The organism is Megasphaera massiliensis (assembly GCF_036305205.1).
Lineage (GTDB): Bacteria > Bacillota > Negativicutes > Veillonellales > Megasphaeraceae > Megasphaera > Megasphaera massiliensis.
In genome coordinates, this window is the sequence record NZ_JAXIXE010000045.1 from 1 (window position 1) to 57,671 (window position 57,671).

Consider the following 57,671-nt stretch of genomic DNA (forward strand, 5'->3'; position numbering starts at 1 on the left):
AACGTAGATCGGATTAAAGAAAAGCTTGGATGGCAGAGCCCGATTTCCTATCGGCTAGCCAATCAAACTGCATAAAAAAATTCCGAGCAACTATTTCGGGTTGCTCGGAAATAAAAGTCTAACTTTTTGGGGTCACATCAGCGTTCTTTCGGGCTCTTTACGGCTGCGGCGGCAGGCCGGTTTTCAATAAGTCCGGCGTTTTCATCTGCCCCTCGCTACACTGGTTGACGTAGTTATAGAGCAGGGCTTCTAAAAATTTCAGGTCTCCCCTGCGCAGATTTATTTTTTCGTCCGTCCCCCAGGGATATCGGATAAGGGTCTGCCACGTTTGGCGCACAGCCGGCGTAAGCGGCAGTTCGGCCATGTCGCCCCGATTCTGGTAGTCGATGTAGTAAACGGGCTGGTCACAGTAGCCCCGGCCGCGGTAAAAGATGCGGGCCTCGTCCGTTTCCGGCAGAAATCCCGTCAGCACCAGGAGCTGCCAGCCGGCGATGAGGGTGACGATGCGGACGTCTTTCACTTCGATGGCCCGTCCGTAGAGGCGGACCAAGCGGTACAGTTCTTCATCTTTTTCTCCGCTCACCGTGAGAAGGAGGACCATTTCGACGAAAATCTGGGAATAGACGTAGCCGTCCCAGGTCAGGTCGCGAAGGCGCCGATTGGCACGGCAGTCGTACTCGGTCAAGGTGTGGACGCCGTCCTTTTCAAAGACGTCGAAGGAAATCTCCGCCAAAGGCGCCAAGGCACCGTAGCCCATCTTCCCCTGAGTACTGCGCCGGGCCAGGACGTGGAGAATCCCTTCTTGGTGCGTCAAAATGGTCAGGACCAGCTGTTTGGCACTCGTCTTTTTGACGGCCAGGATGATGCCGTCGTAAGGTCGTGACGGCCGCTGACCGAAAGATCGATTAGTCGCCATGGCTGTCACCGTCCCCTTCCCCCGGCCCGGCGTCTGCTACGGGCGGCGGCGGAATGGGAACGGCCTTGAGGCGAACAATGCGGAAGCGCTGCATTTCAAGGACCTCAAAGCGGTAGTTTCCAATGGTGACTTCGTCGTGAACAATCGGTGTATGGCCTAAGGCATTAAAGACGTAGCCGCCGATCGTATCGGTATCGACGTCCTCTTCGACGGGGATGTGCAGCAGCTCTTCGACGTCGTCAAGGAGGACCGTCCCGGCAAATTCATAGGCTCCATCGGGCAGGGGCTGGATTTCTTCTTTTTCATGGGTGTGTTCATTCTGAATGGCGCCGACCAGTTCTTCTAAGATGTCTTCCAGGCCGATGAGGCCGACGGTGCTGCCGTATTCATCGACGACCATGGCCAGGTAGGTCCGGCGCATGCGCATGAGCTGGAGCAGTTTCGACGCCGGCATGATTTCCGGGATGGTCAGGATCGGCCGCTTGATGAGGTTGAGGTTGCTGCGCTTATGGATATAGAGATCCATAATGTCCTTGATGTGGACCAGGCCCAATATATGGTCCTTGTCATCTTCACACAAAGGGTAACGCGTGTGCCGCGACTGGCGGATGGTCTGCAAATGCTGGTGCATCGTCTCTTCCGTATAGAGACAGACGATATCCTGACGGGGCACCATGATTTCTTTCGCTAAGAGGTCGGCAAAATCAAAGACGTTGCCGATGAGTTCGCTTTCGACCTGGTCGATTTTCCCTTCTTTATGGCTGGCCGTAATGAGCATCCGGATTTCATCTTCCGAATGAGCCAAGTCGATTTCGTTGGTAACGTCGAGGCCGCGGTCGGCCAAGATGAGCCGCCCCAGGCCGTTGCCGAAGACGATGAAGGGCAGGAGCGGATGGCTCCAGGGATGGATGAGGCGGTGGACCATGCGCAGGCTCTTTTCCGGCCGCTGGAGGCCGACGGATTTCGGAATCAGTTCGCCAAAGACCCAGAGAATAAAGCAGAGGATGACGGCCACGACGACGTCGATGAGCCATAAGATCCAGACATGACCGACATAGGGCTCGAGGAGGCCGTAAAGGCTGTAGAGGATGCAGAATCCGGCAGCCCCGGCAATGAGGCCCGACAGGGCCATGCCGAGCTGGGCCGTCGCCAGGAAGATAATGGGCTTATCATAGAGAGACAGCAAAGGCCTTAAGGATACGTCGCCGTCGCGGATGAGTTCTTCCAAATATTCCCTGCGCAGCTGGGCAAAGGCGAACTTCCCCGTAACGCAGACGGCGCTGATGATCAGGCAGATCAGAAAAACAAGAAAACATTGGACGATGAGTTGTGCTTCCATCTTGCCGGCCCCCTACTCGTTTTTATAGCCGAATTCGCTGAGGGCTGCCGCCTTGTTGCGCCAGTCCCGCTTGACCTTGACCCAGATGTCGAGGTAGACCGAAGAACCGAGGAGATTTTCGATTTCCTGACGGGCCAGGTTGCCGATTTCTTTCAGGACAGCCCCGTTCTTGCCGATGACGATGCGCTTTTGCGAATCCCGTTCGACGTATACCGTGACCCGGATATAGACCTTATGGTTGCCCCGGTCTTTCATTTCTTCCGTAAAGACGGCGATGGCGTGGGGCACTTCGTCGCGGGTGCAGCGGAACAGTTTTTCCCGGACGATTTCGGCCACCAAGAGCCGTTCGGGCTGGTCGGTGATCATGTCGTCCGGGAAGTATTTCGGTCCTTCCGGCAAGATCTTGCGCAGTTCTTCGACGACGGCATCGACGTTGTCTCCGTTTAAGGCCGAAATGGGAATGACCTGGGCAAAGGGATAGAGTTCGGCATATTCGGTAATCTTGGTCAGGATCTCTTCCTTGCTCATGAGGTCGACTTTATTGATGATTAAGAAGACGGGAACGCCTGTATCCTTGATTTTTTCGAGGACGAATAAGTCGCCGGGCCCCTTCTTTTCATTGCCCGAGATGAGGAACAGGACGGCGTCGATATCGCGCAGGGACTGGTAGGCCGCTTCATCCATGAATTCCCCGAGCTTATGCTTGGGCTTGTGGATCCCCGGCGTGTCGAGGAAGACGATCTGACAAGCCTCGTCCGTATGGATGCAGAGGATGCGGTTGCGCGTCGTCTGAGCCTTATCGGAGACGATCGAGACTTTATGCTTGATAATGCGGTTGATAAGGGTCGATTTACCGACGTTGGGGCGGCCGACGACGGCGACGAATCCCGATTTAAACGATTCCATAACGATAATAGGTCCTCCTTATAATTCTTCGCCTTGGCGGACGTAATCCAGGCGCTGTAAGATAAATTCTTCTTCTTTGCGCATTTCGGCCTTGTCTTCCGGTTCCATGTGGTCGTAGCCTAAGATGTGCAGCATGCCGTGAATGGTGAGGTAAGCCAGTTCCCGTTCGAAGGAATGGCCGTATTCATCGGCTTGTTCCTGTACTTTTTCAAGGGAAATGATGATATCCCCCAAAAGGGCCGTGTCCGGGCCTTCATAGCCGTCTTCTTCCCCTTCATTGAGAGCAAAGGACAGGACGTCCGTCGGCCGGTCGATATTGCGGTACTGTTTGTTCAAGGCGTGGATGTAGTCGTTGTGGCACAAGAGAATGCTGATTTCGGCGTTCGGTCCGAGACCGTAAACCAAGGCCGCTTCTTCACAGACCCGTTCGATAACTTTTTCATAGTCTTCCTGTTCGAATGAAGGATCTTCATAGTTGATGTTGATATGCACGAGTGGTACCCCCTTTGATACAGTGTCCCCCTGTCCTTTCGGGCAGATCATTTATCTTTATAATAATTTTCATAGGCTCTGATAATGCGGCCGACCATGTCGTGGCGGACGACGTCTTCGTCGCTGAAGTGGACCATGCCGACGCCCTTCACGCCGTCGAGGATCTTTTCAGCCTCTGTAAGGCCCGACATGCGGCGGTCGACGAGGTCGATCTGGGTGGCATCGCCGTTGACGACGACCCGCGAATGATTGCCCATACGGGTGAGGAACATCTTCATCTGTTCCCGCGTCGTATTCTGGGCTTCGTCGAGGATGATGAACGATTCTTCTAAGGTTCGGCCGCGCATATATGCCAAAGGCGCCACTTCGATGATGTTGCGGTCGATGAGTTTTTGGAACTGGTCATAGCCGAACATATCGGCCAAGGCGTCGTACAAGGGGCGCAGGTACGGGTCGATTTTTTCCTGCAGGTCCCCGGGCAGAAAGCCCAGCTTTTCGCCGGCTTCGACGGCCGGACGGGTCAGGATAATGCGTTCGACTTCACGATTCTTTAAGTAAAAAGCAGCCAGGGCCACGGCCAGATAGGTCTTCCCCGTACCGGCAGGGCCGATGCCGAAGGTAACGAGGTTCTTCCGGATAGAGTCGACGTATTTTTTTTGTCCCAGCGTCTTGGGCTTGATCAGGCGGTGGCGGGCAGAAATGCCGACCGTATCTTCATAGAGGGCATGCAGCTCTTCGCCCCGCCCGGCTTTGATGAGGCCCGCTGAGTAGCGGACGTGCTGCGTCGTGAGATAGGTATTTTCCCGGAACAAGTAGCGCAGGGCGCCGAAGACGTCCAGGACTTGTTCGACTTCCTGCTCACTGCCGACGATCATGGCCGTGTCGCCGCGGACGGCAATGCGGCAGTCCGGAAATTCACGCTGTATCGTCTTTAAAAATTCATCTTTCATGCCCAGGACGGCCCGGGCTTCACGCAAATCGGAAAATTGCAGTTTCTTTTCTACCAAAATAATCTCCTTTATGTCATGAATTTACGGACAGCTTTGCCGTGCAGATAGTCGCACAAGGCGCCTTGACGGGTGTCACGGCGTTCTAAGGCTTCGTCGATCATATCGCGGATGCGCCACCAGCCCATGCCCCAGTTGGCAAAATCCGTCGCCTCTTTCGGCGCTCTGCCGATGAGGCGCTGGAAGACGATGTCCGGCCGGCTGTATTCGAGGAAGGCTACGACGCGGCGGACGTACTCTTCGCAAGTCACCAGGCTGATTTCGCCCTTGGCGTACCATTCGGCCATGGCCGTATTCTTTATGATGTACAGGGCGTGGAGCTTGACTTCATCCGTGCCGGCCGCCGACACGAGTTTAGCCGTTTCGATGGTGTCTTCCATCGTATCCCAAGGGAGGTCGAGGATGACGTGGGTGCAGACCCGGAAGGGGTAATCGCGGAGCATCATCATGGCATCGACGTATTCTGCCGTCGTATGGCCGCGGTTGATCTTGGTCAAGGTCTTATAGTTGGCCGTCTGGAGGCCCAACTCGACGAGGATGTCGACGCCGTACTGATGCTTTACGTCGGCCATGATGTCAAGATAGGTTTCATTGAGGCAGTCCGGCCGGGTGGCAATGGCAAGACCTACGATATCGGGCCGGCAGGCCGCCGTCAGGAAGTCTCGGAAGCGGTCGGGCGGCAGGTAGGTATTGGTAAAATTCTGAAAGTAGGCAATGAATTTATTGGCCTTGTATTTGGGCTTGATATGGGCCATATTCTGCTCGATCTGCTGTTCGATGGTCACCGAGGCCGGCAGGTTTTCATAGCCGGCACCGATGGAGCCGCAGAAGGCACAGCCCCGGACGCCCAGGGTACCGTCGCGGTTGGGACAGGTATCGGGGATGCTGATGGGCAGCTTATATACTTTTTCTCCGTAAGTTTCTTTTAAATAGGTCGAATAGACACGGTAGCGTTCGTTCACAAAGTCTCTCCTTTTGCCGGAATGACGAACCAGTCGGCCCGTTCTTTCTTCTTCTCGGCAATGATATAGGCCGGGCCGTCGGGAACCATCCCGTACCGGCTCAGTTCAGCCTTCATGGCCTGACTGACAGGCCAGATATAGTAGCGCATCTTGATGTCGCGCCAGTTCGTAAATCGATAGTTGGGAATATAGCGGCAGAGCCAATCTTCATGGCGGAAGATATGGTCGGTCTCACGGCGCGCTGCCGGCTGCCAGCCGAGGAAATCGGGATGAAGGCGGAAGCGGAAAAAGGTCAGCATGTCGAGGGCCAAGAGTTCTTTGGCCAGAGCCTTTTGATCCTCCGCAAGATCCAGTATATCCTCCAGGCAATGGCCGAGGAAACGGCACAGCGTATCATCAGACAGGGCCTTTTGGTCATTATGAAGGACAAGCCACTCATCTGTCAAGACTTCATAGAGCTTCATGTAATCCGGAGCATACCGGCGGCCCAGAAAGGCCAAGAGATACGTAAACTTTCCCGAGTTATACGTCCGCTCGAAGACGTCTTCAAAGACCTTCAAATAGGCCACCTTTTCATAAGGAAGCCAGGTCGTGGCCAGTACTTCGTAAGGGCCTTTCGGGTCGTAGCGGTAATCGCCCGGATAATCGCGGCGAATGCCCGATCCCTTGAGGAGCTTTAAAAAGCCGATCTGCAGTTTATGGGGCCGCAGGGCATAGATGTCGTTGAAGGATTGGCGCAGGTGGTCATAATCTTCATAGGGCAGGCCGACGATGAGGTCGAGGTGAAGGTGCATCGTATCGAGGGCGACGAGGCGCTCCATGATGTGCGTGATCCGCGGCCAATCGTTGTGGCGGCGGATGGCTTTCAAGGTCGGCTCATACGTCGTCTGAATGCCCATTTCCAATTGGATGCGTCCCTTCGGGGCCTTGGCCAGTAAATCGATGTCGTCGTCGGTCAAGACGGCCGGTTCGATTTCCAAATGAAAATTGACCTTTCTGGTAACGCCGATCATATATTCCACTAAAGGCCGATGATGGCTAGGATTGCAGTTAAAGGTCCGGTCGACGAATTTTACCTGGGACACGCCGGCATCGACGAAGGTTTGAAGTTCCTGTAAGACCCGGGGAACGGAGCGGAAGCGGACGCGGTCGTTCATGCCCGACAGGCAGTACTGGCAGTGAAAGGGGCAACCCCTCGAGCTTTCGTAGTACATGATGCGGTGGTCGAGGTCGCGAAAGTCCTGATTTTCATAGGGGAAGGGCAGGCTGTCGAGGTCGTCGATTTCCTGAAAGGTTTCATCGCCTTGAATCTTTCCGTCAACGCGGCCGAGAACGCCGGGAATATCCGTCCCGTCTTCCCCCTTTTCGAGAGCCGTCAGGAAATCCGGCACCATGATTTCCCCTTCGCCCTGGAGGACGTAGTCGATATCCGGGCAGTCAAGAAGGACCTGGCGGGCCGTATAGGAGACTTCGGGACCGCCGACGAAGATCTTCGTTTCGGGGAAGACGCTTTTGACTAAGGTGATGATATGGCAGGTCATTTCAATATTCCAGATATAACAGGAAAAGCCGATGACGTCGGCTTTAAAGGCTGCTATGTGACGCAGGATGTCGTAGGGATTTTGATTGATCGTATATTCAGCCGCATCGACGGCGACGCCTCGGTGGGCGCAGGCCGTCGTCAGGCAGCGAATGGCCAGAGACGACTGAATAAATTTCGCATTCAAAATGGTGAGCAGCGTTTTCATGAAAGACCTTCCTTCAATCTTGATAATACATTAAGTATACCGCAAGGACGCCATTCTGTCATGTTTTTTTCGCCGACCGCAGGCGGCCAACCTTTTCGCAGCTACCGTTTTATGATAAGATGAGGTAGTATATAGATTCTCACCTATGAAAAGGAGGCTTTTCCTTGTTTAAAATAGCACTCGCCCAGACCCGGGTCTATCCCGGCAATCCTCGGCAGAACGCGGCGGTCATGAAGGACTTCATCGCCAAGGCCAAGGCAGCCCGCTGTGACATCGTCGTCTTCCCGGAACTTGCCATTCCCGGCTACTTCATCGGCGACATCTGGGACCAGCCCGATTACATCGACGAATGCGTCCGCTTCGGCGAAGAAATCCGCGACCTGTCTCAGGGCATGGCCATCATCTTCGGCAACGTAGCCAAAGAAACGGACCGGGTCAACCTCGACGGCCGGACGCGAAAATATAACGCCATGTTCATCGCCTACAACGGCCAATGGCTGTCCCCTGCCCGTTCGCCCTACCCCTTCTACATCAAGACCCTCCTTCCCAATTACCGGGAATTCAGCGATATCCGCTACTTTACGTCCCTCATCGAAGTCGCCCAGGAACGGCACGCCTTCCCGGAAGACTTCTTGTCGCCCGTCCAGATTTCCTTCGACGACGGCCGCAAGTTCCGCATCGGCCCCCTCATCTGCGAAGACAGCTGGGATGAAAACTATCCTTTCAAACCGATGCACTATTTAGGCAAGATGTACGATATCGACTTGTTCGTCAATATTTCAAACTCGCCTTTTACCTTAGGAAAAACCCAGCGCCGCCACCGCCTCTTCGGCCAGGCCATCGACAAGATTCACTGCCCGGCGGTCTACGTCAACTGTACAGGCATCCAGAACAACGGCAAGAACATCTATACCTTTGACGGCGCCAGCAGCACCTACCAAAAAGACGGCAGCCACCACAGCGCCTGCAAGCCCTTTACGGAAGAGCTCCTCCTCGTCGACTTTGACGAAACGACGCAGACCTTTACGTCTCCGTCTCAGGTGCAGCCGGAAAAGTCCCAGATTGAAGATATTTACGACAGCCTCCACTACGGCCTCAGGCACTTCATGGATGCCATCGGTGTCCATAAAGTCGTCATCGGCGTATCGGGAGGCATCGATTCGGCCGTCAATGCCGCCCTCTATGCGACGGTCCTGCCGCCGGAGGACATCCTCTTGGTCAACATGCCCAGCTGCTACAATTCGGACACGACCAAGAGCCTGGCCAAAGAACTGGCCGACAACATCGGCTGCCTGTATACGGTCATCCCCGTCCAGGACAGCCTGGAGCTGACGCGCAAGCAGTTCAGGGAAACCATCCTCCATCAGGGCGAAAAGGAAAAGGGAAGCCTCGCCTTGACCAGCTTCATCGAAGAAAACATCCAGGCCCGGGACCGCTCGAGCCGCATCTTGGCCGCTGCGGCAGCCTCCTTTGGCGGCGTCTTCACGTGCAACGCCAATAAGGCCGAAACGTCTGTCGGCTATGCCACCCTCTACGGCGACAGCGCCGGCTATTTAGCCGCCACGGCTGACCTCTGGAAGCATCAGGTCTACGAACTGGCCCACTACCTCAACGACAAGGTCTTCGGCCGCCAAGTCGTCCCTCAGGGCAGCATCGACATCGTCCCCAGCGCCGAACTGTCGAACAAACAGGATATCACCAAGGGACAAGGCGACCCTTTGATTTACCCCTACCACGACTACCTCTTCGCCGCCTTCGTCGAACGCTGGCAAAGGGCTACGCCCGAATCGATCCTGACCTGGTATCTCGACGGAACCCTGGAAAAGAACATCGGCTGCACTGTCGACGTCCACCAATTATTTCCGACAGCCAAGGAATTCATCGACGACCTCGAACGGTGGTGGCGCCTCCTGGCCGGCTTTGCCGTTGCCAAACGGATTCAGAGTCCGCCAATCCTTTCCATCAGCCGCCGCCCCTTCGGCAACGACCTGCGCGAAGCCCAGCTGACACCGTATTTTACGACCCGCTACTTAGAATTAAAAGAACGGATCCTGTCCGATGAGGCCTGACGCCTTCTCATCGAAAAGGACTACTGATTCATCCTCGTGAATCGGTAGTCCTTTTTCTATGGCCTGTTATGTCGTTATGGATCCTGTCTTACCGGATCATTCCTTAAAAGAATGCTGATTGTCCGGCGTCATAGCTTTTAAAATATCTTCTTTCGAACGTTTCTTAAAGTCTTCTACTTCGCCCTTTTCGGCCTTATGGAGCTGTACCGTTACCTGTTCATCCTGATGGGAATAGTCTTTAAAGGACAGTTCCAGCGTTCCGTCCTTCTCTACATAGGTGAAGGTCAGAGGATTTTCCGTCGTCGTCGTAAGGGTGTTGTCTTTTTCCTCTGCCTTGAGGTTCATTTCCTTCATCGTCGTCCATTCATACTGCTGATTGTCCTGGTTGACGATGCTGTCGATTAAGCCCGGATCGGGAATATCTTTTAATTCCCAATTACTCCGTTCTAAGCTGACGATATAGCCATCGTTATTCTTTTCAATTTTGACATCATAGACGCAGTCCATTTCTTTCGGGAACCCCGTTTTTCCGTAGCCGACCCATTGACCGGAATAGTCGACGCTTTTCGAATTAAAGCAGCCGGTAAGAAAGGCAACGGCAAAAATGCTGACAGCAGCAAAGACAATCAATTTCATGAATTTTGACAGTGAACGCATTTGATTACCTCCTTATACCCTAAAATACCTGTTTACTCTGTAAAAGAGAAGTTTTTCCCCTCTTTATTCAACTTATCCAGCAGTTCTTCTTTTTGACGATTTTTAAAGGAATCCAAGTCACCGGCTGCGTCTTTGCTCTTTTGCAGGGTAATGATGGAATCGCCGGTCTTATACTGGAGTTCTTCTTTTTCTTCGTTATAGGTCAGGGATGCCTGGGTATTGCCCGAAATTTCCAATACCTCGTTTTGGAGATTCCCCGTCAGTTTTTCCGTTTCATTCTGCCAACTGTAGGACGCGCTGCTGCCGCTTATGCTTTCCTTGGCATTCCAATAGGAGCGGGTCTGTTCGATGGTATAACCGTTGCCATTGCCGTCTTTCTCGATCTTTAAATCATAAAAGCAGTCAAAATCGGTCTGGTTGTAGCGCCCGGTACCGGTCCATTCGCCGGCAAATTTGTCGGAGCTGCCGCAGCCGCCGAGGACGGCCATCGCCAAAAGGCTGACTGCCACGACGACGGCCAATTTCATAAATCGTGAGAATACATTCATATTGTTGCCTCCTTTTTTACCACCATAAAACGCTATAAGGACTCTTCCCTCCAAGGGAAAAGGCTTACACTATTTAAATCGTGCCGACAGTGATTCATGCCTGTGAAAGGAAAACAGCTGCCATGACCGGATCCCCGGGACTCGCGGTGCAGTCCTTCCGATGTCAGCCATGGTAAAAGACGAATTTCTCATTTACCTCATTACTATATAACATAGAAAGTCGGATTCTGTCAATACAAAGTGTGTCAAAACCGATAGATGTACGGCCTCTGTATCCCCTTTTCCATACTTTCGGCGGATCAAAAAAGACGGATGGAAGCCACAAAAAAAACACGCCCTGCCCAAAAGGACAGAGCGTGCTGATAGTATAAAACAAGGTATGAACCGGAGGCTACATGTCTTTCAGCCGTCCGACTTCACTCTTTGGTCTCACCTTTTTATGGCCAAAGTTTTCGACGATGATGAACATCATGGGAATGAGGAAGACGCCGACGATGGTCGCAACGGACGTACCGAAGACGACGGTGATCCCCATGTTGACACGGGATGCGGCACCGGCACCGGAGGCCATGGCCAGCGGGATGGAGCCGACAACGAAGGCCAGGGACGTCATGATGATCGGGCGCAGACGGATCTTGGCGGCTTCAATAGCAGCCGACACGGGATCCATGCCGCGCTCATCGACACGGACTTTGGCGTATTCGATGATCAGGATGGCGTTCTTGGCAGCCAGGCCGATGACGGCCAGGATACCGATCTGGAAGTAGATGTTGTTCTGCTGGCTCAGGAGGTAGGCAAAGACGGCTGCCCCAAAGACACCGGCCGGCAGACTGAATAGTACGGCAAAGGGAACTTTCCAGCTTTCATAGAGGGCTGCCAAGACGAGGAAGACGAAGAGGATGGCCAAGGCAAAGACGTAGACCGTCTTGTTGCCGGCTTCGATTTCTTCACGGCTCATGCCGCTCCATTCGTAGGCATAGCCTTCGCCGAGGGTATCGGCTGCGATTTCTTCCAAGGCTTTAATGGCGTCGCCGGAGCTGTAGCCATTGGCCGGAGCCCCTTGGATGGTAATAGCCGGATAGTCATTGAAACGAGTGATGATCGATGCCGATCCCATCGGTTTCGGACGAACGAAATTCGATACCGGAACGAGCTGGTTGCTCGAGTTGCGGACATAGATATGGTTGTTGGCATCGACGGTTTCACGGAATTCCGGAGAAGCCTGGACGATAACCTTGAAGTTACGGCCAAAGATGGTGAAGTCATTGACCTGATAGGAACCGTAGAAGGACTGGAGCGTCGAATAGAGGTCGCTCAGGGAGACGCCTTCACGGGCGACTTTGTCGCGGTCGATTTCGAGCTCATAGCCCGGTGTATCCGCAGCAAAAGCGGTGTAGACCGAACCGATTTCCGGACGCTGACGGGCAGCGGCGATGACTTTCTGTGCCGTTTCTGACAGTTCGGCCGTCGTATGGCCGCCCCGGTCTTCGAGCTGCATGGTGAAGCCTGACGACGTACCCATGCCGTCGATTGGCGGCGGGTTTAAGGCGATGATCGAGGCTTGCGGAATCTGGGCGCCGCGGGCCATGATTTTACCCATCAAAGCGTCGACGGAGAGATCCTTCGTCGTCCGTTCATCCCAGTCGTCAAGGCCGATGAAGGCAGCGGCGGCGTTCGACTTCTGGCCGCCTGCCAGAAGGCCGTAGCCGACGATATTCATGGCCGTCGATACGCCGGGCTGTTCTTTGAGCCAGTTACCCATGTCTTCACTGATTTTCTTCGTTTCCGTCTGAGAAATGCCTTCCGGAAGGGTGATATCCATCATGACGAAGGCACTGTCTTCAGCCGGTACGAAGCCCGTCGGCATGACCCGGAAGACGCCGAGGGTAGCCGCACTGATGACGATCAGGAAGACGACGCACCAGCGCAGGTGGAGCTGCAAGTGAGCCAGGATCTTGCCATAGCCTGCGATGAGGCGGTCGAACCATTCATTGAATTTATTGAAGAATTTGTAAATCCCCTTGGGATTTTCTTCGGGCTTATGGATATTCAAGATGGTCGCGCACATGGCCGGCGTCAGGGTCAGGGCGACGAAGGCCGAAATGAGGACCGAGACGGCAATGGTCAAGGCGAACTGGCGGTAGAGGATACCGCTCATGCCGCTTAGGAAAGCGACAGGGATGAAGACCGAAGCCAAGACGCAGGCGACGCCGATAACCGGGTTCTGTACGTTTTCCATGGCGATGATCGTCGCCTCTCGCGGACTTCGGGCGTTGTATTTAATTTCATATTCAACGGCTTCGATGACGACGATGGCATCGTCGACGAGGAGGCCGATAGCCAAGACCATGGCGAACAAGGTCAAGGTGTTGATGGAAAAGTCAAGGACGGAAAAGAGGGCAAAGGTCCCGAGAAGGGATACCGGGACGGCGATCAACGGAATGAGTGTCGACCGGCCGCTCTGGAGGAAGAGGTATACGATGAGGGCAACCAAGAGCAGGGCTTCGATGAAGGTTTGGATAACTTCTTCGATGGAGGCCCGGACGAACTTCGTGCTGTCGTATACGACTTCATAGTCCATATCGGACGGGAAGGATTCCTTGGCCTTTTCAAGGACGGCTTTCGCACCGCTGACAGACTGCATGGCGTTGGCGTCAGACGTCAGGCTGACCATGAAGCCGGCAGCATTACTGTCATTGAGTTTGGACGTGACGCTGTAATCTTTCGAACCTAAGTTGACTTCCGCTACGTCGCCGACGCGGACCATAGTCCCATCGGAGTTGGTGCGGATGATGACGTTCTTAAACTGTTCGGCCGTTTGCAGACGACCGTCGGTACGCATGGTGTACTGATAGGTCTGGTTGTTGGCCGACGGCTGAGCGCCGATGGTACCGACGGCAGCCTGGGTGTTCTGGGCCGAAATGGCCGAGATGACGTCTGTCGGCGTGACGTTCAAGATACTCATCTTCATCGGATTGAGCCAAATACGCATGGCATAGTCCGAACCGAATTCCTGGACACTGCCGACGCCGGGAACGGATTTCAAGGCATCCATGAAGTACTGGGTCGCATAGTTCTTCATGAACGTAGCGTCGTACGACCCATTCGGCGAAACGAGGGCGAATACCATGGCCATGGAACTCGTCGACTTCTGGACCGTAACGCCCGTCGCCGTAACTTCTGACGGCAGGGTCGAAGAAACCTGGCTGACTCGGTTCTGGGTATTGACCGTATCCATGTCGCCGTCACTGCCCGTTTCGAACTGGGCCGTCAGCGAATAGGTCCCGTTGTCATTACTGGAACTTTCCAAGCTGACCAGGTCGTCGACACCGACCATTTGGCGTTCGATGACGCTGGCGACGGTCGTGCCGATGACTTCGGCGTTTGCCCCGGGGTAAGATGCCGACACGCGGACTTGGGGCGGCGTAACGTTCGGGTACTTCGCGACCGGCAGGGTTGCGATGGAAAGCAGACCGAGGATGGAGATGATCAGGGAAATGACGACGGCGAAAATAGGCCTGTCAATAAAAAACTTTGATATCACGGTCTCGCCTCCCTACTTGTTTGACGACGAGTCAGAAGCCGTATTGGAGTTATCGTTGTCGATATCCGCCTTGGTCAGCAAGTGCTGGTCGAGGGTCGCTCCCTTTGCTTTCTGATAGCCGTCGACGATGACGATATCGCCGCTCTGAAGCCCGCTGGTGATGATCCAGAATTTACCGACTTTCTGGCCCGGCGTGACTTCCCGAGTCTGAGCCTGTCCGTTGCCGTCGATGACGGAAACGTAGTATTTACCGAGGGTCTGCTGAACAGCCCGCTGCGGGACGGACAAGGCATTGCGCTGAATCTGCGTATCGGAAACGACCGTAGCATACAGGCCGGGGATGAGCAGGTTTTCCGGGTTGTCAAAGACGGCTTTGACGATAATCGAACCGGAGTTGCCGTCCATGCCGTGGTTGACCTGGGCAATGCGGCCTTCATAAGGATACATCGTGCCGTCGCTCAGGCGGAGCAGGAGGTGGTCGCCCCAGTTACTGCCGTCTGCCCCCTGTTTGGTCATCTGCAGGTATTCGGCTTCACTGATGGAAAATTCGACGTAGACCGGATTGGTCGACGAAATGGTGACCAGTGCCGTCGAACCGGCTGTCGCAAAGGTGCCGATGGGGACGTCGTCGACGTTCAGCTTGCCGCTGAAGGGCGCATAGACGATGGTATCATCGACGTTATCCTGAGCGGCATCGACCTGGGCCGCGTTAGCCGCGACGACGGCCGCCTGTTGGCGCGTAGCCGCTTCCTGGTCGGTTACGGTCTGCTGCGGAACGGCATCCTGGCTGGCCAGGGCCTGGTAACGGCGGAGATTGAGCTGCTGATTGGCTAAATTGGCTTCGGACTGGGCTTGGGTTGCCTTTGCCTGAGCCAAGGCGGCATCGTACGTACGGCTGTCGATGCGGAACAAGGCCTGACCGGCCGTGACATCCTGACCGCCTTGGACGTACTTTTCTACGACGCGGCCGGAAATCTTCGGCTGAACGGGAACCTTATCCATCGCCGATACGGTACCGCTGTATTCGGCTCGAACGGGCGTGTCTGACGCGACGACTTTATACGTATTGACAGCAACGGGCGCTTTAGTTGCGTCTTTATCAGCACCACAGCCGGCCAAGAGCGCCGCAACCGTCAGGACGGCAACGCTCATCGTCGCAAGTTTGCGTTTTTGTATCATCTTTTTTTTCCTCCTATTTCTTTCGATTCCTGATTTTTAATGCCGTATAATAAGACCTTTATACAACGTTTCATATAATCACTAAAACTGGAATCTTGATTGACATCATTGAAATAATCGATGATATCATCGGCTGCGCTGTGCAGCATGCGCAATAACAGGAGCTTGTCAAAAGGCTTGAATTCTCCTGTCTGCTGAGCTTCATCGAGGAGCTGTTCCAAGAGACTCCAATCCTTTTTGTAGCGGGACTGCAGGCGTTCCCAGACGTCGGGCATCTTCACTAAGAGATCGCAGACCTTCCGGACCGACAAGACCTGCCAGTTTTCATTGGGCACGTCGAAATAGGCAATCAATTTCTCTTCACAGGTCAGGTTGTCATCGTCGACGAGCTCCCGATGGTATTGGTAGACCCTTTCAAGAAACGAACTGATCGCTTCTTCCACGATTTCCTGTTTTGACGAAAAATATTCGTACAAGGTTCGCTTACTGATGCGCAGCTTGCGGGCTAAATCATCCATGTGAAACTCAGAACCATGCCGGTCGATTTCACGCAAGGCTTCCGCCAGAATCTTGGCGCGGATATCTTCTGTCATGTAAACACATCCTACTCACAAAAATATAACATACGGTCTCTGAAACTCAAACATAAAACCCAGTACCAATTTATAGTTTAATATACCGCACCATATAAGTCAATATACGGCTCTAAACAAGTTGTAATTATTATTTTTCCAATTGGCCAGCCAGTTTCCGGATGGGCAAAAAGCGGTATAACAAGGCTCCGCAGGCGGCACCGAGGCAGGTATTGGGTAAAAAAGCGACGATAAAAAACCACAGGGCCACGGCTTTGGAATCTAAGACGAAGGCCGCCACGGGGTAGGCGATGAGGCCGCCTAAAAGTCCGGTCCCGATGATTTCACCGGCAACGGCCCCCCAGATGGATCCCGTCCTTTTATAGAAGATACCGGCCAAGGCGGCGCCGATCATGCTGCCGGGATAGGCAAGGACCGTCCCGACGCCCATAGCCATGCGGATCGACGAGATGCAGAAGGCACCGGCCGTCGAATAGCGCCAGCCGACGAGGACGGCTAAGAGGACGTTGATGAGATGCTGCAGGGGAAAGACGCGGGCCCCGCCGAAGGGAAATGAAACGAAGGGAGCCAGCAAGACTCCGATGGCGATGAAGATAGCCGTCACCGTCATTCTTTTAAGTTCAACATTATTCATGGGTAATCAAGACCTTTCCATACTGTTGCAACAGATCGCCATTCAGGCTGTAAAAAGCATCGAAGAGGCGGGCGTGAAAAGAACCGGGACCGGCACTGCCACCTCGTTCAAGGGCCAGTTCGCCGCCGATGCCCATGGCCGTGACGCCGGCGACAGCTGCCGTAAAGGCGTCGCTGACGGCGGCAAAGGAGCCGATGAGGGATGACGTCATGCAGCCCGTGCCGGACACATAGGTCAGCATGGGGCAGCCGTTGTGGACGGCAGCCGTCTGCGTGCCGTCGGAAATGATGTCGACGGCGCCGGTAATGGCAATGGTCGCCGCCAATTTATCGGCAAGTTCGGCCGCCAACGTACCGTCGACGGGACGGACCAGGCTGTCGACGCCGAGGTTGCGGCCGCTCTTATGATCGGCCAGGCAGGTGATTTCCGCCGCATTGCCGCGGATGACCGAAAGGGGTAGTTCCCGGACCAGGCGCAGGGCCGCTTCCGTGCGAAAGGTCGTCCCGCCGGCCCCGACCGGGTCGAAGATGATGGGAACGCCCTTACGGGCTGCCGCCTTTCCGGCCAGGATCATGGCCTCCAGGGTCCACTGCTGGAGGGTGCCCAGATTGAGGACCAGTGCTTTCGCGGCCGCCGCCATTTCGGCGACTTCTTCGACGGAATTGGTCATCGTCGGCGAGGCGCCGATGGCCAGGGTCGCATTGGCGCAGTCGTCCATGGTGACAAAGTTCGTAATGTGATGAATGAGGGGCCGTTCCCGGCGCAGGGCCGCAAGTTTCGAGCCCATGTCTTCGACGATGGTCATGACCTCCTCCCTCCTTATTCGCCACCCTCTTCACGGGCGGCGACGTTCTTGTCGAAGAGGGCATCGGCAAACTGGGCGGCATCGAAGGGACGAAGATCGTCGACGCCTTCGCCGACGCCGACCCAGCGGACGGGGACGCCCAGTTCCCGTTTAATCGACAGGATGACGCCGCCTTTGGCCGTGCCGTCGAGCTTGGTCAGGACGACGCCGGTCAAGGGCACGACGTCGCCGAAGAGCTTGGCCTGGCTGACGGCATTCTGTCCCGTCGTGGCATCGAGGACGAGCAGCGTTTCCTGGGGAGCCCCATCGATGTTGCGGCCGGCGATGCGGGCCATTTTCCGCAGTTCTTCCATGAGGTTGGACTTAGTCTGCAATCGGCCTGCCGTATCGACCAGGAGGATATCGATGTTACGGGCTTTCGCCGAAGCCGTGGCGTCGAAGACGACGGCAGCCGCATCGGCTCCTTCCTGATGCTTGACGATGGGAGCGCCGACCCGTTCGGCCCAGATGGTCAGCTGTTCCGACGCGGCGGCCCGGAAGGTATCGCCGGCAGCCAGCATGACCGATTTCCCTTGTTCTTCATAGTATTTCGCTAACTTGCCGATGGTCGTCGTCTTGCCGACGCCGTTGACGCCGACGACGAAGATGACCCGTGTCCCCTCCGTTTCCGGCAGGGGTTCATCGTTTTCATTCAAAAGCTTGACGATGCACCCTTCAAGGTAAGGTACGACGTCGTTCCCGTCTTTGATATCCCGGTTCTTGACGCCGGTCCGGATCTGATTGAGGAGGTATTCCGTCGTTTCGACGCCCATGTCGCCGGTCAGCATGACCGCTTCCAAGTCGTCATACATGTCGTCGTCGATTTTCGCGTAGCCGCGGACGACGGTCTCTATATTTTGAATGAGCGAGTGTTTCGTCTTTTCTAAGCCTTTTCGAAGTTTTGAAAAAAATCCCATGATCATGTTCCTTCCTTTAATAATTCATCTACTTTGACCGACAGCAGCCGCGATACGCCCTTTTCTTCCATGGTGACGCCGAGGAGCGTATTGGCCGCTTCCATCGTCTTGCGGCGGTGAGTGATGACGATGAACTGCGTCGAGCCGCTGTAATTCTGGAGATACTTGGCCATGCGCTCTACATTGGCTTCGTCGAGGGCCGCGTCGACTTCGTCGACCAGACAGAACGGCGCCGGATGAAAGGCCAAAAAGGCCAGGAGCAGGGCGATGACCGTAAGGGCTCGTTCGCCCCCCGAGAGGAGGGTCAGAGACTGCTGTTTCTTTCCCGGCGGACGGATGTAGATTTCGACGCCGGACTCTAAGATGTGTTCTTTATCGGTCAGGGCCAAATGGGCCGTTCCGCCTTCAAAGAGGCAGCTGAAAATCTGCTGGAAATGGACGCCGATATCTTGAAAGGCCTGACCGAATTGGTCGGCCATGGCCTTGTCGATGTCGGCGACGACGGCCCGCAGCTTTTCCCTCGATTCTTCTAAATCGAGGCACTGCTTCTTGTAAAATTCTTGTTTATCCAGGGCTGCCTGATAGTCGTCTTCGGCAGCCGGGTTGATGGTACCTAAGGCCGTTATTTGTGATTTTAACTGACTGACCTTGTCGTGAAGCTCTTTCAGCGAGCCTTCGCGGCGCCGATCCATGGCTTCCTGCCGACTCAGGCCCTGCATGGCCAGCCGTTCTTCATGATGACTGATATCGCTCTTATATTTTTCCATCTGGATATCGGCAGCATTGAGGCGCTGCTGCCAGGTCTGACTGCGCTTACGCAGGTCGTCGACGAGTTCGTCCAGGTCATGGCTCTGCTGCAGCCGTTCGCTGCGGCTCTTATAGAAAGCTTCTTTGGCCTCATCGGAACGAGCCGTTTCGGCCTTCTTCACTTCGATATTCTGAGCCAGCTCCTGTAAGAGCCTTTCCGTCGTTTGGCGGCGCTCGCGAAGGTCCTTACGCCGTTGCGCAAGGATGTCCTGCTGACTCGTCAATTCGTCCTGCCAGGAAGCGTGCTGAGTCAGCTGTTCTTCCCCATGGCGGACCTGTTCTTTTAAGGTCGCCGCCGTGATCTGACATTCCGTCAGGTTCTTCCGGCACCGCTCCGCTTCGGCCTTGGCTGCATCGGCAGCGGCCTGCCACTGGTGAATGTCCGTTTCCGGTTCTTCTTCCAGGGCCGAGAGGGCCTTCTCTTTGGAAACGAGGTCGGCTTGGATATCCGAGCGGGCCGTGTCAAGGGCTTCGACGCGCTTATCCATATCGGTCACGGTCTTTTCAAGGTCCCGCAATTCCGAAGCGAGCTGTGCAGCCTGCCATGCGGCCTGGCCCGATTCCTGCTTGGCCTTTTGCAGGGCTTCTTCGGCCGCCTCCAAGACCTGTTTCCCGTCTTCAGCCGTTCGGCGCAAAGCCTTGCCCTTTTCCGTCAACCATTGGAGCTTTTTTTGACCGTCGTCAAGGTGCTGCTGCAAGTCTTCCATCAAGGCTCTGCGGCTGATGAGGGAGCCTTCCTGATTTCGCGTACTGCCGCCGGTCAGGGAGCCGCCGGCATTGAACTGCGTGCCGTCGAGGCAGACGATGCGCAGACGGTGGCCGTACTTCTTGGCGACGGCCGACCCCGTGTCCATCGTATCGGCCAAGAGGGTCTTCCCCAATAAAGACGTAAAGACCGTCTTATATTTTTCTTCATAAGTAATGACATCAGAGGCAAAACCCAGGATGCCTTTTTCCGACGCGGCCCGTTCTTCATCGGCGGTCCGCGTCCGGTTTCTCAGGGTATCCAGGGGCAGGAAGGTCGTCCGGCCGGCTTTCTTTTCTTTTAAATAGGAAATGGCCTGTTTGGCCGCCCCTTCGTTTTCGGCCACGACGTACCGGGCCGCGGCGCCCAGGGCAATGTCGACGGCGACGGCAAACTTACCGGGAATGCGGCATAATTCGCCGACGGCGCCGCAAAGCTCTCTGCGCCAGGGCTGCGATGCCGTAAGGACGACCTTGACGGCCCGGCCCAAGCCTTCGTGTTCTTGTTCCATGCTCCGTAAGACGCCGATGCGCTGTTGAGCCCCGTCGACGTCACTGCGAAGACGGCGATAGTCCCGTTCGACGTCCCCCAGGAGGACCTGCGCCTTGGCAGCGGCCTCCTTCTGAGCGGCAACATCCTTTTCCCGGTCTCGAAGGCGTTGCTGCCACTGGTCTCTTCGGTCTTCGACGTCCTGACTGCGGCCCTTCAAGTCTTCCAAGGCCTGCTTTTTTTCTTCGAAAGCGCGAAGGGCTTCTTCACAGGCGTCGGCATTTTCTTCTAAGCGGCGGCGCAGGTCATCGCGGTCGCAGCGCAGCATGAAGGCGTCGCGGCTGCGGCTGGAATTGGCATCGAGGCGTTTCTTTAGGGCGTCGGCTGCTTGTTTAGCCTTGTCGTCCGCCTGGGTGACTAAGGTTTCGGTCAGGGCCAGGGCCTTTTGAGCCGCTGCCAGCTCGGTTTTCTTTTGTTCCTTCTGCTGCCGCAGTTCTTTCTCCTTGGCCTCCCAAGACGTCTGCCGCTCTTTGAGCTGGCCTTCATCCTTTTCATCGGCAGCCTGCTGCTCAGCCAGTTCGGCTTTTCGCTGAATGCAGGCTTCCTGGCGATGGGTCAGGCTGTCCAATTCGTTGTGCACGGCCATGGCTTCCTCATCGAGGCGGCGCAGTTTTTCTTCTTCCGCCGCCATGGAGGCCATGAGGGCCTTGCGCCGCTGTTCGGCATCGGTCAATGCTTTGGCCGCTTCCTGTTCTTCCGCCGATGCCGACTGGCGGCTGTTTTCGGCTTTGGCCAAGAGGCGTTCGCTGTTGCGCAGTTCTTGGAGGGTCAGGGTCCCTTCATAAGCCAGGCGTTCGCTGTCGAGGGTTCGGAACTCCTTCAGTGTTTCAGCCTGTTTCTGCAAGGGTTCCAGCTGCTCTTCGAGGACACTGGTAAGGTCGCCGATGCGTTCCAAATTGCGTTCCGTTTCCGCAATTTTTCGCAGTCCTTCGGCTTTTCGCCCCTTAAAACGGCTGATGCCGGCCACTTCTTCAAAGATGACCCGCCGTTCTTCAGGCTTGCTGTTCAAGATGCGGTCGACGCGGTTCTGGCCGATGACGGCCATCGAATCCTGACCGATACCGGTGTCGGCAAAGAGGATATGGATATCCTTTAAGCGGCACGGCCGACGGTTGATATAGTATTCACTGTCACCGGACCGGAAGAGGCGCCGGGTGACGACGACTTCCGTAAATTCCGTATCCAGGGCATGGTCGCTGTTATCAAAATAGAGCGATACTTCGGCCGCACCCTGAGGCCGGCGGGTTTGTGTACCGGCAAAGATGATGTCTTCGGCACGCTGGCCCCGCAGTTGGCGGATGTTCTGTTCCCCCATGACCCAGCGGACGGCATCGGAAATGTTGCTCTTACCGCTGCCGTTGGGCCCGACGATGGCCGTAATACCCTTATCAAAGTTCAAAATTGTCTTATCGGCAAAGGATTTGAAGCCTCTCAGCTCCATTTTTAATAACTGCATAATGGTTTACTCTCTTCATCAGCCGTGAGTACGAATTTTCTGGTCATACGCAGGCCTCCCCTTATTTTTTCGTATAGTTATCATACCATAATTAGCCGTCCGTCGCCAGCCGCACCTCTTCGCCGCCGGGACAGACAAAGATTGTGTAAAAAATCCCCAAAAGGGTTGACGAACGAAAGATTAATGATTATATTAGAATTTGGGGTTAGAGGCCCTGATTCTGCAGAAAGGGAGAGTACCGTAACATGATTCAAGTTTACAAGCACAGCAACGGCCACTTGGATGGAAACATTTCCTTGGCATCGGCTGAAAAAGGCTCATGGATCAACGTCGTAAACCCGGATTCCGACGATTTGCAGCTCGTATCCATGGTCACGGAAATCCCCACCGATGTTTTGAAAACCGCCTTGGACACGGAAGAACGTTCCCACGTTGAAATCGAAGACAACTACATCTTCGTCGTCATCAACATTCCCGTCGTCCTGGAAACGGACAGTTACGACACACTGCCCCTCGGTATCTTCATCACATCCGACTTCATCATCACCCTCTGTATCGAGGAGACGGAAGTCATGCGCGCTTTTACGAAAAACACCTATCCCCTGTTCCACACCTTTAAAAAGACGCGCTTCTTATTTCAAATACTCTATCGTTCGGCAACCTTATTCCTTCGTTACTTAATGCAGATCAATCACCGAACGGATGATCTCGAAGAAACACTGCGCCATTCCATGCGCAACAAGGAATTTTTCATGCTCTTGGAATTACAGAAATCCTTGACCTACTTCACATCGGCCCTCAGGGGCAATGGCATCGTCATGGAGCGCCTCATGCGCCTGCGCCGCAACACGGCCCTTCACCATCTCATTAAAATGTATGAAGAAGACGAAGACCTCCTGGAAGACGTCATCATCGAAAACAAGCAGGCTATCGAAATGGTTGAAATGTATTCCAACATCCTGATGAGTATGTCCGATACCTTCGCGTCGATCATTTCCAACAACTTGAACTTAGTCATGAAATTCTTAGCCTCGATTACGATCATGCTGGCAGTTCCGACGATTATCTTCAGTTTATGGGGCATCAACGTCCAGGTCCCCTTCCAAGATACGGCGAACGGCTTCTTCTACGTATCCGGCATCGCCCTCATCTGTACGATTACGGCGGCTATCTTATTGTGGCGAAAGGATTTATTCTAAAAGTTATGCTAAAAACTGCCTTGCCCCTGCACCATGCTCTTGATCGGTTCAAAGGACCGCCGGTGTATCGGACAGGGCCCATATTCCCGAAGGGCTTCCATATGCATCTTCGTCAAATATCCCTTGTGGACGGCAAAGCCGTACTGGGGATATTTTTTGTCGTATTCGACCATCAGCCGGTCTCGCGTCACCTTGGCGATGATCGACGCGGCGGCGATGGACGCGCTTAAGGCGTCGCCGTGGACCAGGGACCGATGCGGCATCGTAAGGTCCCGCAGGGGCATGGCATCGACCAGGACGGCTTCGGCCGGAACGGCAAGGCCTTCTACCGTCTCGTACATGGCCTGCATCGTCGCATGGTAGATGTCGAGGCGGTCGATGTCCTTTTCTGATTTGGCGATACACGACACGGCCACGGCTTCGGCCATGATTTTATCGTACAGCTCGTCTCGTTTGGCGGGCTGTACTTTTTTGCTGTCATTAAGACCCGGACAGTCCCAAAAGGGCGGCAGGATGACGGCGGCTACCATGACCGGCCCTGCCGCAGGCCCGCGGCCGGCTTCGTCGATACCGGCCACATGGTACAGGCCCTGGCGGTAATACTGCCCTTCCGGATCATAGAGGTGAAGGACCCGTTCCCGTTCCTCTTCTTCCTTGATTTTCCGCTTCATGTAGGTGTCGGCCAGCTTTCGGACCGACACCCGGCCGTCGCCCTTCATGGCCGAAAGCAACGCTTCGATGTCCCGGCCTTGGGCCAACAGCTCTTTCAGGTCGGCTACCTTTAATTTGGCAATGTCCATGTCATTCATCCCCTTCAAATTCACCGAGGCGGTCGAGGGAAATGGCGCCGATTACGCCTTCGCGGAATTCCTTCAAAATGAGTTTATATGTCTTTTCTAAGTCGACGACGCCGCCTGAGACGATACAGCCCCGCTTGCGGCCGATGGCTTCAATCGTTTCTAAAGGTTTGTCGCTGAGGGCTTCCAGCTTATAGCGGCCTTTCAGGGCTTCCGGATAGCGGTCGGTCAGCTCCTCGATGAGCCGGCAAATGACCGTTTCCATATCGAAGACCGTGTCGGAAATGGCCCCCGTTGCGGCCAATCGGTAGGCACTGGTCTGATTTTCAAGTTTCGGCCACAAGACGCCCGGCGTATCGAGGAGGTCGAGCTGGTCGCCGATGTGGACCCACTGCTTGCCCTTCGTTTCCCCGGGCTTATCGGCCGTCTTGGCGGCGCTTCTGTGGGACAACTTATTGATCAGCGTCGACTTGCCGACGTTGGGGATACCCAGGATCATGGTCCGGACGGCGCGGTTCTTGAGGCCCCGTGCCTTCCAGCGTTCGAGCTTGGGCGCCGCTAAGGAGCGGATGAGGGACACGAGCTGTTTGACTCCCTTGCCGCCTTTGCTATTGAGGGCCATGACCTTTCTCCCCTGCTGTTTATAGTAGGCCACCCATTCGTCGACGACGGCCGGATCGGCCAAATCGGCCTTATTGAGGACGACGACGGACGGCTTGTCGCCGATGAGGGATTTGATCATGGGGTTGGTGCTGCTCAAGGGGATGCGGGCGTCGACGAGTTCGATGACGACGTCGATGATTTTGAGATTTTCCTGAATCAGGCGCTTGGCCTTGGCCATATGGCCGGGATACCAGTTGATTATCATAGAAACTCCTTTATAGAAAAAAGAAAGGGGGCTGTTCCTAAAAACAGCCCCTTTTCACTGTCCTGAGACAGCGAATGACAGTATAAGCGATTTCGTCCTTCGAGGGCTTACCATAGGGCATGCTTTCGACAAAGGAGATTAGCCTTCTCTAGTTGCGCTCACACGAAGGATGTGTTCGATGACGTCATCGATCGGCTTGTCGCCTAAATCACCTTTCGAGCGGTCGCGCAGGCCGAAGGCACCGTTTTCCATTTCCTTATCGCCGACGACGGCCATGTAAGGAACTTTTTCCATCTGTGCCTTGCGGATCTTGTAACCCAGTTTTTCATTGCTTTCATCCACTTCGACGCGGATGCCTTTGGCTTCCATCTTCTTGGCAACGTCCTGGCAGTAGGCCAAGTGTTTTTCAGAGATCGGCAGGATCTTGATCTGGACCGGAGCCAGCCAGGTCGGGAAGGCGCCGGCATAGTTTTCGGTCAAGATGCCGATGAAGCGTTCGATCGAACCGTAGACGACGCGGTGGATCATGACCGGACGGTGTTTCTGGCCGTCTTCCCCGGTGTAGGTCAGGTTGAATTTTTCCGGCAGGAGCATATCGAGCTGGATGGTACCGCACTGCCAGGTACGGCCGATGGAGTCCTTCAAGTGGAAGTCGATCTTCGGACCGTAGAAGGCGCCGTCGCCTTCGTTGATGCTGTAGTCGAGGCCGAAGTCATCCATGGCTTTGCGCAGGGCATCGGTCGTCATTTCCCAGGTAGCGTCGTCGCCCATGGAGTTGTCCGGACGAGTCGACAGTTCAGCGTGGTAGGTCAAACCGAAGGTAGCATAGACTTCGTCGAAGAGGCGAATCGTTTCCTGGATGACGTCTTCGATCTGGCTGGGCATCATGAAGATGTGGGCATCGTCCTGAGTGAAGCAGCGGACGCGGAACAGGCCGTGGAGGGCGCCGGACAATTCATGACGGTGAACGAGTCCCAGTTCGCCGATGCGCAGGGGCAGTTCCTTATAGGAATGAGGTTCGTTGGCATAGACCAACATGCCGCCCGGGCAGTTCATCGGTTTGATGGCATAGTCTTCATCGTCGATCTTGGTGAAGTACATGTTTTCTTTGTAATGATCCCAGTGACCGGAAGTTTCCCAGAGTTCGCGGTTCATGATCATCGGAGTCATGACCTGCTGGTAGCCGTAGCGGCGGTGAACTTCGCGCCAGTAGTCGATGAGCAGGTTGCGGACGATCATGCCCTTCGGCAGGAAGAACGGGAAGCCCGGGCCGTATTCGCTGAGCATGAACAGGCCGAGCTGTTTGCCCAATTTACGATGGTCACGCTTTTCAGCTTCTTCCATCATCTTCAAGTAGTCGTCGAGTTCGGATTTCTTTTCAAAAGCCGTCCCGTAGATACGCTGGAGCATCTTATTCTTTTCATCGCCCCGCCAGTAGGCACCGGCGACGGTCTGGATCTTAAAGGCTTTAACCCGGCCTGTCGATTCGCAGTGCGGACCGGCACAGAGGTCGTAGAAGTCGCCTTGGCGATAGACGGAGATGACGGCATCTTCCGGAAGGTCCTGGATGAGTTCTACTTTATAATCCTGGCCGGCATCTTTGAACATCTTCAACGCGTCGGCACGGGAGAGGATTTCTTTGGTAATGGGAAGATTTTCTTTTACGATCTTAGCCATTTCAGCTTCAATGGCACCGAAGTCGTCCTGTGTGAAGCGGTGTTCTGTATCGAGGTCATAGTAGAAACCGTTTTCAATGGACGGGCCGATGGCGAACTTGACGCCCGGATAGAGGTGCTGGATCGCCTGGGCCATGATATGAGAGGCTGTATGGCGAAGGGTATCCTTCCCTTCCTGATCGGCAAAGGTGAAGAATTCGACCGTCGAGCCGTCGACGATAGTTTCACGAAGGTCCGTGACTTCGCCGTTTACCCTTGCGACCAATACTTTTTTAGCAAGACTGTTGCTCAGTTCTTTTACGGCCTGGGCAAGAGAAATGCCATCGGAAAATTGTTTTTTGCTTCCATCTTTCAACAGTAATTCTGCCATACGAAACATCCTCCTTAATAAAAAAAGCCCTCGTCCTCAAGGGACGAGAGCATTACTCACGTGGTTCCACCCTAGTTCACCGGGAAAAATCCCAGCGTACTCAAGCGCCGTAACGGGGCGTCCGGAGTTTCTTACTCAGTTCAGAAACTCAGCTCTAAGGCGGTAACTTTTCAGTCTTTATAAGGTACTCCCAGCAACGTACCTCTCTCTGTCATAAAGGAGCTGTAAAGTGTTGTCCTTTTCAAAGCTTTTCTCTTATATCTAAGGTATGCGTAAATTATACGGCACGTTTCGGGCCTTGTCAAGTGAGAGAAACCATCTTTCCACCCGGAATATTTCACAAAAAAAGCACTGTCTCAGAGAGACAGTGCTTTTATCATTCACAATCAAGTAGCTTATGCGAGGCCTTTCTGTTTCTTGATAGCTGCGGTGAGCATCGGAAGAACTTTGTAGACATCGCCTACGATACCGTAGTCGCAAACTTTGAAGATCGGAGCATCTTCGTCTTTGTTGATGGCGATGATGCAGTCAGAGCCGGACATACCAGCCAAGTGCTGAATAGCACCGGAGATAGCGCAGGCAATGTAGATCTTCGGAGCAACGGTTTTACCCGTCTGGCCGACCTGATGGAGAGCGCTGATCCAGCCAGCGTCAACTGCGGCACGGGAAGCACCGACAGCGCCGCCGAGAACGTCTGCGCATTCTTTCAGGATGCCCGTAGCGAACGGTTCTTCACCATTCATGCCGCGGCCGCCGGAAACGATGATGTCAGCGTCTTCGATCTTAACGCCTTCGCCGCCCATTTTAATGAGTTCGACGAAACGAGTCATCATGTCAGCATCAGAAACTTTAACTTCTTTTTCGATAACTTCACCCGTTGCATTGGGGTCAGCTTCCGGTTTTTTGAAAACGTGCGGACGAACCGTACCCATCTGCGGGCGGTTGTCTTTACAAATGATTTCAGCCATGATGTTGCCGCCGAGAGCCGGACGAGTCCAAACGATGGTCTTGCCGTCGTCGTCAACGCTGAGCTGCGTGCAGTCAGCCGTAAGGCCCGTTTTCAAGGTGTTGGCAACGCGAGGGCCGAGGTCACGGCCGATGTTGGTAGCACCGACGAGGAATACGTTAGCTTTTTCTTCTTCGAAGAAGTCGCAAAGAACTTTTGCATATGCTGTCGTATTGTAATGTTCGAGTTTCGGATCGTCATAGACGAAAACTTTATGAGCACCGTGAGCGATCAATTCCTGTGCCAACGGTTTTACATCTTTACCAATAAGAATAGCGCCGACTTCGTCGCCAATGGTGTCAGCCAAGATGCGGGCCTGACCCAACAATTCAAAAGATACATCACGTAATTTGCCTTCAAACTGTTCAGCAATTACATAAATGCCTTTGCATTCTGCTAAATCCATTTTCACTGTTCCTCCTTGAATTAAATGATTTTCTGGGCAGTCAGTTTTTCCATGAGCTGGTCGACGATTGCCTGTTCGTTGTCGTCTTCAACTTTGAGAACGAGACCGCCGGATCTCTGAGGCGGAGTGAAAGTTTTACGAACTTTTGTCGGAGAACCACTCAAACCGATAAGCGTTTCGTCAACGCCGATAGCAGCAGCGTCTAAGGTCGGGATTTCACGGCGTTTTGCTTTCATCGTGCCGCGAATGGTCGGGAAACGCGGTTCATTCAAGTCTTTTACAGCGGTGATGAGGACAGGGAAATTAGCTTCAGTTACGATGTAGCCTTCTTCATTTTCCTGCTGGACAGTGACTTTGTCGCCTTCGACTTTGATGTCGCGAGCATACGTAATCTGCGGAATACCGAGTTCGCAAGCGATCTGCGGGCCAACCTGAGCGGTATCGCCGTCGATAGCCTGTTTGCCGCAAAGAACCAAATCAAATTTTTCGATGCCTTTGAGTTCAGCAACTTTTTTAACAGCCTGTGCCAAAGCATAGCCCGTGGCTAACGTATCGGAGCCGCCGAGTTTACGGTCAGATACGAGATAAGCATCGTCAGCACCCATAGCGAGACCTTCACGAAGGACATCTTTAGCCTGTTCAGGACCCATGGAGAGTAACGTGACTTTGACGTTATCCTTATCAGCGTCTTTCAACTGCAGAGCACCTTCCAGTGCGTTCTGGTCGAAGGGGTTGAAAATGTTAGGAACACCAGCACGGATGATGGTATTTTTTACGGGGTCAATCTTAACTTCTGCTGTGTCCGGAACCTGTTTGACACATACCAATATTTCCATTTACGTTTGCCTCCTAAAGTCTTTTTTTATGCAACAGGCTTGGCTGATGCCAAGCCTGCATCATAAACTTCAATTATCTTAACAGAGCACCAGCTGTAACCATGAGCTGAACTTCGTTCGTGCCTTCGTAGATCTGAGTGATCTTAGCATCGCGCATATGACGAGCAGCCGGATATTCTTCGCTGTAGCCATAGCCGCCGAAGATCTGGACAGCTTCAGTGGAAACACGCATAGCAACGTCGGAAGCAACGCGTTTTGCGATAGCAGCTTCAACCGTGAACGGTTTGCCTTCCTGTTTCAAGCAAGCAGCTTTGTAAACGAGGTTGCGAGCAGCTTCGATCTGCATCTTCATGTCAGCCAATTTGAAGGAAACGGACTGGAATTTGCAGAGCGGTTTGCCGAACTGTACACGCTGTTTGGAGTATTCAACAGCATCTGCCAAAGCAGCTTCTGCGATGCCGAGAGCCTGAGCGCCGACGCCGATACGGCCGCCGTCGAGGGTCATCATAGCGATCTTGAAGCCTTTGCCTTCTTCGCCGAGCATGTTTTCAGCCGGAACTTTGACGTCCTGGAATACGAGTTCCATCGTGACGGACGTATGGATGCCCATCTTGTCTTCTTTTTTACCATAAGTGAAGCCGGGCATGCCGTCTTCGAGGATGAAGGCCGTGATGCCGTGGTTGCCTTTGCTCTTGTCGGTCATAGCGAAGACAATGTAGATATCAGCATGGCCGCCATTGGTGATGAAGATCTTGGAGCCGTTCAGGGTGTACGTGCCGTCGTCGTTTTTAACAGCGACAGTCTGCTGGCCGGAAGCGTCCGTGCCGGCATTCGGTTCGGTCAAGCCGAAAGCGCCGAGTTTCGTGCCTTCAACCAAGGGAACCAAGAATTTTTCTTTCTGTTCTTCCGTGCCGAACTGCCAAATCGGGTTAGCACAGAGGGAAACCGTTGCAGACAAGGTGATGGAAACGCCAGCATCGTATTTAGCTAATTCTTCAACAGCCAAGATGTAGCTCAAAACGTCGCCGCCGTCATCGCCGGCACCGCCGTACTTTTCTTCAAAGTAAGCGCCTGTGATGCCCAAGCTGAGCAGTTCAGCGATCAGTGCGTCATCATAAATGCCCTGATGGTCGCGTTCCATGATCGTAGGAGCTAATCTCTTTTCACCGAAATCTCTAGCGAGGTTCATGAAATCCTGTTGTACTTCTGTTAAGTTAAAATCCATGATGTGTCCACTCTCCTTAGTGTATAGTTAATTTACAGTAAAGCCTTAAGATAAAACCTGAAATCTGAGACAATACATTGTCCGGTTGATACAAAAAAACAGCTTGGATATATATTCACACGGTCTCAGTGCTTACAAGTGCATTGTACAACTTTTCACAAGTTAAATCAATAGCAAAAGTGCTATAAATCACAATATAACCATTCCATTTTCTCATCTTAAAGTATTAACAAGACTTTTTGGTACTAGCAAGGCAAAAAGGAGAAAATAGCCTTGACACGGTACGTCTCATTTTTACTGTCGGTTTTTATTCTTATACCTAACTATACTGGTTACAAATATTTAGGAAAGCTTACGGTTGTATTATAGCACGGATACCCCTAAAGTTGTCAAGGATATGTGCCGTAATTCCCCAAATTTTATAATCGCCGTACGTATAAATCTTTACCTGGTAGGTCCGGCGCGGCCGCCACTGGCCTCGCATGGGCATCTCCAGGTCCTTCGGGAAGTCCGGTGCCGGCCGGGTTGCCAGCTCGATGTTGCCGATTTCCGGCTGATGGTCGTCGAACCATTTCAAGGGAACCGTAAAGGTGTGATCCACTTCACCGGTGCTCAAGGTAAAATCCGCCGTATCCATATAGGCGGCAAAGGGCCAGACGGTGACGCCGACGGGCGATTCCAGGTAGTCCAGGGGGCCCCAGAGGTGGATGTGGTCGGCAGAAACGCCCAGTTCTTCCTTCGTTTCCCGCAGGGCTGCCGCCAAGGGACTCTTGTCGGTCTTATCGATGCGGCCGCCGGGAAAGCAGATTTCTCCGGGCTGCCAGTCGAGCTTAGAACTGCGGACTTCAAAAACCAAATGTTCTTCCCCGTCTTTGTGAATGACCGGCACCAAGACGGCGCAGGGAACGGTATTGAGGCAGTGGTTTTGACGGACAATGCGCTCGGGCCAAGGCGTAAAAGGCTTCATGTCAATCTCCTTTCAGGTACAGATTACGTTACAATAAGTACAATCTAAAGAAAAGGAGACTGCCTGACAGACAGTCCCCTCCTTTGTTAAGTATATTCACATTTCTTTATTTAACGACGATATTGATGATTTTCTTCGGTACGACGATAAATTTGACGACCTTTTTATCGCCGATGAATTCTTTAATATGCGGCAGGGCCAGGACCTGTGCTTCGAGGGCTTCCTTATCGGCATCGACGGCGACGGTCAGGCGGTCGCGGACTTTGCCGTTGACCTGGATCGGCAGTTCGATTTCATCGACGACGAGGGCCGTCTTATCGACTTCCGGCCAGGATTCCTGGTGGACGCTGCCTTCAAAGCCGCAGATCTGCCACAGTTCTTCCGTAATATGCGGCGTAAAGGGCGCCAGCATCTTGAGCAGGTTCTTATTGGCTTCAAGAGCTACGTCGTCATGGATCGTCGTGTTGGCGCCGGCATAGGCGTGCATGGCGTTGACGAATTCCATGATCGAGCTGACGGCTGTATTGAGGCCGTATTCGCCGTCTTTACCGAGGACGTCTTCCGTGACCTTGGAAATGGCCTTGAATTCTTCAAAGCGCAGTTCTTTTTCCCCTTCGGTATAGGCCTTATGGGAGTCACCGGCTTTTTCCATATCCCGGAACTGGTGAACGATGCGCCATACGCGGTTGAGGAAACGGTACGATCCTTCGACGCCCTGATCGGACCAAGCCAGATCGCGTTCGGGCGGAGCGGCAAAGAGGATGAATAAGCGGGCCGTATCGGCACCGTATTTGGCGATGATATCTTCCGGCGATACGATGTTGCCCTTAGATTTACTCATCTTGCTGCCGTCGAGGAGAACCATCCCCTGGGTCAGGAGGCGTTCAAAAGGTTCTTTCGCTTCGATGAGGCCGGCGTCATGGAAGACCTTCATGAAGAAGCGGGAGTACATGAGGTGAAGGATGGCGTGTTCGATGCCGCCGATGTACTGGTCGACGTTCATCCAGTGATTGCCCTTCTTGGGATCCCAGGCCTGTTCGTCGTTGCGGGCGTCGGTATAACGCAGGAAGTACCACGACGAGCAGATGAAGGTGTCCATCGTATCCGTTTCCCGTTTCGCCGGGCCGCCGCATTTCGGGCAGGTGCAGTTGACAAAGCTGCTGCTCGTCGCCAAGGGCGATACGGCACCGGCCGTGAATTCGACGTCTTCCGGCAGCTTGACCGGCAGCTGGTCTTCGGGGACGAGCTGTTCGCCGCAGGTCGGGCAGTAGATGATGGGAATGGGAGCGCCCCAATAGCGCTGACGGGAAATGAGCCAGTCCCGGAGCTTATAGTTTACGGTCTTTTTGCCAAGGCCTTTGTCAGCCAGCCATTTGGTGATGACTTTGCGGCCTTCTTCGTCGGTCAGGCCGTTGAATTCACCGGAATTGACCAAGGTGCCCGGTTCGTGGTAGGCCCCTTCCATGGTCGCAAGATCGAGGTTCTGTTCTTTATTCTGGACGACGAGGCGCAGGGGCAGGCCAAATTCTTTAGCAAATTCCCAGTCGCGCTGGTCGTGAGCCGGTACGCCCATGACGGCGCCGGTGCCGTAGTCGGCCAAGACGTAGTTGGCGATCCAAATGGGGACCTTTTCGTTGTTGACCGGATTTACGGCATAAGCCCCGGTAAACATGCCTTCCTTCTTGGCGTCCGTTGCCGTGCGGTCGATGTCGCTCATGTTCTTCATGCGCGTAATGAAGGCCCGGAGTTCGGCTTCATTTTCCTTGCCTTTGATGAGGTCGGCAACGTATTCGTGTTCCGGAGCCAGGACGATGTAGGTAACGCCGAAGATCGTATCGACACGGGTCGAGAACATGGGTACCTTTTTGCCGATTTCCGGGATGTCGAAGGAGAATTCGGCCCCTTCACTGCGGCCGATCCAGTTCTTCTGCATGGTCTTGACCCGTTCCGGCCAGCCCGGCAGTTCTTTGAGGTCGTCTAAGAGGCGGTCGGCATAGTCCGTGATCTTGAAGAACCACTGTTTGAGGTCCTTTTTGACGACGGGATTGTCGCAGCGCCAGCACTTGCCGTCAATGACCTGTTCGTTGGCAAGGACGGTGTTGCACGTATCGCACCAGTTGACCTTGGCTTCTTTGCGGTAGGCCAGGCCCCGTTTGTAGAACAGTTCAAAGATCCACTGGGTCCATTTATAATACTTTTCATGGCACGTCGCTACTTCGCGGTCCCAGTCGTAGGACAGGCCCAGGGCCTTTTGCTGACGGGTCATGTTTTCAATGTTGCTGTACGTCCATTCTGCCGGCGGAATATTGTGTTTAATGGCTGCGTTTTCAGCAGGCATGCCGAAGGCATCGTAACCCATAGGATGGAGAACGTTGTAGCCGTTCATGCGGCGGTAGCGGGCGATGACGTCGCCGATGGTGTAGTTGCGGACGTGGCCCATATGAAGATTCCCCGACGGATACGGGAACATTTCCAATACGTAATACGGCGGTTTGCCGTTGTCTTCGCTGCAGCAGTCACAGTGGTGTTCTTCCCATACGTGCTGCCATTTCTTTTCGATTTCCTGTGGAATATACTTTTCCAATATAAGAGCCTCCTATCCTGCCCCAGTCAAAATAAAGACAGCCTGTCTTACAGCGTCTTGAATATTATTATAGTGGCCTCATGGCGTCAAGTCAATTCATGTTTTGCAAATCCCTGCCAAAAATGGGCCGGTTCAAATCCTTTTCGCCAAAAAGCTGCGCCCTTCAATCCATAAGTTTGGATGAGTTCAGCCTTAGCTTTTAAGGATTTTTCATCTTCTATCCAAATTTTAACAGTCCCCGTTTTTAAGGGCAGTTCCAAGTAATAGAGGCCCAGGTCGGGCTTCCAGACGACGTAGTTCTTATAGGCCTTGAGAACGGCTTCGCTGTCGGCCATGGTGAGGGTCCGGACGAAGAGCTTGGCCTTGCCGCCGGCAGCTGTCTGAGGTGCCGATGCCGCCGGTTTGGCAGCTTTTTTCGCAGGCTGTACGGCAGCCCGTTTATACGTATTGCCGTCAAAGTCGATGGGAACGATGACGCCCGCTTTGTTTTCGGCAGCCTGACGGGCCGCTTCTTCCGCTGCCGTTTCAATTTCGACCTGCATCGGCTCATTCACCTTGGCCTGATCTTCGTCTTTACGGACATCGGCCTTGGCAGCTTTTACCGGCGGTTCCCCGACGACAGCCGGCCAGTCGGAAATGTCCTGCGGCAGGTCGCGGCCGTCTTTCGATTCATACCACAGCCGCATGTAAAGGGGCATGCCCAGGACGATCTTATCGGCAGGCGCCAATTTCAGCGTATTCTGAACGGCTCGTTCTACCCAAGGGTAGGTTGCGACAGGACCGGCGACGGGGCTGGTCCGGCCGACCTGATCGTAGGCCATGATCATCAGGTAGTCCAGGTGCGGTGCCAGGGCGGCCCGGTCGTAGACCATGGACCAGTTGGGGCTGTCCGACGGCGGCGTCACGTCCATGGACAGTTTCAGGCCGTAAGCATGGGCGGCGTCGGAAATCTTGCGGACGAAGGCCGTCAATTTATCCTTATCGCTGTAATTGATGTTTTCAAAGTCGATGTTGTAGCCCTTAAAATCATAGAGGATGGCATAGCCTATGAGCTGGCGGACCATCGTATCCTGAAGGCGGCTGTCGGACAGGATTTCGTGGGTCACCTTGGGATCAAAGTTATTGTCGACGAGAGGCCACATGGCGTAGCCCTTAGCGGCGTAGGTTTCGGCCAGCATGTCGAAGTCGGGGTTGCGCAGCTCGATACCGCTCTTGGTCAGGCGGAAGGCCGTCGGCGACATGATCGGCTGGTGAGTCCGCAGTTCCGGGAGATCAGGGTCTTCCTTCATGAGGGGATCCCAAAAAAGGACCAGGCCCATCTTCCCTTCCTTAGAGGCGGCCGGCTGACGATCGCCTTCCCGGCGCAGTTCGGGAGCCGTGTTTACGGGCTGCTTTGGCGGCAGGAGGCTGTTTTTCTCGGTCGGATTTTCGGCCAGGACGTAGCTGATGCCAAGGGGACGGCGGACGTTTTTGATATTGATGGTCCGGCCGCCGCTGACGGCCCGTCCCGGAAGGGTCAGCTGAACGGGAGTACCCTGCCAGGCCGTCGAGCCGTTTTCAGCCTTGGGCAGGCGGAACCAATAGGTCCCCTTGCTCTTGTCGGCTTCTTTGATGCCGTAGCGGCTGAGGGCCTTGTCCGATACGAGCCAGCGGCCCTGGTCTTCGACGATTTCAAGGTCCTTTACGACTTCATCGGGAATGGGGTTGGCCACGGTCGGCACGTTAAAAGCCGGGTCCGTCGCTTTAGCGCTGTCGTCGCCGGGGACGGCCGCAAAGGAAAAAGCCGTCAGAGACAAGGTAATCAGTCCCGTCAGGCAGGAAGTTTTTATGACACGGTTATATTTCATCATTCTTTCCTCCTCGTGAGGATTGGAAAAAAAAGTTCAATCCTGTATAATTCTATGGTGAACGCGAACAAATCCCGTCCATATTTTTTCATTATACCACACCCAAAGGAGGTTTTATATTGCATCAGTATCTATTTTTCATCGGCTCCTTCCCCGTCCGGGCTTACGGACTGTTATTTATGCTGGGCATCATCTCGTCGGGTCTTACGGCGTACTACATCATGAAGCGCGACGGCCGCGGCTGGCACGTCCACATCTTCGACTTCACCATGTACTGCGGCCTGGCGGGCATCGTCGGCGGCCGCCTGTGGGACGTCTTCTTCTTCGACTGGGCCTACTACCAGCATCACCTGACGGAAATCCCTTACGTCTGGCAAGGGGGCATGGCCATCCAGGGCGGCCTCTTATTCGGCGCCATTGCCGGCTACCTCTATACAAAACACTACCATATCGACACCTGGGCCTTCGGCGACCTGTTGGCACCGGCCATCATCCTGGGCCAGTCCATCGGCCGCATGGCCAACCTCATGAACGGCGACGCCTTCGGCCATCCGACGGGGGGCAACTTCGGCATCGTCTATCCCGAATCGACCCTCGCCTATCAGACCTACAGCAGCCAGCCCTTATGGCCGGCCGAAGTCTGGGAAGGACAGATCGACGTCCTGGTCTTCGTCGCCCTCCTCTTTTACAGCTCCTTCCCCCACAAGAAGGGCCAGGTATTCAGCCTCTACGTCATGCTCTACGCCATCGAACGGTTCTTCTTGGAATTTCTCCGCGGCGACTACGTCGACCTGACCCTGGGCCTGAAATCGGCACAAATGACCAGCGTCATCGCCTTCGCCATCGCCTTCGTCGTCTTCGTCTACCTGCAGTTCAAAGGGACAACCGACACGGAAGATAAAGCTCAGGCGTAACACAAGGATATCATCTTAGCGATACAAAAAGGACAGCCCCGTCTGGGACTGTCCTTTTATCATGCCCTACAGAGGCACTTTGTTTTTAGGAAGATTTAGTTTTGGCCTTTTTCCAAGGCAGCCTTTAAGGTATGCCATGCCAAGACGGCGCATTTGACGCGGGCCGGCATGTTGGAAATGTTCTTCAAGGCGATGGCGTCTTCCAATTCTTCCAGCTCATCATCGTCGGTGATTTCCCGCTTGATCATGTCCAGGAAGAGATCGACCAGACGAAGGGCTTCTTCGACGCTCTTACCTTTGATGAGGTCGATCATGATATCCGCCGAAGCCTGGCTGATGGCACAGCCGTGGCCCGTATAGGCAGCATCTTTGACGACGCCGTCCTGAATGTCGGCCTGAAGGGTAATATCGTCGCCGCAGCTCGGATTGTGGCCGTGTTCACTGATGTTGGCAACGTCCAAGAGGCGTTTATTGGCTTGCGATTGATTGTGTTCCAGAATGATGTCGGAATACAATTCGTTCATATTTTCCATAACTCGTTGAACACTCCTTAGTCTTTAAAACCCATCTGCTTGCGGACGAGAGGCAGTTTTTCCAGGAAGTAGTCGACTTCTTCTTCCGTATTGTAAATATAGAAGCTGGCCCGGTTCGACGCTTCTACGCCTAAATGAGCGCCGAGAGGCTGGGCGCAGTGGTGACCCGAACGGATGGCGATGCCGAAGCTGTCGAGGATGGTCGCTGCGTCATGAGGATGGACGCCGTCGATGGTGAAGGTGATGACACCGGTCTTTTCCGTCGGATCGGTGCTGCCGATGATGTGGATGTGAGGAATCTTTTCCATCCCTTCCAGGCAGCGTTTGGTCAAGGCTTCTTCGTGGGCTTCGACCTTATCCATGCCGAGGTTTTCCAAGTAGTCGATGGCAGCGTGGAGGGCCACAGCGCCTTCGACGTTCTGCGAGCCGGCTTCGAATTTGAAGGGCAGTTCGTTGAAGGTCGTCGACTGTTCCTTGACGTATTCGATCATGTCGCCGCCGAGGAGGAAGGGTTCCATCCCTTCGAGGATGGCCTTTTTCCCGTAGAGGACGCCCGTGCTGGCCGAGCCGCACATCTTGTGGCCGGAGAAGACGAAGAAGTCGCAGTCGAGATCCTGGACGTCGGTCTTCATGTGCGGTACGGACTGAGCGCCGTCGACGATGGCAACGGCACCGACGGAATGAGCCTTGGCGACGATATCCTTGACGGGACGCTTCATGCCGAAGACGTTACTGACGGCCGCGAAGGAAACGATCTTGGTCTTGTCGTCGATCTTGGCCAAATCTTCATCCGTGAAGTGGCCTTCTTTATCGAGGTACATGAATTCCAGGACGGCACCGGTCTTTTCGCAGACCCGCTGCCAGGTGACCAGGTTGGAATGGTGTTCGGAAATGGGGATGACGATCTTGTCGCCCTTTTTCAGTTTCGGTTCAGCGTAGCTGCGGGCGATGAGGTTCAAGGCTTCCGTCGTATTGCGGACGAAGACGATTTCTTCCGTCGACGGAGCGTTGATGAAGCGGCGGACCGATTCACGAGCTTCATCGTACAGTTCGCCGGCTTCGATGCTGAGGATATGAGCGCCGCGGTGGGGATTGCCATTGTGATGTTCGAGGAGATCTACGATGGCGTCGATGACCTGACGCGGTTTCTGCGTCGTAGCGGCGTTATCAAAATAAACGATGGGATGTCCGTTATGGACCTTAGTCAAGATTGGGAAATCTTTGCGTACATTTAGCATGGCAATCACCTTTCTTGCGGCAGAACTGCATTTTTTCACGTACAGCTTGGAGCGCTTTATTTTCTAAATCCTTGTCACCGAGGGCGTCGATGACCGGGCGGATATTGGATTCGACGATAATCAGCTGGGCGCCGATTTCATTGAATCCGCGGCTCATGAGGTAGAACAGCTTGTCCTGGTCGATCTGGCCGGCGCTGGCGGCATGGTTGCCGACGACGTCGTCTTCCTTGCAGAGCAGGAGCGGTACGGAGATGGAATGGACCTGGGGGCTGAGGAGGATGCAGATATCCGATTCAGACCCGACGGCCTTCTTGCTGCCCCGCAGGAAGTCGATGGTCCCGCGGAAGTATTTCTTCGACGTATCGAGGAGAGCCCCTGTCGTCAAGATGTCCGTATTGGTCTTGACGCCCTTGGTCGGGACCCAATAGGAGAAGTCGACGATCTGGTCGTCATCGCCGAGGTACATGGCCTGGCTGTTGAAGTTGCTTTCGTCGGTCATGAGGTCGGTCTTATAGTAGACAATGGCCGTCTTGCCGCCTAATTCGGCGCTGACGTAGTCGATGGTGCTTTCCTTGCCGGCATCGCCGTAGCGGTGTTCGACGTGGCGCACGCTGCGGCCGTTGAGCTGGACCTTGCTGATCTTGACGCGGGCATGTTCGTCGGTCTTGACGTAGGTCAGGAAGTTGACCATGCCGTCGTCGGCGTCGCCGTCAAATTCGAGGAAGACCGTCACATCGCTGTACGGTGCCGCTTCGATTTTGAGCTGTGCCGAAAGCTGGGGCAAGTCCGAGCTGACGCTGTATTTCAAGTGAACCGTGCCCTTCTGGTGTTCGCCGATGGTAACGGCAACGCCGGAATTGGCCTTGTGCAGTGCACTTTCAAGGGCTTCCCCATTGGAACCCTCAAAATCACCGAGGTCGGGAATGCCGTTGCCGTCATAGAAGTTCACCGAAACGTCGCCGTCGTGGCGTTCTTCCGGGCGATAGGCCGAACCTTCCTGTTCAGGCAGGCGGTCCAATTCGAGGTAATTAACTTTCATCCAGCGAAAAGTCGGGCGCGGGAGTTGGTTATACTGGATTTTATCTGTATTAGCTGCCATAATATTCCTCCTCCCTATTTCAACGAACCTTTGAGTTCGAGGTTGATCAGGTTATTCATTTCTACGGCATATTCAAGGGGCAAAGCCTTGGATACGGGTTCGACGAAGCCGCGGACGAGCATGGCCCGGGCGTCATCTTCACTGAGGCCGCGGCTCATGAGATAGAAGATGGCTTCATCGGAAATACGGCCGATGGAAGCTTCATGACCGAGGTCGATGTTGTCGTTCTTGACGATGATAGCCGGGATCGTATCGGACTGGGACTCTTCGTCGAGCATCAGCGATTCGCAGCTGACGTTGGCCTTGGCTCCGTCGGCCGGCGGGTTGATGACGACGCTGCCGCGGTAAATGCTGACGCCGCCGCTCTTGCTGAGGGACTTGGAGTTGATGTTGCTCGTCGTATTGGGCGCGTTGTGGACGACCTTGGAGCCCGTATCGAGGAACTGGCCGGCCCCGGCAAAGGTGACGCCTGTAAATTCGCAGTGCGCGCCTTCGCCATTGAGGATACTCATGGGATAGAGGCACGACGTATGGGAACCGAAGGAGCCCGTGACCCAGTTGATGCGGCCGTTTTTGCCGACGATGGCCCGCTTCGTATTGAGGTTGTACATATTCTTGGACCAGTTTTCAATGGTCGAATAGGTCAGCTCTGCATCGTCGCCGATGAACAGTTCGACGCAGCCGGCATGGAGGTTGGCTACGTTGTATTTCGGAGCCGAACAGCCTTCGATGAAGTGGACCTTGGCCCCCTTTTCGACGATGATCATGGTGTGTTCGAACTGGCCTGCCCCCGGTGCATTGAGGCGGAAATAACTCTGCAAAGGAATCGATACGTCGACGCCGGCCGGCACGTAGACGAAGGAGCCACCGGACCAAACGGCGCCGTGAAGGGCGGCAAACTTATGGTCCGTCGGCGGGACGAGCTTCATGAAGTGAGCCTTGACGATGTCTTCGTACTGATCGAGGGCCGTGTCGAAGTCGGTGTAGACGACGCCCTGCTGGACGAGTTCGTCCTGGATGCTGTGATAGACGACTTCCGAGTCGTACTGAGCGCCGACACCGGCCAAAGACGTCTTTTCCGCTTCGGGGATGCCCAGGCGGTCAAAGGTATCCTTGATATCGTCCGGTACGTCGTCCCAATTGCCTTTCATCTGGGAATTGGGGCGGACGTAGGTGACGATGTTGTCCATGTCGAGTTCGCTGATGTCAGGACCCCAGTTCGGATATTCCATGCGGTTGAACAGGTCCAGGGACTTGAGGCGGAAATCGAGCATCCACTGCGGTTCGTGCTTCTTTTCCGAGATTTCCCGAACGATGTCTTCCGTCAGACCGGCATCGGTCTTATAGGAATAGGTAAAATCTTTTTTAAAATTATACATATTGCCAAAGTCAGCAAAGGTGTCGATGGTCTTGCGTTCGTCAGCCATCTTCGCCTGCTGTGAGGCAAATTTTTCGTTGTTATCAGCCATAGCTGTACCTCCCACTAGCCTTTGTATGCGTCGTAACCGTTGGCTTCAATCGCCTGGATGAGGGATGCGTCGCCGGTCTTGACGATCTTGCCGTCGATCAGGATGTGAACGAAATCCGGTTTGAGCTGCTGCAGGATTTCGCTGTGGTGAGTAATGACCATAATCGAATTGTTTTCATTGTGGTACTGAGCGACCGTTTCCGATACGATACGGACAGCATCGACGTCGAGGCCCGAGTCGATTTCATCGAGCATGGTCAGCTTCGGTTCGAGCATGCACATCTGAAGGATTTCCGTCTTTTTCCGTTCCCCGCCGGAGAAGCCGTCGTTGACATAGCGTTCGGCGTAAGACTTGTCCATCTTCAGCTGATCCATTTGGGCGTGAAGCTTCTTGCGGAAAGGCATGATGCGCTGCTGGCCGGAAATGGTGCTCTTGGCGTTGCGGACGAAGTTTTCAACGGAAATGCCCTGGACGGCGATGGGCTGCTGAAAAGCCATGAAGATGCCGGCTTTGGCGCGTTCGTTGACCGGAGCTTCCGTAATGTCCTGACCTTCGAAAAAGATCTTCCCGGCCGTGACGACGTACTTCGGATTGCCCATGATGGCATTGAACAGCGTCGATTTCCCGGCGCCGTTGGAACCCATGATGACATGCGTTTCGCCCGTATTGATCGTCAAATCGAGGCCCTTGAGGATTTCTTTGCCTTCGACGGCGATATGCAAGCCTTCTACTCTTAATAATTCACTCATCATTATCACTCCTACGTTAAGTTCTACGTTTTACGTCAATCTTGCACGGCGATGCAAAAACGTAATGATTTCCTATATTGATAAAGTATACCATTTAGATACACTTACTGTACTGTTCTTAATGTACTCCATAAACGCCACAAAGTCAACCTATTTAGTCGCTTTTTTGACTATTTTTTATGGCCTTTGTCCTTCATCCAGCGGGCCCGCAAATCACTGCGCAGCCAGAGCTGCATGCCGCAGACGACGACGGCTGCCGCCAGCAGGCCCAAAAGACCTGTTGACGGACCGTCGACGATGAGGGCATAGATCAAAAAGGCGTAGACGACGAGCCACAGAAACAGCTTGAGTTTCATCATCTTCGTCAGCTTAGCCACAGGCATTGCACCCGTTGCAGTCTTCTTCAGGGTCGCCGAAGAGACGAGCCTTCTGGCCGCGCAAGGCCAGCGTCGCCTGGATATACATAGCGCATTCGATGCGTTTCTTCTGGATCCGGCAGCTCAGGTCATACGGCGTCTTGATGTCGCCGCCGTACTTGATGTTGTTGGCATGGCAGCCGCCGCTGCAGAAGAATTTGGCCCAGCAGTCACAGCAGATGGGCTTGTTGAGGACGTGCATATCACGGAACAAGGGCGGCAGGGTCGTATTGGTCACGCCGTCATAGACGTTGCCGATGACGTATTCGTCCTGGCCGACGAACTGGTGGCAGGGATAGATGTCGCCGTTGGGGACGACGCACATGTATTCGTGGCCGGCACCGCAGCCGCGGAGGCGTTTGGCGATACAGGGGCCGCGGTAGAGGTCCATGATGAAGTGATAGTAGATGAAGGGACGGCCTTCGTCGAGGCGTTTCAAGTAGAATTCGGCTAAGTTGTCGTATTCGTCGAAGATGCGGGGCAGGTCCTTTTCGGTAATGGCGTAGGACAGGTCGTCGCCGACGACGGGTTCCATGGACAGGCCTTCAAAGCCGAGGTCGGCCATGTGTTCGACGTCTTTCGTAAAGTCCAGGTTGTACGTCGTGTACGTGCCGCGGACGTAGTACTCTTCCCCGTTGCGGTGCTTGGCCGCATAGACCTGGTTGTCGGCACAGGTCTTATAGGAGCTGCGGCCGCCGGCGTCGGGACGCATGCGGTCGTGGACTTCGGGACGGCCGTCGAGGCTCAGGATGAGGCTGATGTGGTTGTCCGTCAGGTACTTGACCTTAGCCGGATCGAGGAGCATGCCGTTGGTCGTCAGGGACAGCTTGAAGACCTTATCGTGGATCTTTTCCTGCTCCCGGATGTATTCGATGGTCTGTTTGACGACGCCGAAGTTCATCAGCGGTTCGCCGCCGAAGAAGTCGATTTCGCAGTGCTGGCGCTTGCCTTCAGTGCTGCGAATCAAGAGGTCGACGGCATTCTTGGCTACGTCGAAGCTCATCAGTTCCCGCTTGTGCGTGTCGTAGTCGCCTTGGGAGGCAAAGCAGTACTGACAGCGCAGGTTGCAGTCGTGAGCGATGTTGAGGCACAGGGATTTAATGACCGGTTCTTCTTCGGCGACGACTTTGAAGTTTTCCGTCATGGGCGCGAAGAGGAGTTCCTTCTTGATCAGTTCATCGAGCTCGCCGAGGATGTCGTCGAGATCCTGTTTATCGTACGTACCGGCAAAGGCTTCGTAGACGGCGTCTTTGTTCGTGCCGTCGTAGACGTCGAGGACATCGTAGGTCATCTTGTCGATGACGTTGATGATGCCGCTGTTGACGTCGAGGAGCATGTAGGTACCGTTTTGACAGTATTTATGAATCATTGGTTTAATTTCAGCCATGAATAATCTTTCCTCCATATAAAAAAGAACGGGGTGCCGCGTGAGCGACGCCCCTTTTCCTTGAATAACTTATTTTGTGCAGATCTGATTGCCAACGGTGCAAGAAGTCTTGCAGGCGGACTGGCAGGACGTCTGACATTCGCTGCAGCCAGCGTGCTGTGCCGTCTTCTGGATCGATTCCGTATTAATCGTAATGATGTGTTTTGCCATGATCTTCACCTCGCTATCAAAGATTATGCTTTATTTTACCACATTACAGACGATTCTACAACAGAAGTCAAAACTATAAGAGTTTAAAACCTTCAAAGAAGAAGTTCTTGCCGATGCTGATGACCAGCGATCTTTCTTCAAATACCGCGTTGGTGTCAAAGAAAACGTCAAAGCCTTCTTGATAGGTGGCATAAATCGAGGTAATGCGCTGCAGACACCCGATAATGTCCTCAGCAGTCACTTCCGGCTCACCCTCGGAACGCCATTTCTTATTTTTGAAGCCGGCAATGAGCGGTGCGTGGGAAACGACCTGAGACTGGTGTTCCAAGACCCAGTTCCAGATTTCCTCAGCATACTGCTGTGCCTGTTCTTCCCGGCCTTCAGGAAGTCCGTCGAGGGTAAACAAAACGGGGCGGCCGTCAACCATGATTTCATCCATGTAGCTGCCTTTGACATATTTTAAATTCACAGAAGCACCTCCTGCAAAATCATGTGGAGCATGAAGAATGGTTATGTCTAACGTATTAATTTTATCGTGCATTCAGGAGATTGTCAATAAAAAAAGCTGCCGCCGAAGCGACAGCTTTCATGGCTGCATTAGTCCATCTTCGTGAAGGAACCTTTGTCAGCACCGCAGGTCGGACATACCCAATCTTCCGGAAGATCAGCAAACTTCGTGCCAGCAGCGATACCGTTGTCAGCGTCGCCTTCAGCTTCATCATAAATGTAGCCGCAGATTGTGCATTCGTACTTATCCATAATCTTTCCCTCCTGATTGACGTATTAATAAATAATACTTATTAATTATTTTTACACAATTATAATATCATATTGTCTTAAAAATTGCAAGGCTATTTTGCCTGTTTTCCCATATTAATATCGATGATTCCCGACGAGTATGGGGCTACTTCATATTGGCCGAAAATGAAGTGGATATTGCCTTTTTTATCGAGGTAAAAATTCTTGGGATCTTCCGTCAGGCCGTTGAAATAGGTCGACAAGACGTGGTCGCTCAAGGTCAGCTTGTTGGTGATCTTTTGCAGGGTGAAAGCCTTTTCATCACCCGGTTTGACCAGTTCGCGCCAGTCCGTAATGCGCCGGCCCGTTTCCATGTCGAAGACGACACCCGTCTTCCAGCTCGTCGGATGAGCGGCTCGGTCGAAATAGAGGTAGCCTTCATCGAGGAACGACAGGTATTTCCCATTGTTCAAGGTAACCGTATAATGCTTTTCTTCCGTCAGCTTGACGCCCTTCGTCCCCTGCTGGGCAAAAAACTCCTGAGCCTGAGCCTGTTCATCGGCAAAATAATTGGCGATGACAGCTGCCGCTGCGGCATTGCCTTCGACGGTGACCGACGGATACTGGATGGTCAGGACACTGCCATCATCATGGGTATAGACAGCCTTCGGTGCGTCTTCGATGACGGCCGGCGAGGCTGCCATGGCGACAGCCCCCATGAGCCAGGCTCCGCACAAAAGGGTGAGCAATTTCTTGTTTATCATAAGGAATCCCTCCTCTTTATTTTTTCTGTTTCTTTATTATACCATATTTATTGGACAATTTTCCGCTTTTCATCGCTCCCTAAGCGGAAAAAGTCATAGATATTTTCAGCGGCACGACGGTTCATGCCCGGCACGGCAGCCAGTTCTTCGATGGACGCCGCCTTCATATCGGCCAGGGTCTTAAAGGCCGTCCACAGGGCCTTGCGGCGCTTGGGGCCGATGCCTTCGACGTGGTCCAATACCGACACCAGACTGCGCTTGCCGCGCAGATTCCGGTGATAGGTAATGGCAAAGCGGTGGGCTTCGTCGCGGATGGACTGGAGGAGCTGCAGTTCCGGCGTGTGATGGCTTAAGATGATGGACTCGCTGCTGCCTTCGACGAAGACTTCTTCGATGCGCTTGGCCAAGCTGATGACCGGCGCTTCACAGCCGGCATCGCGGATGATGGGAAGGGCGGCGTGGAGCTGGCCCTTGCCGCCGTCGATGATGATGAGGTCCGGCACGGGCCAGTCTTTTTCGCCGTAGCGGCGGCCCATGATTTCGGCCATGGACTTGAAGTCGTCCGGTTTGCCCTGAACGGTCTTCAATTTAAAGCGGCGGTATTCCTTCTTGGCCGGCTGGCCGTGTTCAAAGACGACCATGGAGGCAACGGTCTCGATTCCCTGGGTATGGGAAATATCGAAGCATTCCATCCGTTCGGGAAGATAGGGCAGATTGAGGATCCGCGCCAAGCCTTCGACGGCTCCCGTCGTCTTGTCCACGTCGTGCTGCCACTGGAGGCGCTTCTGTTCCAAGAGGGCGGCGGCGTTTTCACAGGCCATAGCCAAGAGCTGTTTCTTCGTTCCCCGCTGGGGGACGATGACGCTGACCTTCTTGCCCTTCTGTTCGCTCAGGCGGCGTTCACAGCTTTCCCCGTCTTCCATAGCCGGGACGACGACTTCTGTCGGAACGAAGGTACCGTCGCTGTAATACTGGTCGAGGACGGCATTCATCAGGGCCCCTTCTTCTTCGTCACTGCTGTTGTCCAACGAGAAGGTTTCCCTTCCCATGAGTTTCCCCATGCGGACGGTGTAAATCTGGACGCAGGTCTGACCGGCCTGACGGGCCAGGCCGATGACGTCCATGTCGCCGCCGTCGGTGTTGACGATATTCTGCTGTTCCTGAATGACAGCGACGGCCTTCAATTGGTCGCGATACATGGCGGCCTTTTCAAACTCCATGGCTTCCGCCGCTTCAGCCATCTTATCCTGCAAGGTCCGGACGATGCCCTTGTCCCGACCTTCGAGGACGGCCACGGCCTGGTCGACCCTCTCGTTGTAGTCGGCCTTGGTAATGTAGTGGACGCAGGGCGCATCGCAGTGGTGCAAGTGGTACTGCAGGCAGGGCCGGTCATTGGGCATGACTCGGCACGAGCGGATGCGGTAGGCCCGCTGCATCAGTTTCAAGACCCGGTGGACCGCCGTCGAGTCGGCAAAGGGGCCGAAATAGCGGGCGCCGTCACGACTGACGCGGCGGGTCATGAAGATCCGCGGATAGTCTTCCTGGACGGTGACCTTGATATAGGGGTAGGTCTTGTCGTCGCGGAGCATGATGTTGTAGCGGGGATGATGCTTCTTGATGAGGTTGTTTTCTAAGATCAGGGCTTCCATCTCGGTGGCGACGACGATGGTCTCCAGGTCGGCAGCATGGCTGATCATGGCGGCCACCTTGGGCGAACGGTTGACGTCGTGACGGATGTAGCTGGTCACGCGGTTGCGCAGATTTACAGCTTTGCCGACGTAGATGATCTTCCCGTTCTCGTCCTTCCACAGGTAGACCCCGGGCTGGCCGGGCAGGTTCTGTACTTTCTTGCGTACGGCTTCACTGACAGCCATGGCTTACCTCCCTTCTCCCTGTTCCATAAAGGCCCTCGTCCGTTCCAGGACGGGCTTCAAGAATTGACCCGTATAGGAGGCCGGGACCTTGCAGATGTCTTCCGGCGTCCCCGTGGCCACGACGGTACCGCCGCCGTCGCCGCCTTCCGGTCCGAGGTCGACGAGGTAGTCCGCCGTCTTGATGACGTCTAAGTTGTGTTCGATGACGACGACCGTATCGCCGCCGTCGACGAGCATCTGCAGGACGTCCATCAATTTATGGATGTCGGCTGCGTGGAGGCCCGTCGTCGGTTCATCGAGGATGTACAGGGTCCGGCCGGTGCTGCGCTTAGACAGTTCCGTCGCCAGCTTGACCCGCTGGGCTTCGCCGCCGGACAAGGTCGTCGCCGGCTGACCCAAACGGATATAGCCCAAGCCGACCTGTTGGAGGGTCTTCATCTTATTGACGATGCGCGGCTGGTTTTCAAAGAACTTGCAGGCATCGTCGACGGTCATGTTGAGGACGTCGGAAATAGTTTTTCCCTTATATTTTACTTCCAGTGTCTCCCGATTATAGCGGGCGCCGTGGCAGACTTCACAGGGCACGTAGACGTCGGGCAGGAAGTTCATTTCGATGCGGATGATGCCGTCGCCCTTGCAGGCTTCACAGCGGCCGCCCTTGATGTTGAAGCTGAAGCGGCCGGCTTTATAGCCTCGGACCTTGGCTTCCGACGTCTGGCTGTAGAGCTGGCGGATGGCATCGAAGACGCCGGTGTACGTCGCCGGGTTGGACCGCGGCGTCCGGCCGATAGGCGACTGGTCGATGTTGATGATCTTATCGATGTGTTCGACCCCTTCGAGGGCCTTGAATTTCCCCGGCCGGTGAGGCGTGCCGTAGACGGCTTCGGCCATGGCCTTATAGAGGATTTCATTGACCAAGGTCGACTTGCCCGATCCGGAAACGCCGGTGACGACGGTCAGGGTCCCGATGGGAATGGAAACGTCGACGTTCTTTAAATTGTGTTCGGCAGCACCGATGATTTTGATGAAGGAACCGTTTCCCTTTCGCCGTTCTTCCGGGATGGGAATATATTTCGTCCCCTTCAAATATTGGCCGGTCAGGGACTTCGGGCAGGCCATGATGTCTTCAGCCGTCCCCTGGGCGACGATAGTGCCGCCGTGTTCCCCCGCTTCAGGGCCGATATCGATGATGTAGTCGGCAGCCCGCATGGTATCGTCATCGTGTTCGACGACGATGAGGGTATTGCCCAAATCGCGGAGGTTGCGCAAGGCGTCGAGGAGGCGGTCATTGTCCCTTTGATGAAGGCCGATGGACGGTTCATCGAGGATGTAAAGGACGCCGACCAGGCCCGATCCGATCTGAGTGGCCAGGCGGATACGCTGAGCTTCGCCGCCGGATAAGGTGCCTGCCGTCCGCGACAGGGTCAGGTAATCGAGGCCGACGGTCTGGAGGAATGCCAGGCGAGCCTTGATTTCCTTAAAGACCTGCTGGCCGATAAGCTGCTGCTTTTCTGTCAGTTTCAGATTGTCAAAGAAAGGAATCATGTCGCGGATGGGCAAATCGGTCAGCTCGGCAATGTTGAGGCCGCCGATTTTAATGGCCAGAGCTTCGTGGCGAAGGCGCGTGCCGTGACAGGTCGAGCAGGGCTTGACCGTCATGAACTGGGCAAACTGGTCGCGCATCATATCGGAAGAGGCTTCACGGTAACGGCGGCGGACCATGGGCAGGACGCCTTCAAAAGGCAGGGAAAAGGTCTTCACTTCGCCCCGCAGGTTTTCATATTCAAAGACGCAGTTTTCGTCCGAGCCGTTCATCAATTGATCCTGAAGGTCTTTCGGCAAGTCGTCGTAACAATTATCCAAGGTAAAGCCGTGGGGCTTCAAGAGGCCGCCGAGCTGACGCATGAACCACGAATCGGGATTGCTGCTGAGGGCGGCAATGGCCCCGTCGGCAAAGGATTTCTTCTTGTCCGGCAAGACCAGGTGCGCATCGACTTCCATCGTACTGCCGATACCCGAGCAGTCCGGGCAGGCGCCGAAGGGACTGTTGAAAGAAAAGAGATGGGGCTCGATTTCCGGCAGGCTGATATGGCAGTCCGGGCAGGCAAAGTGCTGGCTGAAGGTCAGGACCTCCTGAGTCCCCATGCGGAAGATGTGGACGATGCCGTCGGCCAGTTTGGCTGCCGTTTCCAAGGAATCGGTGAGACGCATGACGATGCTGTCTTTAATGACCAAGCGGTCGACGATGACGTCGATGGTATGCTTCTTATTCTTATCTAAGGGGATGTCGTCGGACAGGAGGTAGACTTCGCCGTCGACGCGGACCCGGGTATAACCGTCTTTAATCAGTCGGGCCAGGAGCTTTTGATGGGTCCCCTTGCGGCCGTCGACGACAGGGCCCATGACCATGACCTTCTCCCCTTCACCGAGGGCCATGACGGCATCGGCCATCTGCTCGATGGTCTGCTGGCGAATGGGCTTGCCGCAATGCGGGCAGAAAGCGTCGCCGACACGGGCATAGAGCAGGCGCAGGTAGTCGTAGATTTCGGTAACCGTCCCGACCGTCGACCGGGGATTGCGGCTGGTCGTCTTCTGGTCGATGGAAATGGCCGGCGACAGGCCTTCGATATAGTCGACGTCGGGCTTGTCCATTTGGCCCAAAAACTGGCGGGCATAGGCCGACAGAGATTCGACGTAGCGCCGCTGGCCTTCGGCATAGATGGTATCGAAAGCCAGGGACGACTTGCCCGATCCCGACAGGCCCGTAAAGACGACCAGCTTGTCCCGGGGAATCTTGACGTCGATATTTTTTAAATTGTGCTGGCGGGCACCTTTGATGACAATATATTTATCTTGCAAGGTAAACTCCTTCCTCTATCTTCCTACCGCAGCGGCCTAGCGCTTCTTCTTAGCATCGGGCCGCTTGATCTTTCGCCGGTAGCGGCGGCTGGGCATGTCTTCCCCGCCCATTTCTTTCGGCAGGGTGTCGTCGTGGCTCATATCGGCCAACTGTTGGCGCAGCTGCCCTAAGCGGTCGCGCAGTTCGGCAGCCTTTTCAAATTCCAGCCGCTTCGACGCTTCCTTCATTTGCAGGGTCATGGTCTTAATGACCTTGTTCAAGGCTTCGCGGGTCATGGCCTTGCCCTTGCCGCCTCGTTTGCTGCCGTAGGCCGCATCGTCTTCAGCAACTTTCGTCAGTTCGATGAGGTTGACCACGTCTTTCTTGACCGATTTCGGCGTAATGTGGTGCTGTTTATTATAAGTATCCTGAATTTCCCGGCGGCGCTGGGTTTCGTCCATGGCGCGGGCCATGGAATCGGTAATCTTATCGGCATACATGATGACCGTCCCTTCGACGTTTCGCGCCGCCCGGCCCATGGTCTGGATGAGGGACGTATCGGAACGGAGGAAGCCTTCTTTATCGGCATCGAGGATGGCCACCAGAGAGACTTCCGGCATGTCCAGGCCTTCGCGCAGGAGGTTGATGCCGACCAGGACGTCGAATTCGCCGACCCGCAGGTCGCGGATGATCTCAGCCCGCTCGATGGTAGCGATATCCGAATGGAGGTAGCGGACGCGGACGCCCATTTCCTTCAGATAGTCCGTCAAATCTTCGGCCATCTTCTTGGTCAAAGTCGTGACCAGGACTCGTTCGTCCTTGTCGGTCCGCTTGCGGATTTCCCCTAAGAGGTCATCCATCTGGCCTTCGATGGGACGGACTTCGACCTTGGGATCGAGGAGGCCCGTCGGGCGGATGATCTGCTGGGCCATATTCGTTTCGACATCCATTTCATACGGCCCGGGCGTGGCGCTGACGTAGACGATCTGATTGATGCGTTCGACAAATTCATCGAACTTCAGCGGCCGGTTGTCGAGGGCCGACGGCAGGCGGAAGCCGTATTCGATGAGGCTTTCCTTCCGCGACCGGTCACCGGCGTACATGGCCCGCAATTGAGGCAGGGTGACGTGGGATTCGTCGACGAGGATCATGAAGTCGTCAGGGAAATAATCAAGGAGGGTGTACGGCGCCTGTCCGGCTTTACGGCCGGCCAAGTGGCGGGAATAGTTTTCGATGCCCGAGCAGTAGCCCATTTCTTCCATCATTTCCATGTCGTACCGCGTCCGCTGTTCCAGGCGCTGGGCTTCCAACAGGTGTTCCCCGTCTTTGAGTACTTTCAATCGTTCGTCCAATTCCTTGCTAATGGTGCCCAAGGCCCGTTCCATCTTGTTCTTGGTCGTGACGTAATGGCTGGCCGGGTAGATGGCGACGTGCTTGCGCTCGGCAATGACTTCCCCGGTCAGGACGTCGACTTCGGTCAGGCGATCGATTTCATCGCCGAACATTTCGATGCGGATAATGGACTTGTCGAAGGCCGCCGGAAAGACTTCGATCGTATCGCCGTGGACGCGGAAGGTCCCGCGGTCGAGGTTCATGTCGTTGCGGTTGTACTGGATGTCGACGAGCTTCCTCAAGATTTCTTCCTGCGTCTTTTCCTGTCCCAGGCGCAAAGAGACGACGAGTTCGCTGTAGTCTTCGGGGTCACCGAGGCCGTAGATGCAGGACACGGAAGCGACGATGATGACGTCCCGCCGTTCAAAGAGGCTCATCGTCGCCGAGTGGCGCAGTTTATCGATTTCATCGTTGATGGACGCATCCTTTTCGATATACGTATCGGTCGAAGCGATGTAGGCTTCAGGCTGATAAAAATCGTAATAACTGACGAAATAGCCGACTTCGTTATCCGGGAAAAAGGCCTTGAATTCGCTGCACAGCTGGGCTGCCAGGGTCTTGTTGTGGGCGATGACAAGCGTCGGCTTCTGGACCTTTTCGATGAGCTTGGCCATGGTAAAGGTCTTGCCGGTCCCCGTGGCGCCGAGGAGGACCTGGGCCCATTGGCCGGACTCGATGCCTTCGGCCAGGGATTCAATGGCTTCGGGCTGGTCCCCCATCGGTTCATAAGGGGCGACGACGCGGAAAGGATGGGACGTATCGTAATCTTTATTGTAATGAGACATATCCATAAGGGCCACCTCGCTGCAGCTGTCGGCTGCGGACAAAATAACTATTTATTGACGATCTTTCCGATGTTCTTCAACTCGATGGACAAGGTGCCGTCGGGATTGTTGATGAAGCGGATAAAATCGGTGTTTTCGATATATTCGGACGGGAAGGTGATTTCAATGCCCGTATCGGTCTTGATCTTATGGCTGCGGCCGGCCTTCTGGGCGTATTCCTTTTCAATGGCCACGACGTCAGGCAGTTTAGCTTCGGCCACTTGCTGCTGAAATTCCTGAGCCATGGCCGGCGAGCTGCCGAAGACCTCCGTCCCCATGTCCTGGGGCGAGAAGGAATCGGCATTTTCGGCGTTTTCCACTAAATAGGTCTTGGCCTTGGACAAGGCTTCGACCGTGCTGGCACCGTGGTCTTCGGCCACTTTTTCAGCGATCTTGCTGACGACCTTGACGGCTTCCTTACTGGAAATGACCGACGTGCACTGGAGCAGGCGGTCCGGCAGGAGGTAGACGTCTTCGCCATCCATCTTGCGCTTCTTGTCGACGAAGTGAATGGAAAAGTCACTGAGGCGGATGAGAGCATAGGCTTCGGCCTTCTGAGCCATACCGGGCAAAATGGCGTAGTGCTTGATGAGCTTGTTGTAGACCGTCCCTTCGTCGTCGAGGATCTGATGGGTATAGGCCGTCTTATTGTCCAGCATGAGGACGGCCATGTTGCGGACGTCGTCGTCATCCTGAAAGTCGATGACCAAGAGGTCTGTCGACTCCGGTTCATCGCAGTGAGCCACCAATTGGTAGAGTTCGCGGGCCGTATCGGCCGCCAGTTCGTCAAAGGTCAGGCTGCCGTCGATGACAGCTTGGAGCTTGGGCTGAAAGGCACTGGTCGCATAGAAGACGCCCGTCTGCTGGGACGCATCGCCGAGGATCCGGCTCAGCCTCTTATTGACGTATTCATAGACGACGTCGCTGCTGAAGTCGAGGGCCTTCTGGGACACGATGCAGACGTTGGTATTGAAATCAAAAATATGGAGCACTGCTGCGTTGATCATCATAATCTATATCATCCTCTACGCTTGTTTTCGTAATTCAAAGACACTGGCTTCGCGGGAACAAAGGACACGGAAAGGCAGCCAGTGGCCGGTACCGCGGTTGACGTAGCCCCGGCTTTCGCCCTTGCGGAACATGCCGCGCAGGTATTTAAAGCCCACAGCTGTAACCAAGGGGCCGATGGGGGCAAACTGAGCGCCGTGGGTATGACCGCAGAGGGTCAGGGGAATATTGCGTTCAAAAGCTTCGTCGATGAAGGCCGAATGGTGGGCCAGCATGATGACGAAGGCATCTTCCGGCACGCCGTCCAAGGTCTGGCGGACATAGTCCTGCCGCTGTTCGGCAAAGGCTTCTTCCCCTTGGGCAAAACTGTAGTCCGTACCGGCAATGTAGAAGGGTCGGCTGTCGCTGCCCCTCCTCCCCTTTAGGCCCCTTCCGTAGCCGGGGCTGGCTTCAAAGGACGCATTGCGCAGGATGCGGACCGGCGTATCTTCGAGCATGGCCGTAATGGCCGAAAAATTGCGGTAATATTCATGATTGCCGTAGCAAAAATCGATGCCGTCAGGAAAACGGCCGGCATTGGCATTGATAATATCCCGGGCCTTGGGCAGAAGGACGATCTCATCGATGAGATCGCCCGTAATTTCCAGCCGGTTGACGCCCTGTGCGGCGACGGCATCGATCGATTCCTGAAGGCGCTCGGGGCTGAAGAAGAGTCCCATATGCAGGTCCGAGAGTTGACCGATTTTATAGCCGTCGAGGTAGTCCGGCAAATTCTTATACCTTAAGACGTGGTGCGTCGTATCTAAATCGCTTTCGCCGAGGACATTGCCGGCACCGCTGGTGGCAAAGGCCGCCGCCGGAATGAGGGCGGCCAGGCCCTTGACGAAGGTCCGACGGGTCATCCCCTGAGGGGCCGGTTTCTCCTTGCGGTGCCAAAAACGATGGACCGCCGCAGCCAGGGCGACGACGATGAGGCAGGGCAAGGCCAGAAAAAAGGCCAAGAGCCAAACCAGGGCCGCCATGCTTCGGCCGTCATAGAGTCCGTCCCAACCGGACAGAATCAAGCCCGGGAAGGCCTCTTCATAGTGGCTGAATCCGGCAACGGACAACAATGTCAGCCCCAGGGTCCCCAAGATCAGGGCCTTGCGGTGGCCTGAGCGGAAGGTGTAGTCCCATAAGAAAGACGCCAGGACGCAGACGCAGGACGTAAAAATCATGAACGTAATGAAAAAAGTTCCCTTCATGGCTTATACCATGGCTGTGATCTTACCGTGGGGACCGGCCCAAGGCAGGGCATCGTAGTCGCTGCGGTCAATCCACTGCCAGTTCTCCTCTTCTTTGATATTTCCGTCGGTCAGCTCGCCTTCATAAACGGTCAGCTGCCAGACTTTATGCGAAAAAATACTCTTCAAGGTCCCGGCCGGACTGGCGTCGACGGAAACTTGCAGGCCCTTTTCGGCCAGCATCCGACGGACGGCGTCGATTCCGTCCTGTCCCGTTCCCGGGGCGTTGGGAAATTCCCACATGGAAGCCAGAAGGCCCTTCGGCGGCCGACGATGGACGAGCCACTTCGTCCCGTGACAAGGGACGACGACCGTAATCTTTTCGACAGGCGCCTTCTTCTTGACCTGACGAATGGGCAGGTCGCCCTCCTTCCCTGCAGCACGGGCCAGGCAGATGTCCCCTAAGGGGCAGTCTTCACAGCGGGGATGCTTGGGAATGCAGATCGTGGCGCCTAAATCCATGAGGGCTTCATTGAAGGCGCCCGGACGAGCTTCGGGCATCTGTTCTTCGACCAGGGCGGCCACCTGTTTCTTGACGGCCGTCGTCAAAACGTTTTCTTCAATATCGTAGAGACGGGCAAAAATCCGCAGGACGTTGCCGTCGACGGCGGCTTCCTTCTTCCCGTAGGCTAAGCTTAAAATAGCGCCGGCAGTATAGTCACCAACGCCTTTCAAAGCCCGTACTTCCTTCTTCGTATCCGGTACGCGGCCGCCATATTTTGCCTGTACTTCCTGAACGGCGTCATGAAGATTGCGGGCCCGAGAGTAGTAACCGAGGCCCTGCCACTGGCGCAGCACATCGTCCTGTGACGCCGCCGCCAGGCTCTTTATATTGGGAAACCGTTCCATCCAGCTGTCGTAATAGGGACGGACCGTTTCGACCTTCGTCTGCTGGAGCATGATTTCCGATACCCAGACCTTGTAGGGATCTCGCGGCGATTCATCGCGCCAGGGCAGGTCCCTCCCATGGGCATCGAACCAGTCGAGCAGTAAGGAACTCCAATTGTCTTCTTTTATATTCATATGAAATAAGCCTCTTTCTTTCTACACTGTTATTTACTAGTATAGAAATCAAGAGGCCTTTTGTCAAACACGTGTTCTATTATTTTTTCTCATCCCGTCAGTCCTAAAAAGAAAGGATTTACGACTTACAAAGGATGCAGATTTTTCAAGGATAAATCGAGGATGGGCGCCGAATGGGTCAGGGCTCCGCTGGAAATATAATCGACGCCGATATCGATCAGGGCGGCAATATTTTCCTTAGTGACGTTGCCCGAGCATTCCGTTTCGGCCCGGCCGTCGATGATAGCTACGGCATCCTTCATCATGTCGTGGCTCATGTTGTCCAGCATGATGATGTCGGCCCCGGCTTCAACGGCTTCGCGGACCATGTCCAGGTTTTCCGTTTCGACTTCGATTTTGCGGACGAAGGGCGCATAGGCCTTGGCCATGGCAATGGCTCTCTTGACGCCGCCGGCAGCGCCGATGTGATTGTCCTTCAAGAGGACGCCGTCGGACAGGTTATAGCGGTGGTTTCCCCCGCCGCCGACGGTGACGGCATACTTTTCAAAGACCCGCATATTGGGCGTCGTCTTGCGCGTGTCGACCAGTTTAATGCGGCTGCCTTCCAACAGTTTCGCAATCTGCCGAGTATACGTAGCGATGCCGCTCATACGCTGCAAATAGTTGAGGCCGACCCGTTCGGCCGACAAGATGGACCGCATGCTGCCGGTCACGTCAGCCAGTTTCTGCCCCTTGCGGACGGTATCGCCGTCTTTTACGGTAAACCGGACTTCTACGCCTTCATCCAAGAGGGTAAAGGCCCGGGCGAAAACGGCAAGGCCGGCAATGACGCCGTCGGCTTTGGCCAAGAGTTCCGCCTGTCCCCGGCTGTCTTCGGGCAAAATGGCGTTGGTCGTCACGTCCTCACCGGTAATATCTTCCTGCAGGGCCTGTAAAATCAAAGGATCAGCCTGCAATTTCATGGTTACGTTGTTCATGACTCTTTTTCTCCCTTTCCATTTCCCCTAAGATGCTCTTGCGATACACTTCGGCAAGGCCCCCTTCATGGCGGCTGACGTAGTCCGAAGCCTGAGCGCAGGCCAGGCTGAAATCGCCGTGACTGTCGCCCTTTTCAGCCAGATCCAAGGCCGCCCGTTTGCCGAAAACCAGGCTTTCCAAGAGGGAATTGCTGGCCAGGCGGTTGCGGCCGTGAACGCCGTTGCAGCTCGTTTCACCGACGGCGTAGAGGTGGTCCATCGTCGTCCGACTGTGGCCGTCGACGTGGATGCCGCCCATGAAGTAGTGCTGGGCCGGCGTGACCGGGACCCAGTCGACGGTGGCATCGATGCCGTCTTCCAGGCAGCGTTCATAAATATTGGGGAAATGGCCCTTTATGACGTCCGTTCCCAGTCCGGTCATATCCAACCAGACGAAGGGCCGTTGGTCCTTTTCCATCTGTTTGCGGATAGCAGCGGTCATCAAATCGCGGGGCAGGACTTCATTGGCAAAGCGCTTTCCGTCTTTCCCGCGCAATTTAGCCCCTTCGCCGCGGACCGATTCGGAAATGAGGAAACTCCGGCCCGGACGGGACGAATAGAGGGACGTCGGATGGATCTGGACGTAATCGATGTTTTCCAAAGCAATGCCGTGGCGCATGGCAATGGCCAAGGCGTCGCCCGTAAGGTGCGGGAAATTCGTCGAGTGGTCGTAAAGGCCGCCGATGCCGCCGCTGGCCAAGATCGTGTTGCCGGCTTCAATGGCCCGGTAGGCTCCGTCCTTTTCACGGGCCAGGATACCGAGACAGGTGTTGCCGTCAGTAAGGATGTCGACCATGGTCGTGTAGTCGCAGATAGTCACATTGGGCAGCTCCCGAACGGCAGCCAAGAGGCGGCTGGTGATTTCCTTGCCTGTAATATCCTTATGAAAGAGGATCCGCGGCCGGGAGTGACAGCCTTCGCGGGTATAGTCGAAAGAGCCGTCGGCCTTTCGGGCAAAATCGACGCCGTAGCCGACGAGTTCATCGATGATGCGCCGCGACGAGCGAATCATGATATCCACCGATTCGCGGCGGTTTTCGTAATGGCCGGCTTTCAACGTATCTTCCATGAAGCTGTCGTAATCGTTTTCATCGTGAAGGACGCAGATCCCCCCCTGAGCCAGGAAAGAATCGCTGTTTTCCACGTCATCCTTCGTAATCATGAGCACTTTCTTATCGCGCGGTACGTGGAGAGCGGCAAAG

47 protein-coding genes and 1 other annotated feature (1 of these 48 running past the window's edge) are annotated in these 57,671 nt (G+C 54.7%); of the genes, 3 read left to right on the top strand and 44 right to left on the bottom strand.

Features of this window, described 5'->3' with window-relative positions:
* Window positions 1-157: 157 nt before the first annotated feature.
* From recO to UCI88_RS09900, 7 genes are read right to left on the bottom strand one after another with little or no spacing between them, the layout of a single operon-like run.
* A complete protein-coding gene (recO, locus tag UCI88_RS09870; RefSeq protein WP_256179495.1) occupies window positions 158-916 on the bottom strand; it encodes a DNA repair protein RecO in 759 nt (252 codons plus the stop codon).
* On the bottom strand, window positions 906-2,255 hold the full coding sequence (locus UCI88_RS09875; RefSeq protein ID WP_065359526.1) for a hemolysin family protein: 1,350 nt from the start codon (window positions 2,253-2,255) through the stop codon (window positions 906-908). Before UCI88_RS09875 ends, recO begins: the two co-directional genes overlap by 11 nt.
* Before the next feature lie 12 nt (window positions 2,256-2,267).
* On the bottom strand, window positions 2,268-3,161 hold the full coding sequence (gene era, locus UCI88_RS09880) for a GTPase Era (protein WP_065359527.1): 894 nt from the start codon (window positions 3,159-3,161) through the stop codon (window positions 2,268-2,270).
* An 18-nt stretch (window positions 3,162-3,179) separates the two neighbouring features.
* A complete protein-coding gene (gene ybeY / locus UCI88_RS09885; RefSeq protein ID WP_044503477.1) occupies window positions 3,180-3,653 on the bottom strand; it encodes an rRNA maturation RNase YbeY in 474 nt (157 codons plus the stop codon).
* Window positions 3,654-3,700: 47 nt separating this feature from the next.
* Window positions 3,701-4,660 (bottom strand): PhoH family protein, encoded by a 960-nt coding sequence (locus UCI88_RS09890; protein ID WP_407944390.1) that lies wholly within the window; start codon window positions 4,658-4,660, stop codon window positions 3,701-3,703.
* An 11-nt stretch (window positions 4,661-4,671) separates the two neighbouring features.
* Window positions 4,672-5,622, bottom strand: a complete 951-nt coding sequence (gene mnmL / locus UCI88_RS09895) for a tRNA modification radical SAM protein MnmL/YtqA (protein ID WP_256179494.1) — start codon at window positions 5,620-5,622, stop codon at window positions 4,672-4,674.
* The gene (locus UCI88_RS09900; RefSeq protein WP_256179493.1) at window positions 5,619-7,370 is read right to left on the bottom strand and encodes a B12-binding domain-containing radical SAM protein; all 1,752 of its coding nucleotides are present in this window, start codon (window positions 7,368-7,370) and stop codon (window positions 5,619-5,621) included. The genes mnmL and UCI88_RS09900 overlap by 4 nt, the downstream gene beginning before the upstream one ends.
* Window positions 7,371-7,534: 164 nt before the next feature.
* Between UCI88_RS09900 and nadE the strand changes: the two genes are divergently transcribed.
* Window positions 7,535-9,439, top strand: coding sequence for an NAD(+) synthase (gene nadE / locus UCI88_RS09905; RefSeq protein WP_256179492.1), 1,905 nt, complete (start codon window positions 7,535-7,537; stop codon window positions 9,437-9,439).
* Between the two features lie 96 nt (window positions 9,440-9,535).
* Here nadE and UCI88_RS09910 read toward each other — a convergent pair whose 3' ends face one another.
* The 9 genes from UCI88_RS09910 to smc all read right to left on the bottom strand — a co-directional run bounded on the left by UCI88_RS09910 (window position 9,536) and on the right by smc (window position 21,912).
* Window positions 9,536-10,096, bottom strand: a complete 561-nt coding sequence (locus tag UCI88_RS09910) for a hypothetical protein (RefSeq protein ID WP_256179491.1) — start codon at window positions 10,094-10,096, stop codon at window positions 9,536-9,538.
* Between the two features lie 32 nt (window positions 10,097-10,128).
* Entirely contained in the window at window positions 10,129-10,644 is a 516-nt protein-coding gene (locus tag UCI88_RS09915; protein ID WP_154651853.1) for a hypothetical protein, read from the bottom strand.
* 391 nt (window positions 10,645-11,035) lie between these two features.
* A complete protein-coding gene (locus UCI88_RS09920) occupies window positions 11,036-14,188 on the bottom strand; it encodes an efflux RND transporter permease subunit (RefSeq protein ID WP_044503472.1) in 3,153 nt (1,050 codons plus the stop codon).
* A 12-nt stretch (window positions 14,189-14,200) separates the two neighbouring features.
* Entirely contained in the window at window positions 14,201-15,367 is a 1,167-nt protein-coding gene (locus UCI88_RS09925) for an efflux RND transporter periplasmic adaptor subunit (protein WP_044503471.1), read from the bottom strand.
* Complete coding sequence (locus tag UCI88_RS09930) at window positions 15,364-15,960, bottom strand: TetR/AcrR family transcriptional regulator (protein WP_044503470.1); 597 nt, start codon at window positions 15,958-15,960, stop codon at window positions 15,364-15,366. The genes UCI88_RS09925 and UCI88_RS09930 overlap by 4 nt, the downstream gene beginning before the upstream one ends.
* A gap of 130 nt (window positions 15,961-16,090) precedes the next feature.
* Window positions 16,091-16,594 (bottom strand): energy coupling factor transporter S component ThiW, encoded by a 504-nt coding sequence (thiW, locus tag UCI88_RS09935; protein ID WP_044503469.1) that lies wholly within the window; start codon window positions 16,592-16,594, stop codon window positions 16,091-16,093.
* Complete coding sequence (thiM, locus tag UCI88_RS09940; RefSeq protein ID WP_256179488.1) at window positions 16,587-17,399, bottom strand: hydroxyethylthiazole kinase; 813 nt, start codon at window positions 17,397-17,399, stop codon at window positions 16,587-16,589. The genes thiW and thiM overlap by 8 nt, the downstream gene beginning before the upstream one ends.
* A gap of 14 nt (window positions 17,400-17,413) precedes the next feature.
* Window positions 17,414-18,355, bottom strand: a complete 942-nt coding sequence (ftsY, locus tag UCI88_RS09945; protein ID WP_044504746.1) for a signal recognition particle-docking protein FtsY — start codon at window positions 18,353-18,355, stop codon at window positions 17,414-17,416.
* 2 nt (window positions 18,356-18,357) lie between these two features.
* On the bottom strand, window positions 18,358-21,912 hold the full coding sequence (smc, locus tag UCI88_RS09950) for a chromosome segregation protein SMC (RefSeq protein WP_256179487.1): 3,555 nt from the start codon (window positions 21,910-21,912) through the stop codon (window positions 18,358-18,360).
* Window positions 21,913-22,157: 245 nt separating this feature from the next.
* Between smc and UCI88_RS09955 the strand changes: the two genes are divergently transcribed.
* A complete protein-coding gene (locus UCI88_RS09955; protein ID WP_044503466.1) occupies window positions 22,158-23,111 on the top strand; it encodes a magnesium transporter CorA family protein in 954 nt (317 codons plus the stop codon).
* Between the two features lie 8 nt (window positions 23,112-23,119).
* Here the strand turns inward: UCI88_RS09955 and UCI88_RS09960 are convergent, their stop codons facing one another.
* The 9 genes from UCI88_RS09960 to UCI88_RS10000 form a co-directional block, all read right to left on the bottom strand.
* Window positions 23,120-23,911, bottom strand: a complete 792-nt coding sequence (locus tag UCI88_RS09960; RefSeq protein ID WP_065359537.1) for a ribonuclease HII — start codon at window positions 23,909-23,911, stop codon at window positions 23,120-23,122.
* 1 nt (window position 23,912) lies between these two features.
* A complete protein-coding gene (gene ylqF / locus UCI88_RS09965; protein ID WP_256179485.1) occupies window positions 23,913-24,776 on the bottom strand; it encodes a ribosome biogenesis GTPase YlqF in 864 nt (287 codons plus the stop codon).
* Between the two features lie 138 nt (window positions 24,777-24,914).
* The gene (thrS, locus tag UCI88_RS09970) at window positions 24,915-26,822 is read right to left on the bottom strand and encodes a threonine--tRNA ligase (protein WP_256179484.1); all 1,908 of its coding nucleotides are present in this window, start codon (window positions 26,820-26,822) and stop codon (window positions 24,915-24,917) included.
* A gap of 36 nt (window positions 26,823-26,858) precedes the next feature.
* Window positions 26,859-27,076, bottom strand: a binding site (T-box leader).
* A 141-nt stretch (window positions 27,077-27,217) separates the two neighbouring features.
* Window positions 27,218-28,234 carry an electron transfer flavoprotein subunit alpha/FixB family protein gene (locus UCI88_RS09975; RefSeq protein WP_044503462.1) on the bottom strand — a complete coding sequence of 339 codons (1,017 nt, stop codon included), beginning with the start codon at window positions 28,232-28,234 and terminating at the stop codon, window positions 27,218-27,220.
* A 20-nt stretch (window positions 28,235-28,254) separates the two neighbouring features.
* Window positions 28,255-29,070 (bottom strand): electron transfer flavoprotein subunit beta/FixA family protein, encoded by an 816-nt coding sequence (locus UCI88_RS09980; protein WP_044503461.1) that lies wholly within the window; start codon window positions 29,068-29,070, stop codon window positions 28,255-28,257.
* A 73-nt stretch (window positions 29,071-29,143) separates the two neighbouring features.
* The gene (locus tag UCI88_RS09985; protein WP_044503460.1) at window positions 29,144-30,295 is read right to left on the bottom strand and encodes an acyl-CoA dehydrogenase; all 1,152 of its coding nucleotides are present in this window, start codon (window positions 30,293-30,295) and stop codon (window positions 29,144-29,146) included.
* Between the two features lie 352 nt (window positions 30,296-30,647).
* Window positions 30,648-31,262 (bottom strand): NUDIX hydrolase, encoded by a 615-nt coding sequence (locus tag UCI88_RS09990; protein WP_256179483.1) that lies wholly within the window; start codon window positions 31,260-31,262, stop codon window positions 30,648-30,650.
* A gap of 106 nt (window positions 31,263-31,368) precedes the next feature.
* Window positions 31,369-33,849 carry a leucine--tRNA ligase gene (leuS, locus tag UCI88_RS09995; protein WP_256179499.1) on the bottom strand — a complete coding sequence of 827 codons (2,481 nt, stop codon included), beginning with the start codon at window positions 33,847-33,849 and terminating at the stop codon, window positions 31,369-31,371.
* A gap of 83 nt (window positions 33,850-33,932) precedes the next feature.
* The gene (locus tag UCI88_RS10000; protein WP_302356995.1) at window positions 33,933-35,696 is read right to left on the bottom strand and encodes a glycosyl hydrolase family 18 protein; all 1,764 of its coding nucleotides are present in this window, start codon (window positions 35,694-35,696) and stop codon (window positions 33,933-33,935) included.
* A gap of 116 nt (window positions 35,697-35,812) precedes the next feature.
* Between UCI88_RS10000 and lgt the strand changes: the two genes are divergently transcribed.
* Complete coding sequence (gene lgt / locus UCI88_RS10005) at window positions 35,813-36,607, top strand: prolipoprotein diacylglyceryl transferase (protein ID WP_044503456.1); 795 nt, start codon at window positions 35,813-35,815, stop codon at window positions 36,605-36,607.
* A 95-nt stretch (window positions 36,608-36,702) separates the two neighbouring features.
* On the opposite strand, the gene sufU is transcribed toward lgt, so the two are convergent.
* The 19 genes from sufU to UCI88_RS10100 form a co-directional block, all read right to left on the bottom strand.
* Entirely contained in the window at window positions 36,703-37,140 is a 438-nt protein-coding gene (gene sufU, locus UCI88_RS10010) for a Fe-S cluster assembly sulfur transfer protein SufU (protein WP_044503005.1), read from the bottom strand.
* A 17-nt stretch (window positions 37,141-37,157) separates the two neighbouring features.
* Window positions 37,158-38,378 (bottom strand): aminotransferase class V-fold PLP-dependent enzyme, encoded by a 1,221-nt coding sequence (locus UCI88_RS10015; protein ID WP_276535315.1) that lies wholly within the window; start codon window positions 38,376-38,378, stop codon window positions 37,158-37,160.
* Complete coding sequence (locus UCI88_RS10020) at window positions 38,341-39,477, bottom strand: SufB/SufD family protein (protein WP_256179481.1); 1,137 nt, start codon at window positions 39,475-39,477, stop codon at window positions 38,341-38,343. Before UCI88_RS10020 ends, UCI88_RS10015 begins: the two co-directional genes overlap by 38 nt.
* 14 nt (window positions 39,478-39,491) lie before the next feature.
* Window positions 39,492-40,904 (bottom strand): Fe-S cluster assembly protein SufB, encoded by a 1,413-nt coding sequence (gene sufB, locus UCI88_RS10025; protein ID WP_141669483.1) that lies wholly within the window; start codon window positions 40,902-40,904, stop codon window positions 39,492-39,494.
* 56 nt (window positions 40,905-40,960) lie between these two features.
* On the bottom strand, window positions 40,961-41,695 hold the full coding sequence (gene sufC, locus UCI88_RS10030) for a Fe-S cluster assembly ATPase SufC (protein ID WP_044503009.1): 735 nt from the start codon (window positions 41,693-41,695) through the stop codon (window positions 40,961-40,963).
* A 170-nt stretch (window positions 41,696-41,865) separates the two neighbouring features.
* A complete protein-coding gene (locus UCI88_RS10035) occupies window positions 41,866-42,054 on the bottom strand; it encodes a hypothetical protein (RefSeq protein WP_302356992.1) in 189 nt (62 codons plus the stop codon).
* A 10-nt stretch (window positions 42,055-42,064) separates the two neighbouring features.
* Window positions 42,065-43,498, bottom strand: a complete 1,434-nt coding sequence (gene scfB / locus UCI88_RS10040; RefSeq protein WP_256179480.1) for a thioether cross-link-forming SCIFF peptide maturase — start codon at window positions 43,496-43,498, stop codon at window positions 42,065-42,067.
* 69 nt (window positions 43,499-43,567) lie between these two features.
* The gene (gene scfA / locus UCI88_RS10045; protein ID WP_014017076.1) at window positions 43,568-43,708 is read right to left on the bottom strand and encodes a six-cysteine ranthipeptide SCIFF; all 141 of its coding nucleotides are present in this window, start codon (window positions 43,706-43,708) and stop codon (window positions 43,568-43,570) included.
* A gap of 73 nt (window positions 43,709-43,781) precedes the next feature.
* On the bottom strand, window positions 43,782-44,177 hold the full coding sequence (locus tag UCI88_RS10050; RefSeq protein ID WP_256179479.1) for a hypothetical protein: 396 nt from the start codon (window positions 44,175-44,177) through the stop codon (window positions 43,782-43,784).
* 128 nt (window positions 44,178-44,305) lie between these two features.
* On the bottom strand, window positions 44,306-44,467 hold the full coding sequence (rd, locus tag UCI88_RS10055; RefSeq protein WP_044503013.1) for a rubredoxin: 162 nt from the start codon (window positions 44,465-44,467) through the stop codon (window positions 44,306-44,308).
* Between the two features lie 92 nt (window positions 44,468-44,559).
* Entirely contained in the window at window positions 44,560-45,210 is a 651-nt protein-coding gene (locus UCI88_RS10060) for an RsiV family protein (RefSeq protein WP_065359548.1), read from the bottom strand.
* Between the two features lie 47 nt (window positions 45,211-45,257).
* Window positions 45,258-47,084, bottom strand: coding sequence for an excinuclease ABC subunit UvrC (gene uvrC, locus UCI88_RS10065; protein ID WP_044503015.1), 1,827 nt, complete (start codon window positions 47,082-47,084; stop codon window positions 45,258-45,260).
* Window positions 47,085-47,087: 3 nt separating this feature from the next.
* Window positions 47,088-49,943 (bottom strand): excinuclease ABC subunit UvrA, encoded by a 2,856-nt coding sequence (gene uvrA, locus UCI88_RS10070; RefSeq protein WP_256179478.1) that lies wholly within the window; start codon window positions 49,941-49,943, stop codon window positions 47,088-47,090.
* 36 nt (window positions 49,944-49,979) lie between these two features.
* Window positions 49,980-52,100, bottom strand: coding sequence for an excinuclease ABC subunit UvrB (gene uvrB, locus UCI88_RS10075; RefSeq protein WP_256179497.1), 2,121 nt, complete (start codon window positions 52,098-52,100; stop codon window positions 49,980-49,982).
* 47 nt (window positions 52,101-52,147) lie between these two features.
* On the bottom strand, window positions 52,148-53,149 hold the full coding sequence (locus tag UCI88_RS10080; protein WP_256179477.1) for a nucleoid-associated protein: 1,002 nt from the start codon (window positions 53,147-53,149) through the stop codon (window positions 52,148-52,150).
* A gap of 15 nt (window positions 53,150-53,164) precedes the next feature.
* Window positions 53,165-54,364, bottom strand: coding sequence for a metallophosphoesterase (locus tag UCI88_RS10085; RefSeq protein ID WP_288159866.1), 1,200 nt, complete (start codon window positions 54,362-54,364; stop codon window positions 53,165-53,167).
* A 30-nt stretch (window positions 54,365-54,394) separates the two neighbouring features.
* Window positions 54,395-55,453 carry an A/G-specific adenine glycosylase gene (gene mutY / locus UCI88_RS10090; RefSeq protein WP_256179476.1) on the bottom strand — a complete coding sequence of 353 codons (1,059 nt, stop codon included), beginning with the start codon at window positions 55,451-55,453 and terminating at the stop codon, window positions 54,395-54,397.
* Between the two features lie 125 nt (window positions 55,454-55,578).
* Window positions 55,579-56,430, bottom strand: a complete 852-nt coding sequence (gene nadC, locus UCI88_RS10095; protein WP_256179475.1) for a carboxylating nicotinate-nucleotide diphosphorylase — start codon at window positions 56,428-56,430, stop codon at window positions 55,579-55,581.
* On the bottom strand, window positions 56,399-57,671 hold the 3' portion of the coding sequence (locus tag UCI88_RS10100) for an L-aspartate oxidase (RefSeq protein WP_044503022.1). It continues 53 nt past the right edge of the window; the window shows 1,273 of its 1,326 coding nt (coding positions 54-1,326); its start codon lies beyond the right edge, outside the window; the stop codon is at window positions 56,399-56,401. The genes nadC and UCI88_RS10100 overlap by 32 nt, the downstream gene beginning before the upstream one ends.

What these genes read in the sequence shown, in the direction of transcription:
- recO (WP_256179495.1), bottom strand. Translation starts at nt 916, where the DNA reads ATGGCGACTAATCGATCTTTCGGTCAGCGGCCGTCACGACCTTACGAC.
- UCI88_RS09875 (WP_065359526.1), bottom strand. Translation starts at nt 2,255, where the DNA reads ATGGAAGCACAACTCATCGTCCAATGTTTTCTTGTTTTTCTGATCTGC.
- era (WP_065359527.1), bottom strand. Translation starts at nt 3,161, where the DNA reads ATGGAATCGTTTAAATCGGGATTCGTCGCCGTCGTCGGCCGCCCCAAC.
- UCI88_RS09900 (WP_256179493.1), bottom strand. Translation starts at nt 7,370, where the DNA reads ATGAAAACGCTGCTCACCATTTTGAATGCGAAATTTATTCAGTCGTCT.
- UCI88_RS09910 (WP_256179491.1), bottom strand. Translation starts at nt 10,096, where the DNA reads ATGCGTTCACTGTCAAAATTCATGAAATTGATTGTCTTTGCTGCTGTC.
- UCI88_RS09915 (WP_154651853.1), bottom strand. Translation starts at nt 10,644, where the DNA reads ATGAATGTATTCTCACGATTTATGAAATTGGCCGTCGTCGTGGCAGTC.
- UCI88_RS09925 (WP_044503471.1), bottom strand. Translation starts at nt 15,367, where the DNA reads ATGATACAAAAACGCAAACTTGCGACGATGAGCGTTGCCGTCCTGACG.
- UCI88_RS09930 (WP_044503470.1), bottom strand. Translation starts at nt 15,960, where the DNA reads ATGACAGAAGATATCCGCGCCAAGATTCTGGCGGAAGCCTTGCGTGAA.
- thiW (WP_044503469.1), bottom strand. Translation starts at nt 16,594, where the DNA reads ATGAATAATGTTGAACTTAAAAGAATGACGGTGACGGCTATCTTCATC.
- thiM (WP_256179488.1), bottom strand. Translation starts at nt 17,399, where the DNA reads ATGACCATCGTCGAAGACATGGGCTCGAAACTTGCGGCCCTGCGCCGG.
- ftsY (WP_044504746.1), bottom strand. Translation starts at nt 18,355, where the DNA reads ATGGGATTTTTTTCAAAACTTCGAAAAGGCTTAGAAAAGACGAAACAC.
- smc (WP_256179487.1), bottom strand. Translation starts at nt 21,912, where the DNA reads ATGCAGTTATTAAAAATGGAGCTGAGAGGCTTCAAATCCTTTGCCGAT.
- UCI88_RS09955 (WP_044503466.1), top strand. Translation starts at nt 22,158, where the DNA reads ATGATTCAAGTTTACAAGCACAGCAACGGCCACTTGGATGGAAACATT.
- UCI88_RS09960 (WP_065359537.1), bottom strand. Translation starts at nt 23,911, where the DNA reads ATGGACATTGCCAAATTAAAGGTAGCCGACCTGAAAGAGCTGTTGGCC.
- ylqF (WP_256179485.1), bottom strand. Translation starts at nt 24,776, where the DNA reads ATGATAATCAACTGGTATCCCGGCCATATGGCCAAGGCCAAGCGCCTG.
- thrS (WP_256179484.1), bottom strand. Translation starts at nt 26,822, where the DNA reads ATGGCAGAATTACTGTTGAAAGATGGAAGCAAAAAACAATTTTCCGAT.
- UCI88_RS09975 (WP_044503462.1), bottom strand. Translation starts at nt 28,234, where the DNA reads ATGGATTTAGCAGAATGCAAAGGCATTTATGTAATTGCTGAACAGTTT.
- UCI88_RS09980 (WP_044503461.1), bottom strand. Translation starts at nt 29,070, where the DNA reads ATGGAAATATTGGTATGTGTCAAACAGGTTCCGGACACAGCAGAAGTT.
- UCI88_RS09985 (WP_044503460.1), bottom strand. Translation starts at nt 30,295, where the DNA reads ATGGATTTTAACTTAACAGAAGTACAACAGGATTTCATGAACCTCGCT.
- UCI88_RS09990 (WP_256179483.1), bottom strand. Translation starts at nt 31,262, where the DNA reads ATGAAGCCTTTTACGCCTTGGCCCGAGCGCATTGTCCGTCAAAACCAC.
- UCI88_RS10000 (WP_302356995.1), bottom strand. Translation starts at nt 35,696, where the DNA reads ATGATGAAATATAACCGTGTCATAAAAACTTCCTGCCTGACGGGACTG.
- sufU (WP_044503005.1), bottom strand. Translation starts at nt 37,140, where the DNA reads ATGGAAAATATGAACGAATTGTATTCCGACATCATTCTGGAACACAAT.
- UCI88_RS10015 (WP_276535315.1), bottom strand. Translation starts at nt 38,378, where the DNA reads ATGCTAAATGTACGCAAAGATTTCCCAATCTTGACTAAGGTCCATAAC.
- UCI88_RS10020 (WP_256179481.1), bottom strand. Translation starts at nt 39,477, where the DNA reads ATGGCAGCTAATACAGATAAAATCCAGTATAACCAACTCCCGCGCCCG.
- sufB (WP_141669483.1), bottom strand. Translation starts at nt 40,904, where the DNA reads ATGGCTGACGAACGCAAGACCATCGACACCTTTGCTGACTTTGGCAAT.
- sufC (WP_044503009.1), bottom strand. Translation starts at nt 41,695, where the DNA reads ATGAGTGAATTATTAAGAGTAGAAGGCTTGCATATCGCCGTCGAAGGC.
- UCI88_RS10035 (WP_302356992.1), bottom strand. Translation starts at nt 42,054, where the DNA reads ATGATGAAACTCAAGCTGTTTCTGTGGCTCGTCGTCTACGCCTTTTTG.
- scfB (WP_256179480.1), bottom strand. Translation starts at nt 43,498, where the DNA reads ATGGCTGAAATTAAACCAATGATTCATAAATACTGTCAAAACGGTACC.
- scfA (WP_014017076.1), bottom strand. Translation starts at nt 43,708, where the DNA reads ATGGCAAAACACATCATTACGATTAATACGGAATCGATCCAGAAGACG.
- rd (WP_044503013.1), bottom strand. Translation starts at nt 44,467, where the DNA reads ATGGATAAGTACGAATGCACAATCTGCGGCTACATTTATGATGAAGCT.
- UCI88_RS10060 (WP_065359548.1), bottom strand. Translation starts at nt 45,210, where the DNA reads ATGATAAACAAGAAATTGCTCACCCTTTTGTGCGGAGCCTGGCTCATG.
- uvrC (WP_044503015.1), bottom strand. Translation starts at nt 47,084, where the DNA reads ATGGCTGTCAGTGAAGCCGTACGCAAGAAAGTACAGAACCTGCCCGGC.
- uvrB (WP_256179497.1), bottom strand. Translation starts at nt 52,100, where the DNA reads ATGTCTCATTACAATAAAGATTACGATACGTCCCATCCTTTCCGCGTC.
- UCI88_RS10080 (WP_256179477.1), bottom strand. Translation starts at nt 53,149, where the DNA reads ATGATGATCAACGCAGCAGTGCTCCATATTTTTGATTTCAATACCAAC.
- UCI88_RS10085 (WP_288159866.1), bottom strand. Translation starts at nt 54,364, where the DNA reads ATGATTTTTACGTCCTGCGTCTGCGTCCTGGCGTCTTTCTTATGGGAC.
- mutY (WP_256179476.1), bottom strand. Translation starts at nt 55,453, where the DNA reads ATGAATATAAAAGAAGACAATTGGAGTTCCTTACTGCTCGACTGGTTC.
- nadC (WP_256179475.1), bottom strand. Translation starts at nt 56,430, where the DNA reads ATGAACAACGTAACCATGAAATTGCAGGCTGATCCTTTGATTTTACAG.